The sequence below is a fragment of the Kitasatospora sp. NPDC085879 genome (assembly GCF_040686255.1).
Lineage (GTDB): Bacteria > Actinomycetota > Actinomycetes > Streptomycetales > Streptomycetaceae > Kitasatospora.
This window is the reverse complement of sequence record NZ_JBFBJZ010000032.1, coordinates 57,672-104,406: the sequence shown is the minus strand read 5'-3', so window position 1 is coordinate 104,406 and position 46,735 is coordinate 57,672. Positions and strand designations below refer to the sequence as shown.

General features: G+C 73.5%; 41 protein-coding genes, 5 tRNA genes and 1 pseudogene (1 of these 47 running past the window's edge). 37 read left to right on the top strand and 10 right to left on the bottom strand.

Going from position 1 to position 46,735, the window contains the following annotated elements; translation table 11 throughout:
* Positions 1-66: pseudogene (locus AB0P35_RS24085) on the bottom strand (roadblock/LC7 domain-containing protein); the annotation flags it as partial.
* 10 nt (positions 67-76) lie between these two features.
* The gene (locus tag AB0P35_RS24080; protein WP_363513986.1) at positions 77-3,541 is read right to left on the bottom strand and encodes a nitrate- and nitrite sensing domain-containing protein; all 3,465 of its coding nucleotides are present in this window, start codon (positions 3,539-3,541) and stop codon (positions 77-79) included.
* A 542-nt stretch (positions 3,542-4,083) separates the two neighbouring features.
* Here AB0P35_RS24080 and AB0P35_RS24075 point away from each other — a divergent pair.
* The 8 genes from AB0P35_RS24075 to AB0P35_RS24040 all read left to right on the top strand — a co-directional run bounded on the left by AB0P35_RS24075 (position 4,084) and on the right by AB0P35_RS24040 (position 7,411).
* Positions 4,084-4,305, top strand: coding sequence for a hypothetical protein (locus tag AB0P35_RS24075; RefSeq protein WP_363513983.1), 222 nt, complete (start codon positions 4,084-4,086; stop codon positions 4,303-4,305).
* Between the two features lie 181 nt (positions 4,306-4,486).
* Positions 4,487-5,287: a fumarylacetoacetate hydrolase family protein gene (locus AB0P35_RS24070; RefSeq protein WP_095873047.1), complete on the top strand. Its 801-nt coding sequence runs from the start codon at positions 4,487-4,489 to the stop codon at positions 5,285-5,287.
* Positions 5,280-6,785, top strand: a complete 1,506-nt coding sequence (gene gltX / locus AB0P35_RS24065) for a glutamate--tRNA ligase (RefSeq protein WP_363513980.1) — start codon at positions 5,280-5,282, stop codon at positions 6,783-6,785. Before AB0P35_RS24070 ends, gltX begins: the two co-directional genes overlap by 8 nt.
* A 175-nt stretch (positions 6,786-6,960) precedes the next feature.
* A tRNA-Gln gene (locus AB0P35_RS24060) sits at positions 6,961-7,032 on the top strand.
* A 21-nt stretch (positions 7,033-7,053) separates the two neighbouring features.
* Positions 7,054-7,126: transfer RNA gene (locus AB0P35_RS24055), tRNA-Glu, on the top strand.
* A 36-nt stretch (positions 7,127-7,162) separates the two neighbouring features.
* A tRNA-Glu gene (locus tag AB0P35_RS24050) sits at positions 7,163-7,235 on the top strand.
* Between the two features lie 24 nt (positions 7,236-7,259).
* Positions 7,260-7,332, top strand: a tRNA-Glu gene (locus tag AB0P35_RS24045).
* Positions 7,333-7,336: 4 nt separating this feature from the next.
* Positions 7,337-7,411, top strand: a tRNA-Gln gene (locus AB0P35_RS24040).
* A gap of 140 nt (positions 7,412-7,551) precedes the next feature.
* Here AB0P35_RS24040 and ndgR read toward each other — a convergent pair.
* Positions 7,552-8,265, bottom strand: a complete 714-nt coding sequence (ndgR, locus tag AB0P35_RS24035) for an IclR family transcriptional regulator NdgR (protein WP_030275730.1) — start codon at positions 8,263-8,265, stop codon at positions 7,552-7,554.
* 237 nt (positions 8,266-8,502) lie between these two features.
* Here ndgR and leuC point away from each other — a divergent pair, with 237 nt between their 5' ends.
* The 4 genes from leuC to AB0P35_RS24015 all read left to right on the top strand — a co-directional run bounded on the left by leuC (position 8,503) and on the right by AB0P35_RS24015 (position 11,924).
* Positions 8,503-9,924 (top strand): 3-isopropylmalate dehydratase large subunit, encoded by a 1,422-nt coding sequence (leuC, locus tag AB0P35_RS24030; RefSeq protein WP_095873045.1) that lies wholly within the window; start codon positions 8,503-8,505, stop codon positions 9,922-9,924.
* 3 nt (positions 9,925-9,927) lie between these two features.
* Positions 9,928-10,524, top strand: coding sequence for a 3-isopropylmalate dehydratase small subunit (leuD, locus tag AB0P35_RS24025; protein ID WP_363513976.1), 597 nt, complete (start codon positions 9,928-9,930; stop codon positions 10,522-10,524).
* A gap of 373 nt (positions 10,525-10,897) precedes the next feature.
* Positions 10,898-11,086 carry a hypothetical protein gene (locus tag AB0P35_RS24020; RefSeq protein WP_078661527.1) on the top strand — a complete coding sequence of 63 codons (189 nt, stop codon included), beginning with the start codon at positions 10,898-10,900 and terminating at the stop codon, positions 11,084-11,086.
* A gap of 136 nt (positions 11,087-11,222) precedes the next feature.
* Positions 11,223-11,924 (top strand): HU family DNA-binding protein, encoded by a 702-nt coding sequence (locus tag AB0P35_RS24015; protein WP_363513973.1) that lies wholly within the window; start codon positions 11,223-11,225, stop codon positions 11,922-11,924.
* Positions 11,925-12,096: 172 nt separating this feature from the next.
* Here AB0P35_RS24015 and AB0P35_RS24010 read toward each other — a convergent pair whose 3' ends face one another.
* Positions 12,097-12,321, bottom strand: a complete 225-nt coding sequence (locus tag AB0P35_RS24010; RefSeq protein WP_095875429.1) for a hypothetical protein — start codon at positions 12,319-12,321, stop codon at positions 12,097-12,099.
* A 21-nt stretch (positions 12,322-12,342) separates the two neighbouring features.
* Positions 12,343-13,020 (bottom strand): 2-phospho-L-lactate guanylyltransferase, encoded by a 678-nt coding sequence (gene cofC, locus AB0P35_RS24005; RefSeq protein WP_363513969.1) that lies wholly within the window; start codon positions 13,018-13,020, stop codon positions 12,343-12,345.
* A gap of 303 nt (positions 13,021-13,323) precedes the next feature.
* Here cofC and AB0P35_RS24000 point away from each other — a divergent pair, with 303 nt between their 5' ends.
* Genes AB0P35_RS24000 through AB0P35_RS23990 form a run of 3 tightly spaced genes read left to right on the top strand, consistent with a single transcriptional unit; the run spans position 13,324 to position 16,310 of the window.
* Positions 13,324-14,127, top strand: coding sequence for a lysophospholipid acyltransferase family protein (locus tag AB0P35_RS24000; RefSeq protein WP_363513966.1), 804 nt, complete (start codon positions 13,324-13,326; stop codon positions 14,125-14,127).
* On the top strand, positions 14,124-15,125 hold the full coding sequence (locus AB0P35_RS23995; RefSeq protein ID WP_363513963.1) for an NAD(P)H-dependent glycerol-3-phosphate dehydrogenase: 1,002 nt from the start codon (positions 14,124-14,126) through the stop codon (positions 15,123-15,125). The genes AB0P35_RS24000 and AB0P35_RS23995 overlap by 4 nt, the downstream gene beginning before the upstream one ends.
* A 39-nt stretch (positions 15,126-15,164) precedes the next feature.
* Complete coding sequence (locus AB0P35_RS23990) at positions 15,165-16,310, top strand: D-alanine--D-alanine ligase family protein (protein ID WP_363513960.1); 1,146 nt, start codon at positions 15,165-15,167, stop codon at positions 16,308-16,310.
* 72 nt (positions 16,311-16,382) lie between these two features.
* Here AB0P35_RS23990 and AB0P35_RS23985 read toward each other — a convergent pair whose 3' ends face one another.
* Together AB0P35_RS23985 and AB0P35_RS23980 are read right to left on the bottom strand one after the other, a co-directional pair.
* On the bottom strand, positions 16,383-16,886 hold the full coding sequence (locus AB0P35_RS23985; RefSeq protein ID WP_363513957.1) for a DUF3515 domain-containing protein: 504 nt from the start codon (positions 16,884-16,886) through the stop codon (positions 16,383-16,385).
* 19 nt (positions 16,887-16,905) lie between these two features.
* Positions 16,906-17,139, bottom strand: a complete 234-nt coding sequence (locus AB0P35_RS23980) for an Lrp/AsnC ligand binding domain-containing protein (RefSeq protein ID WP_095873040.1) — start codon at positions 17,137-17,139, stop codon at positions 16,906-16,908.
* Positions 17,140-17,296: 157 nt separating this feature from the next.
* On the opposite strand from AB0P35_RS23980, the gene AB0P35_RS23975 reads away from it, so the two are divergent.
* The 3 genes from AB0P35_RS23975 (at position 17,297) to thiD (ending at position 20,318) form a co-directional block, all read left to right on the top strand.
* Positions 17,297-18,265: a thiamine-phosphate kinase gene (locus tag AB0P35_RS23975; protein ID WP_363513953.1), complete on the top strand. Its 969-nt coding sequence runs from the start codon at positions 17,297-17,299 to the stop codon at positions 18,263-18,265.
* A gap of 170 nt (positions 18,266-18,435) precedes the next feature.
* Positions 18,436-19,461 carry an ATP-dependent 6-phosphofructokinase gene (locus AB0P35_RS23970; RefSeq protein WP_363513950.1) on the top strand — a complete coding sequence of 342 codons (1,026 nt, stop codon included), beginning with the start codon at positions 18,436-18,438 and terminating at the stop codon, positions 19,459-19,461.
* Between the two features lie 23 nt (positions 19,462-19,484).
* The gene (gene thiD / locus AB0P35_RS23965; RefSeq protein ID WP_363513947.1) at positions 19,485-20,318 is read left to right on the top strand and encodes a bifunctional hydroxymethylpyrimidine kinase/phosphomethylpyrimidine kinase; all 834 of its coding nucleotides are present in this window, start codon (positions 19,485-19,487) and stop codon (positions 20,316-20,318) included.
* Between the two features lie 155 nt (positions 20,319-20,473).
* Here the strand turns inward: thiD and rpmB are convergent, their stop codons facing one another.
* Positions 20,474-20,659, bottom strand: a complete 186-nt coding sequence (rpmB, locus tag AB0P35_RS23960) for a 50S ribosomal protein L28 (protein ID WP_014138233.1) — start codon at positions 20,657-20,659, stop codon at positions 20,474-20,476.
* 325 nt (positions 20,660-20,984) lie between these two features.
* Between rpmB and AB0P35_RS23955 the strand changes: the two genes are divergently transcribed.
* The 10 genes from AB0P35_RS23955 to mutM all read left to right on the top strand — a co-directional run bounded on the left by AB0P35_RS23955 (position 20,985) and on the right by mutM (position 30,762).
* A complete protein-coding gene (locus AB0P35_RS23955; RefSeq protein ID WP_363513944.1) occupies positions 20,985-22,625 on the top strand; it encodes a DAK2 domain-containing protein in 1,641 nt (546 codons plus the stop codon).
* Positions 22,626-22,662: 37 nt separating this feature from the next.
* On the top strand, positions 22,663-24,864 hold the full coding sequence (gene recG, locus AB0P35_RS23950; protein ID WP_363513941.1) for an ATP-dependent DNA helicase RecG: 2,202 nt from the start codon (positions 22,663-22,665) through the stop codon (positions 24,862-24,864).
* 141 nt (positions 24,865-25,005) lie between these two features.
* Positions 25,006-25,509, top strand: a complete 504-nt coding sequence (locus AB0P35_RS23945) for a hypothetical protein (RefSeq protein ID WP_363513938.1) — start codon at positions 25,006-25,008, stop codon at positions 25,507-25,509.
* A gap of 168 nt (positions 25,510-25,677) precedes the next feature.
* Complete coding sequence (gene rsmD / locus AB0P35_RS23940) at positions 25,678-26,262, top strand: 16S rRNA (guanine(966)-N(2))-methyltransferase RsmD (RefSeq protein WP_363513935.1); 585 nt, start codon at positions 25,678-25,680, stop codon at positions 26,260-26,262.
* A gap of 30 nt (positions 26,263-26,292) precedes the next feature.
* Positions 26,293-26,778 carry a pantetheine-phosphate adenylyltransferase gene (coaD, locus tag AB0P35_RS23935; RefSeq protein WP_095873032.1) on the top strand — a complete coding sequence of 162 codons (486 nt, stop codon included), beginning with the start codon at positions 26,293-26,295 and terminating at the stop codon, positions 26,776-26,778.
* Between the two features lie 182 nt (positions 26,779-26,960).
* Entirely contained in the window at positions 26,961-28,097 is a 1,137-nt protein-coding gene (locus AB0P35_RS23930) for a cell division initiation protein (RefSeq protein ID WP_363513931.1), read from the top strand.
* 173 nt (positions 28,098-28,270) lie between these two features.
* A complete protein-coding gene (locus AB0P35_RS23925) occupies positions 28,271-28,915 on the top strand; it encodes a DUF177 domain-containing protein (protein WP_095873030.1) in 645 nt (214 codons plus the stop codon).
* A gap of 2 nt (positions 28,916-28,917) precedes the next feature.
* A complete protein-coding gene (rpmF, locus tag AB0P35_RS23920) occupies positions 28,918-29,091 on the top strand; it encodes a 50S ribosomal protein L32 (RefSeq protein ID WP_030056747.1) in 174 nt (57 codons plus the stop codon).
* Positions 29,092-29,111: 20 nt separating this feature from the next.
* Positions 29,112-29,888, top strand: a complete 777-nt coding sequence (gene rnc, locus AB0P35_RS23915) for a ribonuclease III (protein ID WP_095873029.1) — start codon at positions 29,112-29,114, stop codon at positions 29,886-29,888.
* Between the two features lie 10 nt (positions 29,889-29,898).
* The gene (gene mutM / locus AB0P35_RS23910) at positions 29,899-30,762 is read left to right on the top strand and encodes a bifunctional DNA-formamidopyrimidine glycosylase/DNA-(apurinic or apyrimidinic site) lyase (protein ID WP_363513928.1); all 864 of its coding nucleotides are present in this window, start codon (positions 29,899-29,901) and stop codon (positions 30,760-30,762) included.
* Between the two features lie 101 nt (positions 30,763-30,863).
* On the opposite strand, the gene AB0P35_RS23905 is transcribed toward mutM, so the two are convergent.
* On the bottom strand, positions 30,864-31,784 hold the full coding sequence (locus AB0P35_RS23905) for a hypothetical protein (RefSeq protein ID WP_095873027.1): 921 nt from the start codon (positions 31,782-31,784) through the stop codon (positions 30,864-30,866).
* A gap of 183 nt (positions 31,785-31,967) precedes the next feature.
* On the opposite strand from AB0P35_RS23905, the gene AB0P35_RS23900 reads away from it, so the two are divergent.
* The 5 genes from AB0P35_RS23900 (at position 31,968) to ftsY (ending at position 39,540) form a co-directional block, all read left to right on the top strand.
* Positions 31,968-33,284 carry a transmembrane domain-containing protein gene (locus tag AB0P35_RS23900; RefSeq protein ID WP_363513925.1) on the top strand — a complete coding sequence of 439 codons (1,317 nt, stop codon included), beginning with the start codon at positions 31,968-31,970 and terminating at the stop codon, positions 33,282-33,284.
* A 203-nt stretch (positions 33,285-33,487) separates the two neighbouring features.
* The gene (locus tag AB0P35_RS23895; protein WP_095873025.1) at positions 33,488-33,811 is read left to right on the top strand and encodes an acylphosphatase; all 324 of its coding nucleotides are present in this window, start codon (positions 33,488-33,490) and stop codon (positions 33,809-33,811) included.
* 410 nt (positions 33,812-34,221) lie between these two features.
* Positions 34,222-34,425, top strand: coding sequence for a hypothetical protein (locus tag AB0P35_RS23890; protein WP_095873024.1), 204 nt, complete (start codon positions 34,222-34,224; stop codon positions 34,423-34,425).
* 230 nt (positions 34,426-34,655) lie between these two features.
* Positions 34,656-38,240 (top strand): chromosome segregation protein SMC, encoded by a 3,585-nt coding sequence (smc, locus tag AB0P35_RS23885; RefSeq protein ID WP_363513921.1) that lies wholly within the window; start codon positions 34,656-34,658, stop codon positions 38,238-38,240.
* A 94-nt stretch (positions 38,241-38,334) separates the two neighbouring features.
* Entirely contained in the window at positions 38,335-39,540 is a 1,206-nt protein-coding gene (ftsY, locus tag AB0P35_RS23880) for a signal recognition particle-docking protein FtsY (protein ID WP_363513918.1), read from the top strand.
* Positions 39,541-39,620: 80 nt separating this feature from the next.
* Here ftsY and AB0P35_RS23875 read toward each other — a convergent pair whose 3' ends face one another.
* Positions 39,621-40,319, bottom strand: coding sequence for a bifunctional DNA primase/polymerase (locus AB0P35_RS23875; protein ID WP_363513915.1), 699 nt, complete (start codon positions 40,317-40,319; stop codon positions 39,621-39,623).
* Between the two features lie 547 nt (positions 40,320-40,866).
* On the opposite strand from AB0P35_RS23875, the gene AB0P35_RS23870 reads away from it, so the two are divergent.
* The 4 genes from AB0P35_RS23870 to AB0P35_RS23855 form a co-directional block, all read left to right on the top strand.
* Positions 40,867-42,321 (top strand): hypothetical protein, encoded by a 1,455-nt coding sequence (locus AB0P35_RS23870; RefSeq protein WP_095873020.1) that lies wholly within the window; start codon positions 40,867-40,869, stop codon positions 42,319-42,321.
* Positions 42,322-42,675: 354 nt separating this feature from the next.
* Entirely contained in the window at positions 42,676-43,995 is a 1,320-nt protein-coding gene (locus AB0P35_RS23865; RefSeq protein WP_095873019.1) for an ammonium transporter, read from the top strand.
* Entirely contained in the window at positions 43,995-44,333 is a 339-nt protein-coding gene (locus AB0P35_RS23860) for a P-II family nitrogen regulator (protein WP_030275697.1), read from the top strand. The genes AB0P35_RS23865 and AB0P35_RS23860 overlap by 1 nt, the downstream gene beginning before the upstream one ends.
* Positions 44,334-44,423: 90 nt before the next feature.
* On the top strand, positions 44,424-46,735 hold the 5' portion of the coding sequence (locus tag AB0P35_RS23855; RefSeq protein ID WP_363513911.1) for a [protein-PII] uridylyltransferase. 130 nt of this gene lie beyond the right edge of the window; the window shows 2,312 of its 2,442 coding nt (coding positions 1-2,312); its start codon is at positions 44,424-44,426; its stop codon lies off the right edge, out of view.

Genomic DNA, 46,735 nt, shown 5'->3' with positions numbered 1-46,735 from the left:
CACCCCGGGGGTGTTGTCCACGAAATTGGTGATCAGCCAGTTCAGGTTCTGTGCGGCCTGGCTCATCTGACTCAACTCAACGCTCCTGGTGGTTCTGGCCGAAGCCGTCGAAGCCCTGCTGCTGGCGGCCGGAGGTGTTCTGGCCCTGACCTGCCTGGCGGCCCTGCTGGATGCCGCGGCGCAGGTTGGTGAGCCGGCCGCGCACCTCCTCCGGGCTGCGCGAGACCTGCGGGCCGGTCAGCGGCGCCGACTCGGCGGTGCCGGAGACCAGGTTGGCCTGCGGGGTACGGCGCGGCAGACCCGAAGTGGTCAGACCGCTGGTCGAGGGCTCGCGCACCTGCTCGGCACGGCGCCAGCGCTCGTCGTTGGCCGACGGACGCCACGGGGCGTCCGGGGCCTCGCGGAGGCGCGGCTCATCCTGCGGACCGGGCCGCTGCGGCGCGCCCTGCGGGCTCGGACGCTGCGGGCCCGGACGCTGCGGGCCGGCCGGCTGCTGCGGCGCCTGCGGGCGCTGCTGCTGACGGGGACCCTGCGGGGCCTGCTGCTGGCGCGGAGCCTGCGGGGCCTGCTGCTGCGGGGGCTCCGGCGCCGTGGTGCCGGGACGCTGCGGCTGGTACTGCTGCGGGCGCGGGCGGGCCTGCTGCTGCGAGGAGTGGCCGCCGTCCTCCGGGCGGAACCACTGCTGGGTGTCCTCCCGGCCGGGGCCGGTCGGCAGCGCCATCGGCTGCTGCTGGGGCTGCTGCTGCGGCACCTGCTGCCCGAACGGCTGGCCGCCGGGCTGCTGCGACGGGTCCGGCAGCACCGGCTCCACCAGGCCGAGGCCCAGCGGGTCGCGCGGGTCGATGTCGCTGGCCTCGAAGCGCGGCCGGCCGAACTGCACCGTGGACTCGACCGCGTTCGGCTCGGCCGGGCCGGCCTGCGGCAGCGGCGCCTGCGGGCGCTGCTGGCCCTGCGGACCGGGAGCGGCCGGCCGGCCGCCCTGGCCGGGCCGGCCGGACTCCGGGCGCGGACGCTCGGGCATCGGGGCACGGCCGCCGGGGCCCTGCTCCGGGCCCGGGCCGCGGCGCGGCAGGCCGCCCTGGGCACCCGGACCACCGGGGCCGCCCTGGACGCCGGGGGCACCGGACGCGCCCGGCACCCGCCGGGCCTGGCCCAGCAGACCCTGCGGGGCCTGCTGGCCCTGCTGGGGCTGGTTCTGCTGGGGCGCGGGGCTCTCGTGGAGCGCCTGGCCGACCTCGCGGGTCGGCAGGCCGCCGCCCGGACGGCCGCCCTGCGGCTGCTGGGGCGCACCGCCCTGCGGGCCCTGGCCGAGCTGCGGACGGGCCGGAGCACCGGCCGGGGCCTGGCCGAGCGCGGCGGCGGCCCGGCCGGCGAGCGCCTCGGCGGCACTGGCACGGCCCTGCTGGCGCGGGGTCGGGCCGAGGCCGCGGCCGGACTTGCCGGCCTGGGCACCGCCACCGGGACGCTGGCCGGGGCGGCCGGCGGAGTTGGTGACGTCCACCGGGAGCATGACGAGCGCGGTGGTGCCGCCGGAGTCGCTGGGGCGCAGCTGGATGCGGATGCCGTGTCGCAGGGACAGGCGGCCGACCACGAAGAGGCCCATGCGGCGGGAGACGGAGACGTCGACGGTGGGCGGGCTCGCGAGGCGCTCGTTGATGTCCGCGAGGTCGTCCGGGCTCAGGCCGATGCCGGTGTCGTGGATCTCGACCAGCACGCGGCCGTCGGGCAGCGCGTGGCCGGTGACCCGGACACGGGTCTGCGGGCTGGAGAACGAGGTCGCGTTCTCGAGCAGCTCGGCGAGGAGGTGGACGAGGTCGTTGACGACGCGGCCGGCGACCTCGGTCGACGGCACCGCGGCGAGTTCGATGCGCTCGTACTGCTCCACCTCGGAGGCGGCGGCGCGGAGCACGTCGACCAGCGGGACGGGGCGGGTCCAGCGGCGGCCCGGGTCCTCACCGGCGAGGACGAGGAGGTTCTCACCGTTGCGGCGCATACGGGTCGCCAGGTGGTCCAGCTTGAAGAGGCTGGCCAGCTGGTCCGGGTCGGCCTCGCGGCTCTCCAGCTCGGAGATGAGCGACAGCTGGCGCTGGATGAGGCCCTGGCTGCGGCGCGACAGGTTGGTGAACATCGCGTTGATGTTGCCTCGCAGCAGGGCCTGCTCGGCGGCGAGGCGGACGGCCTCGCGGTGCACCATGTCGAACGCAGAGGCCACGTGGCCGATCTCGTCCGCCGAGTCGACGCCGACGGGTTCGACGGTTACGTCGACGTCGTGCGGGTCGCTCTCGGAGAGGGTCTTGACCAGCTCGGGCAGTCGCCGCTCGGCGACGTCCTCGGCCGCGGTCTGCAGACGGGTCAGCGAGCGCACCATCGAGCGGGCCACGATCGCGGCGCCGGCGATGGCGACGATGAGGACGACGGCGATCAGCGCGGCGTTGACCAGCGCCTCGGTGTCGGCGTCGGACTGCAGCTTCTGGGCCTTGCCGTCGAGGTCCTCGAGCAGCTGGGTCTCGATCCGCTGCTCGGCGTTGATCTTGACGCTGGCGGCGTCGTACCAGTCGGTGTAGGTGCGCGGGTCGGTCTGCCGGATGCCGTTGGTGTTCAGCACCTGCTGGGTGTACCGGTCGGTGTCCGCGATCGTCTGGTTGAAGCTCAGGCTGGAGCGCTTCTTGCGGGCCTCTTCGTCACCGTAGATGGCGGTGAAGTTCGCGAGCGCGCTCTCCTCGGAGACCTGGAGGCGGATGCCGAAGGTCTCGTCCGAGGGGGAGAGGTCGGCCTTGCCGGGGCGGGCCAGCGCGGCGGAGATCAGCGCGCGCTGCATGGACGCGTTCTCCTTGGACAGCGCGAACTGGCTGAGCGCCCGGGTGATCTTGATCAGCTCGGTCGAGTTCGACGCGATCGCGATCTCCTCGGTGATACCGATGAGACCCTTGATGATCACGTCGTAGTTCAGGACGGTGGCCTGAATGTTGTCGATGTTGGTGTACGCGGAGCCGCGCGCCTCCGACAGCTGGTTGAGGTCCTTGCGGACCTGCAGCAGCAGCGCCTTTCCACCGGCGAGGTCGAGCTCGTCGAACTTGTCGGCACTGGTGGCGAAGGCCTTGCTCAGCTGGTCGGTGTTCTTCTGCGCGTCCTGGACGTCCGGGTCCTGCCGCTCGTTCGGCTTGGCCGTCAGCGGGCCGGCGCTGATGTCGCGCTCGGTCTCCAGGGCGTCGGCCAGCGCGGTCGCCCGACGGGCCAGGTCCGCGAGGTCGGTCATCTGGGCGAGCTGGCGGGAGTTCTCCATCGAGGTCTGCACACGCAGGCCGCCGAGGACGAGCGCGACCATCACGGGGAGCAGCAGCAGCGCGATCAGGCGCGTACGGATGCGCCAGTTGCGCAGCGCGAATCTGTTGAGGCCGGTCGCCCGGCGGTAGTTGAGCGTGCTGCGCAGCCGCGACCGGCCGGATTGCCTTCCGTCCGTGTCGTGGCCGTCCGTGATCGTGTCGTCGGCCGGCTCGGCGGTGCCGCCGGCCGGCCTGTCGGCCTGGCCTGCGGTGGGCACTGCCTGGTGTGGGCCGGCCACTGGCTCGCGCGACTCCGGGTCACCCGCGGCGCCGCTGCCCCTCTTGAAACGTCCCTGCACTGGCGTCGCAACCTCTGGACCGGGCGCCCCTCCCCGCTGGCGCGGAGGGGGACGGTGTCGAGTTTTTCCGTGGCATTCCAGCACAGCGCGAGAAGTCCAACAAGGGCCGTTATGACTCGGTGTCCTGAGCTACCGACCGCGCGCAGGCTCTCACGGTCTGTGCGGTTACGCGCTGGTAATACGGCTCTTTTCGGACACGCAGCACCCTTCGGCCGACTGGCCGGAGCCCGGACATGTGCAACCAATGTCCGAAATGGGTGCTATGTCGGAATTCACGAAGCGTCCCGAATGCCCAAAAAGTCGCCACCGGCTTGGCAATTGTGACCAAAGTCACAGGTTAATGTGTAGCTTTGGTCACGGCTCCTATGACAGGAGATCCTTACCCTGGGCGGGGCCGCGGAGAGCCTTCCCGGGCCCGCACCCCTCCAAAAGTCCCCTCGTGAAACCAAGGTGTCCCGCCCATGTCCCAGCCGACGAAGGCCCCGATGTCCACGCTCGACAACCGGGCCACGGCCAACCCGCGTCGGACCACGCTGGCCTCCGTCGAGGACTTCGCCCAGCTCCCCGGCGCGGTCGCCTCCCAGCAGCCGCGTGAGTACACCTCCGAGCTGCCCGGCAGCACCGCCAACCCGCGCCGCACCCAGCTGATGGTGGCGCCCGCGCCGCGCCCGTCGCAGGACTGAGCGCGCACGCAGTCGAAGACGCGCACTCGAGAACGCGCACGCGAAAAGGGGCGCCGACCGCCGCGGTCGGCGCCCCTTCGCGCGCCCCGGGCGCCCCGCGGCCCCGCGCCCACCGGGCCGGCGGCGCCCTGCGCGATAGCCTGGGAATGATCGAGCAGGTCACCGACCGAGAGGCTGCAGGGTGCGTATCGCCAGGTTTTCCGTCCGGGAAGGGAGTCCTGCCGCGGGCAGCGTCTCCTTCGGCGTCGTCGAGGGCGATGCCGCCCAACCTGATTCCCTGGTGGTGCACGCGCTGGCCGGCCACCCCTTCGGGCCGCCGCAGCTCACCGGCGAGAGCTACCGGATGCAGGACGTCCGGCTGCTGGCGCCGATGCTGCCCAACAAGATCGTCGCGGTCGGCCGCAACTACGCTGCGCACGCCGCGGAGCTCGGCAACGAGGTCCCGGACGTCCCGCTGACCTTCTTCAAGCCCTCCACCGCGGTCGTCGGCCCGACCGAGGCCATCGCCTACCCGCCGTTCTCCTCGGACGTGCAGCACGAGGCGGAGCTGGCCGTGGTGATCGGCCGGATGTGCCGAGAGGTCCCGGTGGACCGCGTGCCCGAGGTGATCTTCGGCTACACCTGCGCCAACGACGTCACCGCGCGCGACGTCCAGCAGCGCGAGGGCCAGTGGGCCCGCGCCAAGGGCTTCGACACCTCCTGCCCGCTCGGTCCGTGGATCGAGACCGAGCTGGACCCGTCGGACCTGGCGATCACCTGCACCGTCAACGGCGAGCTGCGGCAGACCGGCCGCACCTCCCTGATGGTGCGTTCGATCCCCGAACTGATCGCGCACATCTCCGAGGCGATGACGCTCCTGCCGGGCGACGTCGTCCTGACCGGCACCCCCGCGGGCGTCGGTCCCCTGGCCGTCGGCGACGAGGTCGCCGTCTCCGTCGAAGGCATCGGCACTCTCGCCAACAAGGTGATCAAGCGTGGCTGACTCCGCCTCGGGCCCGGACATCCGGGTCCGCTTCTGCCCGTCCCCGACCGGCAACCCGCACGTCGGGCTGGTCCGCACCGCCCTCTTCAACTGGGCCTTCGCCCGCCACCACGGCGGCACCCTGGTCTTCCGGATCGAGGACACCGACGCGGCCCGCGACTCCGAGGACTCCTACAACCAGCTGCTCGGCGCGATGCGCTGGCTGGGCTTCGACTGGGACGAGGGCCCGGAGGTCGGCGGCCCGCACGCGCCCTACCGGCAGTCGCAGCGGATGGACGTCTACGCCGACGTGGCGCGCAGGCTGCACGAGGGCGGCCACGCCTACCACTGCTACTGCTCCACCGAGGAGCTCGACTCCCGACGCGAGGCCGCCCGCGCCGCCGGGAAGCCGTCCGGCTACGACGGCCACTGCCGGGAGCTGACCGAGGACCAGATCGCCGTGTACCGGCTGGAGGGCCGCACGCCGATCCTCCGCTTCCGGATGCCGGACACCCCGCTCGCCTTCGACGACCTGGTGCGCGGCCAGATCGTCTTCGACCCCAAGGACGTGCCCGACTACGGCATCGTCCGGGCCAACGGCGCCCCGCTCTACACCCTGGTCAACCCGGTCGACGACGCCCTGATGGGCATCACCCACGTGCTGCGCGGCGAGGACCTGCTCTCCTCGACGCCGCGCCAGATCGCCCTCTACGCGGCGCTCGCCGACATCGGCGTCGGCAGCGGCGCCACCCCGCGCTTCGGCCACCTGCCGTACGTGATGGGCGAGGGCAACAAGAAGCTCTCCAAGCGCGACCCGCAGGCCTCGCTCAACCTCTACCGCGAGCGCGGCTTCCTGCCCGAGGGGCTGCTCAACTACCTGGCGCTGCTGGGCTGGTCACTCGCCGAGGACCGGGACCGCTTCTCCATGGCGGAGATGGTCGAGGCCTTCGACATCGCCGACGTCAACGCCAACCCGGCCCGCTTCGACCTGAAGAAGGCCGAGGCGATCAACGCCGAGCACCTGCGCGCCCTCGACCCGGCGGACTTCGTCGCCCGACTGGTGCCGTACCTGCAGGGGGCCGGCCTGCTGCCGGCCGAGCCCACCGCGCACCAGCTCGACCTGCTGGCGAAGGTCGCCCCGCTCACCCAGGAGCGGATGGTCGTCCTCGGCGAGATCGTGTCCATGGCCGGCTTCCTCTTCGTCGACCCGGCGGACTTCGCCGTCGACCCGGACGACGCCGCCAAGGCGCTCGGCGCCGACGCCCGCCCGGTGCTGGAGGCCTCGGTCAAGGCCCTGGCGGAGCTGGCGGACTTCACCCCGGACGCGATCCAGGCCGCGCTGCGCGAGGCGCTGGTGGACGGCCTCGGGATCAAGCCGAAGTTCGCCTTCACCCCGCTGCGGGTCGCCGTGACCGGCCGGCGGGTCTCCCCGCCGCTGTTCGAGTCGATGGAGCTGCTGGGCCGCCCCGAGACGCTGCGTCGCTTGACGGCCGCTCTGGAGGCCGTGCCGGCCTCCTGAGGCCGCCCCGCCCGCCTGCGGCCCCGGTGCGCTGACCAGGGCCGCAGGCGCCCGGCACCCTGCCTGCGGTTATCGATTTTGGAGCCGGGCCTGGCGTCGGGTAATGTTCTTTCTGCGCCGCCCGGGCAGGGAGGCGCGAGACACCGAGGAAGGCCCCGCAGGGGTTGAACTCTGGTGGGGTATGGTGTAATTGGCAGCACGACTGATTCTGGTTCAGTTAGTCTAGGTTCGAGTCCTGGTACCCCAGCGCAGTACAGCAGTAGTGCAAGCCCCCGTTGTGTAGCGGCCTAGCACGCCGCCCTCTCAAGGCGGTAGCGCCGGTTCGAATCCGGTCGGGGGTACGCAGTTTCTTCGAAAATTGCACAGTGAATGAGTATGCCCCCGTTGTGTAGCGGCCTAGCACGCCGCCCTCTCAAGGCGGTAGCGCCGGTTCGAATCCGGTCGGGGGTACTCAGCGCCACCTCGGTGGTGCGGGCCCCCGTTGTGTAGCGGCCTAGCACGCCGCCCTCTCAAGGCGGTAGCGCCGGTTCGAATCCGGTCGGGGGTACTTTTGGGGTATGGTGTAATTGGCAGCACGAGTGATTCTGGTTCATTTAGTCTAGGTTCGAGTCCTGGTACCCCAGCCAATAAGCTCCGGGTGACCGGGGCTTTTTTGTTTTTCCGGATCCTCCCGGCGTTTTCCGTTTCCAGTCGGCATTTTCCGTCGCCAGCCGAAAAGGGCCCGCTCCGCGATGTGCGGAGCGGGCCCTTTTCGGCTGTGTGCCGCTCAGCCGCGGCGGAGCGCCTCGGTGAGGCGGTTGGCCGCCTCGATGATCGCCTGGGCGTGCAGCCGGCCCGGGTGGCGGGTCAGTCGCTCGATCGGGCCGGACACCGAGACGGCGGCCACGACGCGGTTGGAGGGGCCGCGGACGGGCGCGGAGACGGACGCGACACCAGGCTCGCGCTCGCCGATCGACTGGGCCCAGCCGCGGCGCCGCACGCCGCTGAGCGCCGTCGCGGTGAAGCGGGCGCCCTGCAGGCCGCGGTGCAGGCGCTCCGGCTCCTCCCAGGCCAGCAGGACCTGGGCGGCGGAGCCGGCCTTCATCGGCAGGGTGGAGCCGACCGGAACGGTGTCCCGCAGACCGGAGAGCCGCTCGGCGGCGGCGACGCAGATGCGCATCTCGCCCTGGCGGCGGTACAGCTGGGCGCTCTCGCCGGTGACGTCGCGCAGGTGCGTGAGCACCGGCCCGGCGGTGGCGAGGAGGCGGTCCTCGCCCGCCGCGGCGGAGAGCTCGGCGAGTCGGGGGCCGAGGATGAACCGGCCCTGCATGTCCCTGGTGACCAGGCGGTGGTGTTCGAGTGCGACGGCGAGTCGGTGGGCCGTGGGCCGCGCCAGACCGGTGGCGGCGACCAGCCCCGCCAACGTGGCGGGGCCCGACTCCAGTGCGCTCAGCACCAGAGCGGCCTTGTCGAGAACGCCGACGCCGCTAGTGTTGTCCATGTCTCGATACTGCAGTCTCAGTGGGCGAGACGCAAGTTCAATCTTCCGAGAAAAGCGCCACTCTTGAGGCAGCAGCCCGGGAGACACCCAGGATGGACCCTCACCAAAGCGTCCACATCCTGGACAGACGATCCGGCGTGCAGGTCGCGACTCCGCAGCGAGCCTCACCAGGGCGGCTCGGGAACAGACCCCGACGACACGAGAAGGCCGGCAATGCGGCCGGCTGGAGGGAAAGCGATGGGACGGACACTCGCAGAGAAGGTCTGGGACGACCACGTCGTCCGGCGCGCCGAGGGCGAGCCCGACCTCCTCTTCATCGACCTGCACCTGCTGCACGAGGTCACCAGCCCGCAGGCCTTCGACGGTCTCCGGCTGGCCGGCCGCAAGGTCCGCCGGACCGATCTGACGATCGCGACCGAGGACCACAACACCCCGACCCTGGACATCGACAAGCCGATCGCCGACCCCGTCTCCAAGATCCAGCTGGAGACGCTGCGCAAGAACGCCGCCGAGTTCGGCGTGCGCATCCACTCGCTGGGCGACGTCGAGCAGGGCGTCGTGCACGTGGTCGGCCCGCAGCTCGGCCTGACCCAGCCCGGTACGACCGTGGTCTGCGGCGACTCCCACACCTCCACCCACGGCGCCTTCGGCGCGCTGGCGTTCGGCATCGGCACCAGCCAGGTCGAGCACGTGCTGGCCACCCAGACGCTGCCGCTGGCCCCGTTCAAGACCATGGCCATCACCGTCGAGGGCGAACTCCCCGACGGCGTCACCGCCAAGGACCTGATCCTGGCCATCATCACCAAGATCGGCACCGGTGGCGGCCAGGGCTACGTCCTGGAGTACCGCGGCTCCGCCATCCGCAGCCTCTCCATGGAGGCCCGGATGACCATCTGCAACATGTCCATCGAAGCGGGCGCCCGGGCCGGCATGATCGCCCCCGACGACACCACCTTCGCGTACCTCGAAGGCCGCCCGCACGCCCCGCAGGGCGAGGACTGGGACGCCGCCGTCGCGTACTGGCGCACCCTCGCCACCGACGAGGACGCGGTCTTCGACGCCGAGGTCTTCATCGACGCCAACTCGCTGACCCCGTTCGTCACCTGGGGCACCAACCCGGGCCAGGGCGCCCCGCTCGGCGCCAACGTGCCGGACCCGGCCTCCTTCGAGGACCCGCAGGAGCGCATCGCCGCCGAGAACGCCCTGAAGTACATGGGCCTGGAGGCCGGCACCCCGCTGCGCGAGGTCTCCGTCGACGCCGTCTTCGTCGGCTCCTGCACCAACGGCCGGATCGAGGACCTGCGCGCCGCCGCCGACATCCTCGACGGCCGCCAGGTCGCCGACGGCGTGCGGATGCTGGTCGTCCCCGGCTCGGTCCGGGTCGCCCTGCAGGCCGTCGAGGAGGGCCTGGACAAGGTCTTCACCGCGGCCGGTGCCGAATGGCGCCACGCGGGCTGCTCGATGTGCCTCGGCATGAACCCGGACCAGCTGGCCCCGGGAGAGCGCTGCGCCTCGACCTCGAACCGCAACTTCGAGGGCCGCCAGGGCAAGGGCGGCCGCACCCACCTGGTGTCGCCGCAGGTCGCCGCCGCGACCGCCGTACTGGGCCGGCTGGCCTCGCCCGCAGACCTGTCCGACCCCGTCGCCGTGGAGGCCTGAGCCATGGAGAAGTTCACCACCCACACCGGCCGCGCCGTCCCGCTGCGCCGCTCCAACGTGGACACCGACCAGATCATCCCGGCGCACTGGCTGAAGAAGGTCACCCGATCGGGCTTCGAGGACGGCCTGTTCGAGGCCTGGCGCAAGGACGAGTCCTTCGTCCTCAACCGCCCGGAGCGGCAGGGCGCCAGCGTGCTGGTGGCCGGCCCGGAGTTCGGCACCGGCTCGTCCCGCGAGCACGCCGTCTGGGCGCTGCAGAACTACGGCTTCCAGGCGGTGATCTCCTCCCGCTTCGCCGACATCTTCCGCGGCAACTCGCTGAAGAACGGCCTGCTGACGGTCGTCCTCCCGCAGGAGACCGTCGAGCGGCTCTGGGAGCTCGTCGAGGCCGACCCGACCGCCGAGATCACCGTCGACCTGGAGGCCCGGGAGGTCCGCGCGGAGGGCGTCACGGCCTCCTTCGAGCTCGACGACAACGTCCGCTGGCGCCTGCTGAACGGGCTGGACGACATCAGCATCACGCTGCAGAACGAGGCCGACATCGCCGCCTTCGAGGCGACCCGCCCCTCGTTCAAGCCGCGCACGCTGCCGGTGGCCTGACCGCCGACATCTCCCGCGTACGCCGGATGGCCCGCCTCCCCTCGGGGGGGCGGGCCATCCGCCGTTCGGGCTCCGGAGCCCTTCGCCGCCGCCGTCCGGACGGGCCGGAGTTCGAGTCCGAGTTCGGGTCTGACACCCACTCGGAACAGGGCCCGGCATTTGCCCAAGAGCCCCCTTGCGCAGGGCACATCACAACAGATGGCACAATCGTTGCATGCACCGGCACGACGAACCTCCGTACGCGGGCGGCGATCCCGCGCACCCGGAGGCGGACGGCGGTGCAGCCGGCGGTCGAATTGACGGCCGGACGGACGACCAGTCCTCACCTGCTGAGGAACCGGACGACCCGGAAGTCGCAGCGCTCTACGCGCTTGTGGCCGAGCGGTTGAAGCAAGCCCACGCTCGCGTATCTGCGCTGAACGTGTCAGCGGAAGCAAAGACCGCTCTCACCCGTCAACTGCTGATCGTCACGGAGACCGCCAAGCGCGATCTCCCGGGGGCGGCCCGGCGGTTGAGTCGCTTTGTGCAGGACCTCGACGCGGGGCGCCCACCGCTCGGCTGAGGTCGCGAACGCGCAAATCCATTGCGACACTAGGGTGATTCACGCGTTTGGTAATTGAAAGTCCGCAGATACATACCTAACGTGCGAAATGAACGGATGGATTCATCATCCGGCGCCCGTTTCCGAAGGGGAAGACGTGAACAAGGCTCAGCTTGTCGAAGCGGTGGCCGAGCAGCTGGGCGGTCGCAAGGCTGCCGCAGAGGCCGTCGACGCAGTGCTCGACACCATGGTGCGTGCCGTCGTGGCAGGTGACCGCGTCTCGGTCACCGGCTTCGGCACCTTCGAGAAGGTGGAGCGCTCCGCGCGCTTCGCCCGCAACCCGCAGACCGGTGAGCGCGTCAAGGTCAAGAAGACCTCGGTCCCGCGTTTCCGCCCCGGCCAGGGCTTCAAGGACCTCGTCAGCGGCTCCAAGAAGCTGCCGAAGGAAGGCCCCTCGGTCAAGAAGGCCCCCAAGGGCTCGCTCACCCCGGGCAAGAGCGGTGCCACCACGGCCGCCGCCAAGCGCGCTGCCACCAAGCGCGTCGCGGCCGCCGCCGGCACCGCAGCCGCGGCCACCAAGAAGACGGCCGCGAAGAAGACCACCACCACCCGCACCACCGCGGCGGCCAAGAAGACCACCGCGACGGCCAAGAAGGCGGCTCCGGCCAAGACCACCGCGGCGGCGAAGAAGACCACCGCGACGGCCAAGAAGGCGGCTCCCGCGAAGACCGCGGCCGCGGCAGCCAAGAAGACCACCGCCGCCGCCGCCAAGAAGACCACCGCGACGGCCAAGAAGACCGCCCCGGCGAAGAAGACCACGACGCGCAAGACCACCGCGCGCAAGACCGCCGCCAAGTAGGCTCTGTCGGCCCTTCGGGCGACGGCCGGTCAGACCACGGCGAGAGCTGCGGCGGCCCGCAGATCCGGGATTCCGGAAGCGGGCCGGCGCAGCTCTTTTCTTTCGCGTGCGGGTGCTTCTCCCGTGCGGGGACCCCGGCGGGGTGTTCCGGCGGGAGTTCCGGCAGGGGCCGTCAGCCCTCGGCGCCCGGGTCGGGAAAGGTCTGCAGCGTCACGAAGACCACCCGGCGCCCGGCACCCTCGCCCTCGGTGCGGATCCGCACCCGCTGGCCGGGCCGCAGCAGCCTGAGGCCGCCGGCGTCGAAGGCCGCGGCGTCGAAGGGCACCTGCGTGCCGTCGTCGAGCAGCACGGAGCCAGCCCGGGTGCCGGGGTCGAAGGTGAACGCGGTGGCCTGCATGGTCGACAGCATAGCGAGCGGTCACACCAGCGCGGCCGCCGCGGCGGCCGTCCGCGGCCCCACACCGAGGGCCAGCGCCTCGCGCAGATCCGCCCCGGTGTCCACGTCCCGCCGCACCGAGGCGACGTCCTCCAACTCCAGCTCCCGTGCCCCGCCCAGGGCGTGCCGCAGCCGCGAGCCGTCCCCGAAGGCGGGCCGCAGCTCCGTCCCGCGCGGTGCGGCCAGCAGCGTGGTGCCGAGGCCCGGTGCGTCCGCGAGGAAGGCCCGGCCGCCGGGCGGCACCGCGGCCAGCACACGGGCGAGTTCGGCCGGCCGCAGGGCCGGCAGGTCGGCGGAGAGCGCGGCCACCGGGGCGTGCGGCGCGAGCGCTGCGGCGCGCGCGGCGCCGTGCGCCAGGGCGGCGTTGAGGCCGCCGCCGGGCTCGTCCGGCACCACGAGCGCGCCGAGGCGAGCGAGTTGCGCGGCAGCACCGGCGTCCCGGGTCACCACCAGTACCCGGGCCACCGCCTGGCAGGCCAGTGCGGCCCGGACGGTGTCCAGCGCGAAGGCCAGTGCCAGCCGCGGCCGGTGCGGCCCGGCGAACGGCTCCAGCCGGCTCTTGGCCACTGCGGGCGGCTTCACCGGCAGCACCAGCGACCACAGGGCGCGGGCCGGTGGCAGCGGCGGACCGCCGGCGGGGCGTACGGTGTCCTCGGTCATCGGCGCCATTGTGGCGTCGGCTCCCGGGCCCGGGCCAGCGGCCGCGATTCGCGTGCGTTTGGTCACTCCCCCGGGGCCTGCCCAGGGCGGCTGCTCGACAGCCGGTCCGCCCACGGGTGAGACTGGTCGGCGCCCCGGGCCCTCCCGGCCGTCCGGCCGGTGGAGAGCAGCAGGTCACACCCCCGTCGGTGCGCGGCAGCGAAACGGCGCACGGGGTCCCGCGCCGAGGCCCCGACCGGGCACACCGGGCGGCGATCGAGGACCGCGGCACCCCACGTGCCGCACCGGATGAGGAGGAGCTGGGTGGCCCGCCGCTCGTACGCCAGGTTCGGCAACGCCGACTACGGGATCTGGTACCGCTTCGCGGCGGTCCTCGTGAAGCCGGTGACCAACGCGCTGGCGAAGACCGAATGGAGCGGCTGGGAGAACCTGCCGAAGGAGGGCGGCTTCATCGCGGCCGTCAACCACAACTCGGTCATCGACCCGGTTTTCTACGCGCACTGGCAGTACAACAGCGGCCGCCCGCCGCGGATACTCGGCAAGTCCCAGCTGTTCTCGGTGCCGTTCATCGGCTTCATGCTGCGCAAGACCGGCCAGATCCCGGTGTTCCGGGAGTCCACCGACGCCGCCGAGGCGTTCCGCGCCGCCATCGACGCCATCAACGGCGGCCAGTGCGTGCAGTTCTATCCGGAGGGCACGCTCACCCGGGATCCGGACCTGTGGCCGATGACCGGCAAGAGCGGCGCCGCCCGCGTCGCGCTGATGACCGGCGCGCCGGTGATCCCGGTCGCCCACTGGGGCGCCCACGAGATCATCCCGCCGTACGGCCGCGGCGGTAAGGGCAAGTACCACCTCTTCCCGCGGCACACGGTGAGGGTCGCCGCCGGCCCGCCGGTCGACCTGAGCAAGTACCAGGGCCAGGAGCTCACCGCCCAGGTGCTCAGGGACGCCACCGCGGACATCATGGCGGCCATCACCGCCGTCCTGGAGGGGATCCGCGGCGAGCAGGCCCCGGCCGAGCGCTACGACATGCGCAAGGCCGCCCGCGAGCGCGCCGCCGCCGCGGCCGCCAAGGGCGACCGGGCCCGCAAGGGCGGTGCCGAGTGACCCGCTGCGCCGTCTTCGGCACCGGTTCCTGGGGCACCGCCTTCGCGATGGTGCTCGCCGACGCCGGCTGCGAGGTCGTGCTCTGGGGGCGCCGCAAGGAGCTCGTCGAGACGATCGACCGCACCCACGAGAACCCGGACTACCTGCCGGGCATCCGCCTGCCGGACGCGGTGCGGGCCACCACCGACGCCGCCGAGGCCCTCGCCGGCGCCGACTTCGCGGTGCTCGCGGTGCCCTCGCAGACGCTGCGCGCCAACCTGGCCGGCTGGGCGCCGCTGATCGAGCCGCAGACCGTCCTGGTCAGCCTGATGAAGGGCATCGAACTCGGCACCGCCGAGCGGATGAGCGAGGTCATCCGGGAGGTCGCCGGGGTCGGCCCGGAGCGCGTCGCGGTGGTCTCCGGCCCCAACCTGGCGATGGAGATCGCCCGCCGGCAGCCCGCGGCCAGCGTGGTCGCCTGCACCGACGAGGCGGTCGCCCAGCGCTTCCAGAAGGCCTGTCACACCCCCTACTTCCGGCCCTACACCAACACCGACGTGGTCGGCTGCGAGCTCGGCGGCGCGGTGAAGAACGTCATCGGCCTGGCCGTCGGCATGGCCGCCGGCATGGGCCTGGGCGACAACACCAAGGCCACCCTGATCACCCGGGGCCTCGCCGAGACGACCCGGCTCGGCCTCGCGCTCGGCGCGGACGCGCACACCTTCGCGGGCCTCGCCGGCATGGGCGACCTGGTCGCCACCTGCTCCTCGCCGCTGTCACGCAACAACACCTTCGGCATGAACCTCGGCCGGGGCATGACCCTGGAGGAGACGGTCGCGGCTACCAAGCAGACCGCGGAGGGCGTGAAGTCCTGCGAGTCGGTGCTCGACCTGGCCCGGCGCAACGGCGTCGACATGCCGCTCGTGCAGGCCGTGGTGGACGTGGTGCACAACGGCCGCCCCACCCAGGAGGTGCTCGCCGGACTCATGGCGCGCTCGGCGAAGCCGGAGCGACGGTGACCGGAACCGCGGGTTTCGCACGGTAGTCTCACGTCCGATATGAGCATCGAACAGACCTCCCCGAACCAGCCCGGTGCCAAGGCCCGGGTCGCGATCGTCTTCGGCGGCCGCAGCTCCGAGCACGCGATCTCGGTCGTCACGGCCGGCAGCGTGCTCAAGGCGATCGACCGGAGCAAGTACGAGGTGCTGCCCATCGGCATCACCCACGAGGGCCGCTGGGCACTGGTCGGCGACGAGCCGTCCCGGATGGCCATCACCGACGGCGAGCTGCCCGACGTCTCCCAGGTCGCCGAGAACGTCGAGGGCCAGGTCGCGCTGCCGGTGTCACCGGGCAGCCGCGAGGTCGTCCTCAGCGAGCCCGGGAGCACCCCGAAGGCGCTCGGCGAGGTCGACGTGGTGCTGCCGCTGCTGCACGGCCCGTGGGGCGAGGACGGCACGCTGCAGGGCCTGTTGGAGCTCTCCGGGGTGCCCTTCGTCGGCTCCGGCGTGCTGGCCAGCGCGGTCGGCATGGACAAGGAGTTCACCAAGCGCGTGCTGGCCTCGCACGGCATCGGCGTCGGCGACTGGACGGTCGTCCGCCCGCGCGAGTGGGAGACCGAGGAGGGCCGCGCCGCCGCCCGCGAGCGGATCGCCGCGCTCGGCCTGCCGCTGTTCGTGAAGCCCTGCCGGGCCGGCTCGTCCATCGGCATCAGCAAGGTCAAGGACCTCGCCGACCTCGACGCCGCGATCGAGCAGGCCCGCAGCCACGACCCCAAGGTCATCGTCGAGCGGGGCGTCGAGGGCCGCGAGATCGAGTGCGCCGTCCTGGAGTTCGAGGACGGGCCGCGCGCCAGCGTGCCCGCCGAGATCCTCGTCGGCGGCGACTTCGAGTTCTACGACTTCGAGGCCAAGTACATCGACTCCTCGGACGTCGAGATCCCGGCGAAGCTCACCGCCGAGGAGACCGCCGAGATCCGCCGCCAGGCCGTCGCGGCCTTCGAGGCGCTCGGCTGCGAGGGCCTCGCCCGGGTCGACTTCTTCCTGCTGGACGACGGCAGCTGGATCGTCAACGAGATCAACACCATGCCCGGCTTCACCCCCATCTCGGCCTACCCGAAGATGTGGGAGGCCAGCGGGGTGCCCTACCCGGAGCTGATCGACCGTCTGCTGCAGGCCGCGCTGCGCCGCTCCACCGGCCTGCGGTAACACCCTCCCGGGGCGTGGGAGCCGGCCCGTGCGGTCCGGCCCCGCGCCCCTCGGCGTGCCCGGTCCGGCCTCTCAGAGACCCTCGGGGACCGCGGCCTTCACCGCGTCGGAGATCACCGGCAGCGGGTCCGCGTAGTTCGGGAAGGCGCCCTTGGGCACCAGCACCTCGACGTACGCCTTGCGCAGCGTGGTGACGAAGCGGTACCCGCCCTTGCCGTCGGGGGAGAGCCCCCACTGCACCCCGTTCACCTCGGGGGCCGTCCCCAGCGGGTCGTCGTCGAGGTACGAGGGGCGCTCGACGCCGCAGCGCAGCACCGTGCGCGGGGAGCTCGCCCAGGCCGCGGTGTACGGCGACGCGGGGGACGGGTCCCGACGGGCGTGCCCCTGCACGGTCTGCGGCAGCGCCCGGTCGAGCGCCGCGCAGTAGCCCGCCGCGGCGCCCTGCGGCGCCGGCGGCGCGACCTCGTCACCGCCGCCGTTGCCGGCCAGCAGCAGGACGCACCCCAGCAGCGCCGCGGGCGGCGCGAGCCAGCGGACGGGGGCGGGCAGCGAGGCGAGGGGACGGGAGGAGGCCACCCGCCGATGGTAGCCGCGCCTACAGGCGGACCACCGGACAGGTCAGCGTGCGCGTGATGCCGTCGATCTGCTGCACCTGGGCGACCACCAGCCGGCCCAGGTCGTCGATGGACTCGGCCTCGGCGCGCACGATCACGTCGTACGGGCCGGTGACGTCCTCGGCCTGGACGACGCCTTGGATCTTCGCGATGGACTCGGCGACCGCGGTGGCCTTGCCCACCTCGGTCTGGATCAGGATGTACGCCTGTACCACGGGAGACCTCCAGGCGGCTGAGGGGTGGGCTGGCCGCAGTCTGATCACCACGCTACCGCGCCCCTCCCCGGGGAGGGGAGACTTCTGCACGCCCCGAGGGCGTACGCTGCGCGCGGGGGGCGCGACGACCGCTCCAGTCGAGTTGAGAGGACGGCAGATGCAGGGGACCGTGGGCGAGCTCGGCGAGTTCGGACTCATCAGGGAGCTCACCGCCCGGCTCACGCCGACACCGGCCGTCGACCTCGGCCCCGGGGACGACGCGGCCGTGGTGAAGGCCCCCGACGGCCGGGTGGTGGCCACCACCGACGTGCTGATCGAGGGCCGGCACTTCCGCCGGGACTGGTCCACCGCCTACGACGTGGGCCGCAAGTCGGCCGCGCAGAACCTCGCCGACGTGGCCGCGATGGGGGCCGTGCCCACCGCCATCCTGCTGGGTTTCGTCGCCCCGGCCGACCTGCCCGCCACCTGGGCCACCGAGCTGATGGACGGGCTGCGCGACGAGTGCACGGTGGCCGGCGCCGCCGTCGTCGGCGGCGACGTGGTGCGCGGCGACGCGGTCACCCTCGCCATCACGGCCCTCGGCGACCTGCAGGGCCGCCGCCCGGTGCTGCGCTCCGGCGCGCAGGTCGGCGACGTCGTCGCCGTCGCCGGCTGGCTGGGCTGGTCCGCGGCCGGGCTCACCGTCCTCCAGCGCGGCTTCCGCTCGCCGCGGGCGTTCGTCGAGGCGCACCGCCGCCCCGAACCGCCGTACCACGCCGGCCCGGCCGCGGCCGACCTCGGCGCCACCTCGATGGTCGACGTCAGCGACGGCCTGGTGGCCGACCTCGGGCACGTGGCAGCCGCCAGCGGGGTGGACATCGACCTGCGTGCCGCCGACTTCGACGTCCCCGCGCAGATGGCCGACATCGGGCAGGCGGTGGGCGTCGACCCGCTGCTGTGGGTGCTCTCCGGCGGCGAGGACCACGCCATCGTGGCGACCTTCCCCAAGAGCGTGCAGCTGCCCGCCCGCTGGCGGGTGGTCGGCGAGGTCGTGCGCGCCGGCCGCCCCGGCCGCTCCGGCCGGGTGACCGTGGACGGCGCCCCCTGGGAACGGGTCGGCGGCTGGGACCACTTCGCGGCCGAGTGACCCCGAACGGGTGACTGAGGGCCGGGCGCGGTGGGGCCGTCCGGACGGGTTGCTGCGCGTAGTCTTTCGGTGGTGCCGGGGCGGCCGACCCGTCCGGCCCGGCCGCCCGGCGCCGACCGGCCCGGACCGTACCGACTCGGGGCCGCCCGCCCCAGGGAGACCAGGCCACCATGCGTATCGGCGTCCTCACCAGCGGCGGCGACTGCCCCGGCCTCAACGCGGTCATCCGCTCGATCGTGCATCGCGGCACCGATGTGCACGGCGACGAGATCCTCGGCATCGAGGACGGCTTCCTCGGCCTGATCGAGGGCCGGGCCCGGCCGGTCTCGCACGACGACGTGACCGGTCTGCTCACCCTCGGCGGCACCATCCTCGGCTCCGCCCGCGTCCACCGGGACCGGATCGAACGGGCCGTCCGGGAGTGCCGGGAGCTCGCGGCACACCTCGACATCGACGCCCTGATCGCCATCGGCGGCGAGGGCACGCTGACCGCCGCCGGCATGTTCAGCGACGCCGGGCTGCCCGTGGTCGGCGTGCCCAAGACCATCGACAACGACATCGACGCCACCGACGTCACCTTCGGCTTCGACACCGCCGTGCACGTCGCCACCGAGGCGATCGACCGGCTGAAGACCACCGCCGAGTCGCACCAGCGGGTGATGGTGGTGGAGCTGATGGGACGGCACACCGGCTGGATCACCCTCACCGCGGGCATGGCCGGCGGCGCGCACGGCATCCTCATCCCGGAGAAGCCCTTCGACATCGAGGCCGTCGCGCGGATGGTCGAGGAGCGGTTCCGGCGCGGCAAGAAGTTCGCCATCATCGCCGTCGCCGAGGGCGCCAGGCCGGCACCCGGCACGCTCCGCTTCGACCACGGCGGCCTCGACCAGTACGGCCACCAGACCTTCGGCGGGATCGGCAACAAGCTGGCCCGCGAGCTGGAGGGGATCCTCGGCACCGAGGCCCGGCCGGTGATCCTCGGCCACACCCAGCGCGGCGGCTGCCCGACCGCGCGGGACCGGGCGCTCGCCACCCGGTTCGGCTGGCACGCCGTCGAGGCCGTCCACAAGGGCGCCTTCGGGCACTTCACCGCGCTGCGCGGCACCGAGGTGGAGCTGCTACCCATCGCCGACGGCGTCCGCGAGCTGAAGACGGTGCCCGAGGACCGCTGGCTGGAGTCGGAGGCGGTGCTCTGAGCCGCCCCGGTAGGTTGTCGGGCATGGCTTCGACTGATCCGTCCCCGCTGCCCGCCGCCGGCTCCGCCGCCCCGCCCCGCGTACTCACCGTGGCCGGGTCGGACAGCGGCGGCGGCGCCGGCATCCAGGCCGACCTCAAGGCGATGCTCGCACTCGGCGTGCACGGCATGAGCGTGATCACCGCCGTCACCGCGCAGAACTCGCTGGGCGTCCAGGGCTACTGGGAGCTGCCCGCGGAGGCCGTCCGGGCACAGTTCCGCAGCGTGGTCGACGACATCGGCGTCCAGGCGGTGAAGACCGGCATGCTCGCCTCGGTCGAGCTGGTCGAGACCGTCTCCGAGTTGCTCGCCGGCGTCCGCGCGCCGGTCGTGGTCGACCCGGTCGGCGTCTCCAAGCACGGGGACGCGCTGCTCGCCGCCGAGGCCGTCGCCACCGTCCGCGAGCGCCTGCTGCCGGTCGCCACCCTCGCCACCCCCAACCTGCACGAGGTGGCGCAGCTCACCGGGGTGGTCGTCGAGGACGAGAAGGACCTGCCCGCCGCCGCCGATGCCGTGCTCGCCCTCGGCCCGCGCTGGGCCCTGATCAAGGGCGGCCACCTGGCCGGCGAGGCCGTCGACCTGCTGGCCGGCGCCGACGGCGAGCGCCACTGGTACCGCGCGCCCCGCTACGACAACCGGCACACCCACGGCACCGGCTGCACCCTGGCCAGCGCGATCGCCGCCGAACTCGCCAAGGGCAGCGCCATGCCCGAGGCCGTCGGCGCCGCCAAGGAGTACGTCACCGGCGCGATCGCGGCCGGCTTCGCGCTCGGCGCCGGGATCGGCCCGGTCGACCACGCCTGGCGCATCCGCGGCTGACCCCGGAACGCACGCGGGGGCCGGCACCGGCCCCCGCGGATCCGCCCGGCCGGGCAGGACAGGGCGACACCGGCACTAGCGGCAGGAAACGCAGGAAAGCCGACCCACCCGAGGGTGGATCGGCTGTCCGGAGGACCGGCGTACCGGTCTGCGCGTCAGCGCGAGACCTTACCGGCCTTGATGCACGAGGTGCAGACGTTGAGCCGCTTCGGCGTCCGCCCAATCACAGCGCGCACCGTCTGAATGTTGGGGTTCCAACGACGGGGGGTACGGCGGTGCGAGTGGGAGATGCTGTTGCCGAAGCCCGGCCCCTTGCCGCAGACGTCGCAGTTGGCAGCCACAGGAGTCACTCCAAGACTTCAGATCAGTTACGTTCGAAAACCCCGGCTGAACCCACCGGCACCACGCACGTGGAGCGAATCGGATCAAGGGGTGAGCCCGGGTTGTTCCAGGCAACCGGAAGAGCATACATCGCCTGCTCCCGAGGTACGAAACTACCATGTCGGCGCCGATGATCGCGCCCGGTCGGCACGCGGGCGCCGGACGCTCCCGGCCGCGACGCCCCCGCCCGGCCCCGATAACCTGCCAGCATCGCCCCACAGCCACCGCCGCCGGCCGCCAGCGCGCCGGTCCGCGTTCCCGTGGCGTTCACCCGGAGGAGACCTGGTGCTGGACACGCTCGACGCCACGGCCGTCCGCACCTGGTGCCGCCTGGCGCTGACCGCCCTCGGCCAGGCCCGGGAGGAGATCGACGCGCTCAACGTCTACCCCGTCCCGGACGGCGACACCGGCACCAACCTCTACCTCACCGTCGAGGCCGCCACCGAGGCGGCCGAGGCCGCCCCGGACGACCCGGCCGCCGCCGGTGACGGCCTCGGCCCGGTCACCGCCGCGATGGCCCGCGGCGCCCTCATCGGAGCCCGCGGGAACTCCGGCGTGATCCTCGCCCAGTGGCTGCGCGGCCTCGCCGAGGGCCTGGCCGGCGGCGGCGACGCCACCGCCCTGCGCCGCGCCCTGCCGCGCGCCGCCGAGGCCGCCTACCAGGCCGTCGCCGACCCGGTCGAGGGCACCCTGCTCACCGTCGCCGCCGAGGCCGCCCGGGCCGCCGCCGCCGCCGAGGACGGCAGCCTCGCCGACACCGCCCGCACCGCCTGCGCCGCCGCCCGCACCGCCCTCCAGCACACCCCCGAGCAGCTCGACGTCCTCGCCGAGGCCGGCGTGGTCGACGCCGGCGGCCGCGGCCTGGTCGCCGTCCTCGGCGCGCTCGCCGACACCGTCCTCGGCCACACCCCGATGGGCCCGATGGCCCTGCGCCACGAGACCTTCCGGCCCGTCCCCGTCCCCCACGACAGCTGCGAGGGCCACGCCCGGCTGCCCGGCCACCCCGCCTTCGAGGTCATCTACCTGCTGGACGCCGACGAGGAGGCCATGCCCGCGCTGCGCACCCGGCTCGCCGCCCTCGGCGACTCCCTGGTCGTCGGCGGCGGCGACGGCCTGTGGAACGTCCACGTGCACGTCGACGACGCCGGAGCGGCCGTCGAGGCCGGCGTCGAGGCCGGCCGGCCCTACCGGATCCGGATCACCCACTTCGCCGAGGCCGCCGCCCGGGCGGGCGCGACCGGCAGCAGCCCCGAGACCTCCGCACCCGCCCGCGCCGTGCTCAGCGTCGTCAGCGGCCACGGCCTCGCCGACCTCTGCGAACAGGCCGGCTCCGCCGTGCTGCACGCCGACCCGGACCGCCCGCCGGTCAGCGCCGAACTCGCCGACGCCGTCCGGCGCTGCGCCGCCCGCGAGGTCATCGTGCTGCTCAACGACCCCGAGCTGCGCGCCGCCGCCGGGGCCGCCGCCGACCAGCTGCGCGAGGAGGGCCTGCGGATCGCCGTCCTGCCCACCCGCTCCCCGGTGCAGGGGCTCGCCGCCCTCGCCGTGCACGACCCCGGCCGCCGCTTCGACGAGGACGTCGTCGCCATGACCTCCGCGGCCGGCGCCACCCGGCATGCCGAACTCGCCGTCGCCGAGGGCGAGTCCTGGACGATGGCGGGCGTCTGCCAGGCCGGCGACGTGCTCGGCCTGATCGACGGCGACGTCGCCGTCATCGGCACCGACACCGCCGAGACCGCCGGCACGCTGCTCGACCGGATGCTCGCCGCCGGCGGCGAACTCGTCACCCTCGTCCTCGGCGCCGACGCCCCCGGGCACCTCGCCGAGGACCTCGTCGCCCACGCCCGCCGGCAGCGGCCCGAGGTCGACACCGTCGTCTACCACGGCGGCCAGGAGGCCGCGCTGCTGCTCATCGGGGTGGAGTAGTCCGCACTGTCGCCGCGGTGGTGTCCAATAGGGCGTGATGGGCGCTCTCGATGAACCACTGACCAAGCTGGTCGGCGACCGCACCGCCAAGGTCCTCGCCGACTCCCTCAAGCTGCGCACGGTCGGCGACCTGCTGCACCACTACCCGCGCCGGTACGTCGAGCGCGGCCAGCTCACCAGCCTCGACGAGCTGGAGGTCGACGAGCACGTCACCGTCCTCGCCCGGATCGAGAAGGTCACCCTGATCCCGTTCCGCGGCCGCAAGGGCGACCGGCTGGAGGTGATCGTGACCGACGGGCGCAGCCGGCTCACCCTGGTCTTCTTCAACCAGGGCTGGCGGCAGAAGGACCTCCGCACCGGCGCCCAGGGCCTGTTCGCCGGCAAGGTCGGCCTGTTCAACCGCACCCGCCAGCTCGCCTCGCCGGACTACCAACTGCTCGACGAGGACGCCGACTCCGGCACGGCCAGGGCCTTCGCCGGCCGGCTCATCCCGGTCTACCCGGCCAGTGCCCAGATGCCCAGCTGGAAGCTGGTCAAGTGCGTCGAGGTCGCCCTGGACACGCACCTGGCCGAGGTCGGCGAACCGCTGCCCGCCGAACTGCGCGCCGCCCACGGGCTGATCTCGCTGTCCGAGGCCCTCGAACTCGTCCACCGCCCGCGCACCCAGGCCGACCGCGAACGCGCCCAGGACCGGCTGCGCTGGGACGAGGCCTTCGTCCTCCAGGTCGCCCTCGCCCAGCGCCGCGCCGCCGACTCCGCGCTGCCCGCCACCGCCCGGCACCGCCGCGCCGACGGGCTGCTCGACGCCTTCGACGCCCGGCTGCCCTTCCGGCTGACGGACGGCCAGCAGAAGGTCTGCGCCGAGATCTTCGACGACCTCGCGAGCGAGCACCCGATGCACCGGCTGCTGCAGGGCGAGGTCGGTTCCGGCAAGACCCTGGTCGCGCTGCGCGCCATGCTCGGCGTGGTCGACGCGGGCGGCCAGGCCGTGATGCTCGCGCCCACCGAGGTGCTCGCCCAGCAGCACCACCGTTCCGTCGTGGAGATGATGGGCGACCTCGCCGAGGGCGGCATGCTCGGTGGGTCCGACCTCGGCACCAAGGTCGTCCTGCTCACCGGCTCCATGGGCGTGCCGGCCCGCCGCCAGGCGATGCTCGACATGGCCTGCGGCGACGCCGGGATCACCGTCGGCACGCACGCCCTGATCGAGGACAAGGTGCAGTTCCAGGACCTCGGCCTGGTCGTCGTCGACGAGCAGCACCGCTTCGGCGTCGAGCAGCGGGACGCGCTCCGCGCCAAGGGCGAGCGTCCGCCGCACCTGCTCGTCATGACGGCCACCCCGATCCCGCGCACCGTCGCCATGACGGTCTTCGGCGACCTGGAGACCTCCGTCCTCGACCAGCTGCCGGCCGGCCGCTCGCCGATCTCCAGCCATGTCGTGCCGGCCGTCGAGAAGCCCAACTTCCTCGCCCGTACCTGGGAGCGGGTCCGCGAGGAGGTCGGCAAGGGCCACCAGGCGTACGTGGTCTGCCCGCGGATCGGCGACGAGCCCGAGGAACCGCGGAAGAAGCGGAAGTCCGCGGACGAGGACCTGGAGGACGTCGGTGCGGCGGGCGACGACCGCCGGCCGCCGCTCTCCGTCGTCGAGACGGCCGAGATGCTCGCCAAGGGGCCGCTCGCCGGCCTGCGGATCGAGATCCTGCACGGCCGGCTGGCCCCGGACGCCAAGGACGACGTCATGAAGCGGTTCGCGGCCGGGCAGGTGGACGTGCTCGTCGCCACCACCGTGATCGAGGTCGGCGTCAACGTCCCCAACTCCACCGTCATGGTCATCATGGACGCCGACCGCTTCGGCGTCTCGCAGCTGCACCAGCTGCGCGGCCGGGTCGGGCGCGGCAGCGCGGCCGGCCTGTGCCTGCTGGTCACCGACATGCCGGCGGCCAGTGCGGCCCGGGCCCGGCTCGACGCCGTCGCCGGCACGCTGGACGGCTTCGAGCTGTCCCGGATCGACCTGGAGCAGCGCCGCGAGGGCGACGTGCTCGGGCAGGCGCAGTCGGGTGTGAAGTCCTCGCTGAAGGTGCTCAGCGTCCTCGCGGACGAGGAGATCATCGCGACCGCCCGCGAGGAGGCCACCCGCCTGGTCACCGCCGACCCGGACCTCTCCGCCCACCCGGACCTGCGGACCGCCCTGGAGAGCCTCCTCGACGAGGACCGCGCCGAGTACCTCGAGAAGGGCTGACGGGTCCGCGCCCCTTCGGCACGCCCCGCCGCGGCCCCCCGGACCGCGCGGCCCCCGGACTGTCAGTGCCCGGAGGGAGGATGGGGCTGTTCGGGCACACTCCCAACCTGCTCGCCCGGCGCGACACCCGGGGGGTTCTCCATGGCATTCCGTCATATCGACGAGCTTCCGTTCGGCGACAAGGTCTTCCGGATCGAGCTGGCGAGCGAGGACGACCGCGAGGTCACCCTCACACTGGCCGGCCGGCGCGAGGGCGCGCCCGCCGTCCCGGTCGCCTCCGGCCGGCTCCGGCTCCCGGTGGAGGACCTCGCCGGCCTGCGCGTCGCGCTCGACCGGGCCCTGGCGACGGTCGCGGACACCGCTGCGCCGATCCCCGGCCGCGACGTGCTCCGCGAGCTCCGCCCGGGCCACGGCGCCGCACGGGTGCCGCGGAACGAGGAGGGGCTGGTCCGCCGCTTCCACGACGGCGAGACGATCGCCCGGATCGCCGCCCGCTACGGCCTGACGCCGGACTCCGTCCGGACCAGGCTCCGCGAGCTCGGCCACGACCCGCGCCGCCCGGAGCACTGCCCGCCGGGCGGCTGCCTCTCCCTGCCGCGGTTCGCCGCGCCCGCGCTGCCGGGCCCGGCAGCGCCCGCCGAGTGATGCGGGGGCCGATCGACGCGGGGCCGATCGACGCGTGACGGAGCGGGCCGACGCGGGGCCGAGCGGGCCGCGTGACGCACGGGGCGGCGCGGCGCGCTTGAATGGGGGAGCCCCGCCGGCCCGCCGGCGGGCGACCGCAGCGACAGGCACGAGAGGACCGCGCACCCCATGACCCGCGTCATCGCCGGCACCGCCGGCGGCCGCCGGCTGGCCGTACCGCCCGGCCGGAACACCCGCCCCACCTCGGACAAGGCGCGGGAGGCGATGTTCTCCACACTGGAGGCGCTGCGCGGCACCGTGCACGGGGCGCGGATGCTCGACCTGTTCGGCGGGTCGGGGGCGGTCGGCCTGGAGGCGCTGTCCCGCGGCGCGGAGCACGTGCTGCTGGTGGAGTCCGACACGAGCGCGGCCCGGGTGATCAGGGAGAACGTGCGCTCCCTGGGCCTGCCGGGCGCCGAGGTGCGCGCCGACAGGGCCGAGCGGGTGATCGCCGGGCCGGCCCCGGCCGTCCCGTACGACCTGGTGTTCCTGGACCCGCCCTACGCGGTGACGGACGACGAGGTCCGGGAGATGCTGATCACACTCCGTGCCGGGGGCTGGATCGCGGAGGACGTTCTGGTCACCGTGGAACGCAGCACCCGCGGTGGTGGGTTCGGCTGGCCGGAGGGCTTCGAAGCGCTGCGCTCGCGCAGGTACGGCGAGGGCACCCTCTGGTACGGTCGCGCCGCCGACGAGGCCGATCGACACTCGTAGCACCGGTTACCCCACAAGGGAGCACACGACATGCGCCGCGCCGTCTGTCCGGGGTCCTTCGACCCCATCACCAACGGACACCTCGACATCATCGAGCGGGCCTCCCGGCTCTACGACGTGGTCCATGTCGCCGTCCTGATCAACAAGAACAAGCAGGGCATGTTCACCATCGAGGAGCGCATCGGGCTCATCGAGGAGACCACCGCCAAGCTCGGCAACGTCACGGTCGAGTCGCACAACGGCCTGCTGGTCGACTTCTGCCGGGACCGCGGCATCCCGGCCATCATCAAGGGCCTGCGCGCGGTCAGCGACTTCGACTACGAGCTGCAGATGGCCCAGATGAACCACGGGCTCACCGGTGTCGAGACGCTCTTCGTGCCGACCTCGCCGACGTACAGCTTCCTCTCCTCCACGCTGGTCAAGGAGGTGGCCTCGCTCGGCGGCGACGTCTCGCACCTGCTGCCCGCGGTGGTGCACGGCCGACTGGTCGAGCGGATCGCCGAGCGCCAGGGCTGAAACGGACATTCCTGGCGAAGCGTCACGCCGTGCGGCCCGCCCGCACGGCCCGGCCGCGCCGGATGTTGTGAGCCGCGCCCCCTGTGGCCGTACAGTCTCTACTCCCGCCCCGCGGCGTCGTTGTGCCACGGGCCCTGCCTCCGCCAGCACCTGTGGCGGCACACGGAAAGACAGAAGCGCCCGTGGACGTGCAGCAGCAACTGGACGAGATCGTCGCGTCGGTGGAGAACGCCCGCGCCATGCCGATGTCGGCGTCGTGCGTGGTCAACCGGGCCGAGCTGGTCGGCATGCTCCGCGACCTGAAGGCCGCGATGCCCGCCGAGCTCGCCCAGGCCCAGTCGGTGGTCGCCGACCACCAGCAGATGGTGGCGGACGCGCAGGCCCAGGCCGACCAGATCATCCGGGGTGCGCACGACGAGCGCGGCTCGCTGATCTCCGACACCGAGGTCGTGCTGCGCGCCCAGGCCGAGGCGGACCGCATCCTCGCCGAGGCCCGGGCCGAGGTGGAGGCCAAGCGCGCCGAGGCCGACGACTACGTCGACTCCAAGCTCGCCAACTTCGAGGTGGTGCTCACCAAGACGCTCGGCGCGGTCGGCCGCGGTCGGCAGAAGCTGCGCGGCGCGGGCGTCTACGAGCCCGAGGCCGAGCTCGGTGAGGACGGCGAGGAGTTCGAGCCGCGGGTCAGCCCGAGCCCGGAGGCCGACGAGTACGTCGACGCCAAGCTCGCGACCCTGGAGGCGGTGCTCGGCGCCACCCTGGAGGCGGTCGGCAAGGGCCGCGACAAGCTGCTCGGCAAGGCCCCGATCGACGAGCTCGGCGCCTACCTCGCCGCCGCCGACGAGGCCCAGCAGCTCAAGGACCGCGCCGAGGCGGTCGCCGCTGGCTTCGCCCCCGAGGGCGAGGAGCAGCCCTGGTACCGCGAGGAGGTGCCGCAGCAGCAGGCCTGGCCGGACCAGACGCCCGCCGCGGCCGGCTGGCAGGCGCCGGGCGAGGACCCGTACGCCGCGCAGGGCGCCCCGCAGTACGCCGACGTCTACGGCGGTGGCTACGACCCCGCCACGGGCGGCCAGGTCGACCCGTACGGCAACCAGTACGGCTACCAGCAGCCCGCCGTGGCCTACCAGGGCCAGGACGGCATGGCGGACGGCTACTACCAGCAGCAGGGCTACCAGGCGGACCCGTACGGCCAGTACGGCTACCAGGAGCAGCAGCCGCAGGCCCAGCTGCCGCACGAGCAGCAGGCCGGGCTGGACGAGACGAGCTTCTTCGACACCAGCATGATCGACATGAGTCGGCTGCGGGAGCTCGGCGGCCGCTGACCGGAGGCGGGTCGGGCACCGACTTTGGGCCTGGCCCGAGTCTCCGGTAGTCTGACCACTCCGGCCTGTTCGCACCGGCCCCGTCGCGTGCCCGCACACCGGTCACGCACACCCCCGAAGAAGGATCCGCGGAACGCAGGGATGCGCACCGCCCCCCAGGAAGTCAGGACACCTTGAACCGCCTCGACCACCGCGACCCCCTCGTGTTCGACACGCACGAGCTCGGTCGTCGCCCCGGCTCGATGCGCACCGTGTCGCGGACCCTGGAGGCCCCCGCGGGCCTGGGCATCGCGGACGTCATCGGGGTGCCGGAGAAGGACGGGATCTCCCTGGAGCTCCGCCTGGAGTCGGTCGTCGAGGGCGTGCTGGTCACCGGCACCGCCGAGACGCACGTCGAGGGCGAGTGCGTGCGCTGCCTGGAGCCGATGGAGGAGGACCTGGAGGTCTCCTTCCAGGAGCTCTACTACTACCCGGAGTCCGACGAGCGCCACCGCGCCCGGACGGCCGGGGCCGAGAACCTCGACGAGGACTCGGAGGACGAGACTTACCGACTTGAGGGCGACTTCTTCGACCTCCAGCCGGTGCTGCGTGACGCGGTGGTGCTCGCACTGCCGCTGCAGCCGGTGTGCCAGGACGACTGCCTGGGCCTCTGCCCCGAGTGCGGGGCACGCCTGAGCGACGACCCTGACCACCACCACGACGCCGTCGACCCCCGGTGGGCGGCTCTGCAGGGACTCTCCGCCGCCCCCGGCGACGAGGGTGACGAGAACAAGAACAGCGACACCCGTGAGGGTCTCGCCGAGAACCAGGAGAAGTAGCCGTGGCTGTTCCGAAGCGGAAGATGTCGCGCAGCAACACGCGCCACCGCCGTTCCAACTGGAAGGCCGTCGTTCCGGCCCTCGTGGCGTGCGACCGCTGCCACGAGCCGAAGCTCGGCCACATCGCGTGCCCGAGCTGCGGCACGTACAACCGTCGCCAGGTCCTCTCGGTCTGATCGGCGGGGTGCACGGATCGATGTCGGACGGCAACTCCTCCCGCAAGCCGGGCCCTTCGAACGGGGGCAAGGGCGGCGGTCCGGCCTCGACCGAATACGACGTCCTGGAAGGGCGCCTCGGGTACGAGCTCGAGCGCGCCCTTCTGGTACGCGCCCTCACCCACCGCTCGTACGCGTACGAGAACGGCGGGCTGCCCACCAATGAGCGCCTGGAGTTCCTCGGCGACTCGGTGCTGGGCCTGGTGGTGACCGACACCCTCTACCGCCTCCACCCGGAGGTCGCCGAGGGCACGCTCGCCAAACTCCGCGCCGCGGTGGTCAACTCCCGCGCGCTCGCCGAGGTCGGCCGCGGCCTGGACCTCGGAACCTTCATCCGCCTCGGCAAGGGCGAGGAGGGCACCGGCGGCCGCGACAAGTCGTCGATCCTCGCCGACACCGTCGAGGCCGTGATCGGCGCCGTCTACCTCGACCGCGGCCTGGACGCCGCGACCGAGTTCGTCCACCGGCTGTTCGACCCGCTGATCGAGGAGTCCTCGCAGCTCGGCGCCGGCCTGGACTGGAAGACCAGCCTCCAGGAGCTCACCGCCGCCGTCGGCATCGGCGTGCCGGAGTACGTGGTGGCCGAGTCCGGCCCCGACCACGAGAAGACCTTCGACGCCGCAGCCCGCGTCGCCGGCCAGGACTTCGGGCACGGCACCGGCCGCTCGAAGAAGGAGGCCGAACAGAAGGCCGCCGAGAGCGCCTGGCGGGCCATCAAGGCCAAGTACGCCGAGAGCAAGCCCGACTCCACCGGCTGAGGCGGCCCGCATGCCCGAGCTCCCCGAGGTCGAGGTCGTCCGGCGCGGCCTCGCCCGCTGGACGGCCGGCCGCACGGTCGCCGAGGTGCAGGTCCTCCACCCGCGGTCGGTGCGCCGGCACACCGCGGGCGGCGAGGACTTCGCCGCCCGCCTCGCCGGCACCACCTTCGGCACGGCCCACCGCCGCGGCAAGTACCTCTGGATCCCGCTCCCGGGCACCGGCCACTCGATGGTCGGCCACCTCGGCATGAGCGGCCAGCTGCTCGTCCAGGACCCGTCCACCCCCGACGAGACCCACCTGCGGGTGCGCTTCCGCTTCACCGACGGCGGCCGCGAACTGCGCTTCGTCGACCAGCGGACCTTCGGCGGCCTCGCCGTCGAGGAGGCCGAGGACGGCGACCCCGAGGCCACCCCCGTCTCGCTCGCCCACATCGCCCGCGACCCGCTCGACGAACGCTTCGACGACGGCGCGTTCGTCACCGCGCTGCGGGCCCGGCGGACGACCGTCAAGCGCGCCCTGCTCGACCAGACCCTGATCAGCGGCGTCGGCAACATCTACGCCGACGAGTCGCTCTGGCGCGCCAGACTCCACTACGACCGGCCCACCGCCGGCATCACCCGCCCCCGCGCCGCCGAACTCCTCGGCCACGCCCGGGACGTGATGAACGCGGCACTCGCCGTCGGCGGCACCACCTTCGACAGCCTCTACGTCAACGTGAACGGCGAGAGCGGCTACTTCGCCCGCGACCTCGACGCGTACGGGCGCGAGGGCGCACCCTGCCACCGCTGCGGCACCCCGATCCGCCGCGCCGCGTGGATGAACCGCTCCAGCTACTACTGCCCCCGCTGCCAGCCGGTGCCCCGGCAGCGGTAGTTCCCTTCGGGCGGAGGGCAGCACCTCGGGCGCGGGTGAGGGCAGTCCCCTCAGGGGCGGAAGGCGCCGCCACCCGTCCCTGAGCCGGTTGCCCTCGATGCTCAGTGTTCGGCGAGCTGGGGCTGCTGGGGTTCGACGCCGTGGAGGGCGCCCTCGTCCTCGCCGAACCAGGCGACGCCGACCGCGCTGACCACGGCCAGGACGAAGCCGATCGCGGCCATCCAGCCCAGGCCGTCGCGCGAGGAGTCGCCCAGCCAGATCACGCCGACCGCGCCCGGCACCACCGTCTCGCCGACCACCAGCGCGGCGGTCGCCCCGTTCACCGAGCCGACCTGCAGCGCGACCGTGTGCAGGTACATCCCGCCGAGGCCGCCGACCAGGATGGTGTACAGCGCCGGGTCCGAGACCAGCGCCACCAGGTCGAAGGGGTCGACGCCGTCCAGGATCCGCACGCCGATGCCGAGCGCGCCGAACCCGAGGCCGGACAGCAGACCCGCCACGATCGCCCCGCTGCGGCCCAGCCGGCGCACCAGCAGGCTGCCGCCGGCGATCAGCGCCACCGTCACCGCCAGCAGCCACCAGTGCACCGCGCGGTCCACCACGTGGCCGCCCTCCGGCCCGGCCGCCACCGCGAGCATCACCAGGGCCCCGCAGAGCACGCCGATCGACACCCACTCCAGCTGCTTCAGCCGCAGCCCCAGCAGCTTGACGCTGAGCAGCGCGGTGATCACCAGGTTGGCGCTGATGATCGTCTGCGACAGGAACAGCGGCAGCAGCCGGGCGGCCAGCGCACCGAGTCCGAAGCCGATGAAGTCCAGCACCGTGCCGAGGATGAACTCCCAGGTCACGGCGGCCTTCGCGGTCGAGGAGAGGCTCGGCCCGCCGTGCTCGGTCAGCGCCACCCCGCCCTCGGACCGGGCCGCCTCCTCGCGCGCCGAGCGGCGGGCGCCGAGCGCCTGCAGGACGGAGCCGGTGCCGTAGCACGCGGAGGCCGCGACGGCGGTGACGAGACCGATGAACACTGGGGCTCCGATCATGGGCGGACTGGCAGGCACCACTATGCCGGGTCCGCGGGTCCCTTCGGTCCCACGGCCGGGTGTTCCGGCCGGTCGGCGGGGGAGGGATCCGACCGGGGAAGCAGACCCGGCCGGCCGCCGTGCGACCACAGGAGGGGTGCGCTCCGCCCGAGCGGTAGCGTCGGAGGTATGAGAACCCTCCTGCACCGCCCGGCGGTCGCGCTCACCGCGCTGTTGACCGGTGTGCTGCTGCTCCTCGCTCCGGCCGCCGCCGCGGCGGGCGTCCCCGACGCCGCGGCCGCCCTCAAGCAGGGCGAGGTCTACGTCGACCCGTCGATGACCGGCCGCTTCTCGCAGGCCCAGGCCGCCGACCTCACCCGGAAGATCGCCGACACCGACAAGCCGATCTTCGTCGCGGTCGTCCCGGCGACCGACCAGTACCCCGCGGCCACCGTCGCCCGGGACCTGCGCACCGAGGTCGGCATCGTCGGGGTGTACGCGATCTGGCGCGGCGAGCAGTTCAAGGCGTTCTCGGACCGGCAGGCACTGCCCCCGGCCTCCGCCGACCGGATCGCCGGCGCCGCCTTCCGCGACCACCCGAACGACATCAACGCCGCCCTGAACGACTTCGTCGACCAGGCGGCCCCGCAGACCCGCGGCCACGGCGTCGCCTCCGGCGGGGTGAGCACCGCCGCGATCGTCGTGCCGCTCGTCGTGCTGGCGCTGGCCGGCACCGGTGTCTTCCTGCTCTTCCGGCGGGCCAAGCGGCGCAAGGACGAGCAGCGCCGGGCCGAGCTCGCCCAGCTGCGGACCGTCGTCGACGAGGACATCACCGCCTTCGGCGAGGAACTCGACCGGCTGGACTTCGACCCACGGGCGGTGGACGCCGACGACGAGCAGCGCGCCGACTACACCCGGGCCCTGGACGCGTACGAGCAGGCCAAGCAGCGGATGGACGCGGCCGCCGGGCCGGCGGACGTCCGCCCGGTCACCGAGGCCCTGGAGGACGGCCGGTTCTCGCTGGCCGTGCTGGAGGCCCGGCGGGAGAAGCGGCCGCTGCCCGAGCGGCGTCCGCCCTGCTTCTTCGACCCGCGGCACGGGCCGTCCGTGGAGGACGCCGACTGGGCGCCGGCCGGCGGGTCGCCGCGCAGCGTCCCGGTCTGCGCGCAGGACGGCGCCAGGCTCCGCGCCGGCCTGGACCCGGACGTCCGCACCGTGCCGACCGAGCACGGCCGCGAGCCCTACTGGAACGCCGGGCCCGCCTACAGCCCCTGGGCCGGCGGCTACTTCGGCTCGGGCATGCTGCCCGGCCTGGTGGCGGGCACCGTGCTGGGCTCGGTGCTGGCCTCGCCCGGCAGCGCCTGGGCGGCCGACGGCTACCAGGGCGGACCCGACGGCGGCGAGTACTCCGGCGCCGACTTCGACCAGAACGACTTCGGCGGCTTCGACGGCGGCGGCGGGGGCGGCGACTTCGGCGGGGGAGGGGACTTCGGCGGCGGCTTCTGAACCGCCCCGCCGGCCGGGTGTCCGTGCGGGTGCACGGGTCGGCGGCCGGGTGCCCGTACGGCCGGTCGGGTGAAACCGCCGCGCCGAGGATCGCTCGCCACTTCGAGCGACTCGCGAAGGCCTCCGGGGGCTCGCGAAGGTGCCGTGCGGGTGCGGTGAAGCCGCTTCGCACCGGCCGTCCGGGGGCGCACTATGGTCGTGGCATGCACGGTCACGACAGTTACGGCCATCACACGCTGGGGCACGACGGTGTCCGGCCGGTCCGGGTCACCGCCTGGGTCCGCGGCCGGGTCCAGGAGGTCGGCTTCCGGTGGTGGACCAGGGCCCGCGCCCTGGAGATCGGACTGACCGGGTACGCCGTGAACCTCGGCGACGGCCGGGTGCAGGTCGTGGCCGAAGGGCTGCACGCCGACTGCGAGGAACTTCTCGTCCTGCTGCGCGGCCCGGAGACTCCGGGCCAGGTCAGCGGGGTCACCGAGATCTGGACCGCGACCGGAGATGGGTACGACGGATTCGCGATCCGCTAGCACGCCGCAGCCGCCGGAGGGGTGGAGAGACCCTCCGGCGGCTGTCGGTGTCATCCCGGTTGTCATCCGGTTGCCATTCGGGCGGACTCGTGGTTGACTCCGCACCAGCAGTGATCCACCGGCTCCGGTGGCTCGCCCCGCCCCGTGGTGTGATCGCTCCGCCATGCAGGTGAGAGGGGCGCGGTAGCGTGCGGTGATCGTGTTGACCCGTACCGTCTTTGGTGAGACGCTGGAAGCCCGCGCACCAGTCCGCGTTTACCCGGCAGGGCCGTGCCGTCGTGTGCCCAGCTCACTGCGGCCGTTCTGGAGTGCCCAGCCAGCACCTCCGGGTCGACGGGGAGTGCGCACCCCTTCCCCCTAGACCAGTACCGCAAAACGGTTCGGTCACTCAGCGTGGAGGACCATACATCATGGCAAAGGCGCTTCTCGGGTACGTCGGCGGCCCCGACCCGCGAATGCTCTCCGAGATGCGACGACTGCAGCAGCGTGTTCAGGATCTGGAGGCCGAACTCCTCCGGCTCCAGACGGAGAACGACGCTCTCGCCGCCGTCGCCGACGAGCACTCGCTGCTCACCAGCATCGACATGGATCACCGGGAGCCTGCGCTCACCTGATCCTCCCCGATCCGATCGATCGACGCCGTCGGTGCACTGAGCATCCCGAAAGGGATCGCAGCCTGCAAGGGACGTCCAGCGTGGCGTCCCTTCGTCGTCTCCGGAGCCCTCCCCCGCGCCAATGCTGCCCATGCCACAACGCGGTCAAACCGTCTCCTGACACCGTTGTCCCGCACCGGCCGGATACAGTCGCCAGCACAGCGCCGCACGCTGGCGAGGAGGTCGGACGGGTGCACCTGAAGAGTCTGACGCTGCGCGGGTTCAAGTCGTTCGCCTCGGCCACGACCCTGCGCTTCGAACCCGGCATCACCTGTGTGGTCGGCCCGAACGGCTCCGGCAAGTCCAACGTCGTCGACGCGCTCTCCTGGGTGATGGGCGAACAGGGCGCCAAGTCGCTGCGCGGCGGCAAGATGGAGGACGTCATCTTCGCCGGCGCGGGCGGCCGCGCCCCGCTCGGCCGCGCCGAGGTCAGCCTCACCATCGACAACACCGACGGCGCGCTGCCCATCGACTACTCCGAAGTCACCATCACCCGGACGATGTTCCGCAACGGCGGCAGCGAGTACGCGCTCAACGGCACCGTCTGCCGGCTGCTCGACATCCAGGAGCTGCTCTCCGACTCCGGCATCGGCCGCGAGATGCACGTCATCGTCGGCCAGGGCAGGCTCGACTCCGTCCTGCAGGCCGACCCGATGGGCCGCCGCGCCTTCATCGAGGAGGCCGCCGGCGTCCTCAAGCACCGCAAGCGCAAGGAGAAGGCGCTGCGGAAGCTCGACGCGATGCAGGGCAACCTCAACCGCGTCCAGGACCTCGTCGCGGAACTCCGCCGCCAGCTCGGCCCGCTCGGCCGGCAGGCCAGGATCGCCCGCCGCGCCGCCGGCATCCAGGCCGAACTGCGCGACGCCCGGCTGCGCCTGCTCGCCGACGACCTGCTCGCCCTGCGCCGCGCCGTCGAGGCCGAGATCGCCGACGAGCTCGCCCTGCGGCTGCGCCGCACCACCGTCGAGCAGCAGCTCGCCGCCGCCGTCCAGCGCGAGGCCGTCCTGGAGGCGCAGGTCGAACAGCTCGGGCCGCGCCTGGAGGCCGTCCGGCAGACCTGGTACAGGCTCTCCTCGCTCGTCGAGCGCACCCGCGGCACCATCGGCCTCGCCGAGGCCAGGGTGCGGCACGCCCAGGCCGGGGCCCAGGGCGAGGAACGGCGCGGCCGCGACCCCGAGGAGCTCGCCGCCGAGGCCGCCCGGATCCGGGAGGAGGAGGCCGCCCTCGCCGAGGCCCTGGAGGAGGCGCAGTACGCGCTCGCCGAGGCCGTCGAGTCCCGTGGCGACCTCGAACGCTCCCTCGCCGCCGAGGAGGCCCGGCTCAAGAGCGCCGCCCGCGCCATCGCCGATCGCCGCGAGGGACTCGCCCGGATGCAGGGCCAGGCCGCAGCGGCCCGCTCCAGGGCCGCCGCCGCCCGCGCCGAGATCGGCCGGCTCACCGAGGCCGCCGCCGAGGCCGCGCAGCGCGCCGGGACCGCCGAGCAGGAGTACCGGCAGCTCCAGGAGGAGTCCGACGGCCTCGCCACCGCCGACGACGACCAGGAACGCGCCCACGAGCAGGCCCGCGCCGACCTGCACCAGGCCGAGCGCACCCTCACCGCCGCCCGGGACGCCGCCGCGGCCGCCGAACGCGAACGGGCCGGCCTGACCGCCCGCCACGAGGCCCTCTCCCTGGGCCTGCGCCGCAAGGACGGCAGCGGCACCCTGCTCACCGCCGCCGACCGGCCCGACGGCGTGCTCGGCGGCGCCGCCGAACTGCTCACCGTGCACCGCGGACACGAGACCGCGCTCGCCGCCGCACTCGGCGCCGCCGCCGAGGCCGTCGCCGTCGACGGACCGGACACCGCCGCCGAGGCGCTCCTGCTGCTCCGCAAGCAGGACGCCGGCCGCGCCGCCCTGCTCATCGCCGACGCCCCCGCGCCGCCCGCGGCCGAACGCCCCGACCTCCCCGGTGGCGCCCGCTGGGCCGCCGACCTGGTGGACGCCCCCGCGGGCCTGCGACCCGCCGTCGACACCCTGCTCGCCCGCACCGCCGTCGTCGCCGACCTCGCCGCCGCCCGTGGCCTGATCGCCCGGCACCCCGCGCTCACCGCCGTCACCGCCGACGGTGACTTGCTCGCCGGCGGCTGGGCCCAGGGCGGTGCCGCCGGTGCGCCCAGCCTGCTGGAGACCCAGGCCCAGGTCGCCGACGCGGCCCGCCGGATCGACGAACTCGACGCCCAGTGCGAGCAGTTGGCCGAGGAGCTGGCCACCGCAGCCGAAAGCCGCCGCGAACTCGCCCTCGCCCAGGATGAATTTGCAGCAGCCCGGCGCCGCGCCGAGAAGGAACGGTCCCAACTCGCGGGCGCACTCGGTCGGTCCGCCGGACAGGCCCGAGCCGCCGCCGACGAGGCCGACCGTCTCGCCGCCGCCGCCGACCGCGCCGAACAGGGCCTGGCCGAGGCCGAGGAGGCCGCCGAGGAACTCGCCGCCCGGCTCGAGGCCGCCGAGGAGCTCGACGCCGCCGGCGAGGACGAGCCCGACACCGCCGAACGCGACCGCCTCGCCGCCGCCGGAACCGCCGCCCGCCAGGCCGAGATGGAGGCCCGGCTCGCCGTCCGCACCCACGAGGAGCGCGTCCGCTCCCTCGCCGGCCGCGCCGACCAGCTCGACCGCGCCGCCGCCGCCGAACGCGAGGCCCGCGCCCGCGCCGCCCACCGCCGCGCCCGCGCCCGGCACGAGGCCGAGGTCGCCACCGCCGTCGCCGCCGGCGCCCGGGCCCTGCTCGCCGCCGTCGAGGGCTCGCTCGCCGCCGCGGACGCCGAACGCACCGCCGTCGAGCAGGACCGCACCGGACGCGAGGGCGAGCTGCGCACCGCCCGCGAGCACGGCCGCGAACTCAAGGCCGAACTCGACCGGCTGGTCGACAGCAGCCACCGCGACGAGGTGCTGCGGGCCGAGAAGCGGCTGCGCATCGAGCAGTTGGAGGCCCGCGCGCTGGAGGAGTTCGGCATCGGCGGGCAGGAACTGATCGACGGCTACGGCCCCGACAAGCCCGTCCCGCCGCCCGCGCCGGAGGAGGGCCAGGAGCCCGGGGAGCCCCGCCCCTACGACCGGGCCGAGCAGGAGAAGCGGCTGAAGGCCGCCGAACGCGCCTACCAGCAGCTCGGCAAGGTCAACCCGCTGGCACTGGAGGAGTTCGCCGCCCTGGAGGAACGGCACCGCTTCCTCGGCGAGCAGCTCGACGACCTCAAGAAGAGCCGGCGCGACCTGATGGAGATCGTCCGCGACGTCGACGCCCGCGTCGAGCAGCTCTTCAGCGCCGCGTTCCAGGACACGGCCGCCCAGTTCGAAGGGGTCTTCTCCAGGCTCTTCCCCGGCGGCGAGGGCCGGCTGGTGCTCACCGACCCCGACTCCATGCTGACCACCGGCGTCGAGGTCGAGGCCCGCCCGCCCGGCAAGAAGGTCAAGCGGCTGTCGCTGCTCTCCGGCGGCGAGCGCTCGCTCACCGCCGTCGCCCTGCTGGTCTCCATCTTCAAGGCCCGACCCAGCCCCTTCTACGTGATGGACGAGGTCGAGGCGGCGCTCGACGAGACCAACCTGCGAAGGCTGATCGCCATCATGGAGGAGCTCCGGGAGAGCTCCCAGCTGATCGTCATCACCCACCAGAAGCTCACCATGGAGTCCGCCGACGCCCTGTACGGCGTGACCATGAAGGGCGACGGCATCTCCCAGGTGATCAGCCAGCGGCTCCGGGAAGAGCACAAGGAGAAGCGGACCCCGGCGCCCGCCCGCTGAGCGCCGCCCGCCCGGCGTCCGCACGGACGGTGAGCGAGCCACGCCGCCCGGCTACTCCCGGCGGCACGGGGGCGTCGCTGATACTGGGGGGGTTATGGAATACGTGATCCTTGCCGTCATCATCGCCGTGGTCGCCGTCGGCGCGATCGCGGGTCTCGTCGTCAACGGCAGACGACGCAAGCCGCTGCCTCCCAAGCCCGAGGCACCCGTCATCACGCCGCCGCGCGAGCCGCAGGTCGGCGAGGAGTCCGCCGCGCCCACCGAGGCGCCCGTCCAGACCATAGAGGAGGTGCCCCTCCCCGAGGCCCCCGAGGCCCCCACAGCTCCGGAGGAGGCCCCGGCGGAGGCCGCGGCCCCGCCGGCGATCGAGGTACCCGAACCCACCGCGGGCCGGCTCGTCCGGCTGCGCTCCCGGCTCTCCCGCTCGCAGAACGCGCTCGGCAAGGGCCTGCTCACCCTGCTCTCCCGGGACCGCCTCGACGAGGACACCTGGGAGGAGATCGAGGAGATCCTGCTCACCGCGGACATCGGTGTCGCCGCGACCCAGGAGCTGGTCGACAACCTCCGTACCCGGGTCAAGGTGCTCGGCACCCGTACCCCGGCCGAGCTGCGCGGCCTGCTGCACGAGGAGCTCGTCGCCCTGATCGGGCCGGACGCCGACCGCACCGTCCACTCCACCAAGCACGAGGAGGGCCCCGCGGTCGTCCTGGTCGTCGGCGTGAACGGCGTCGGCAAGACCACCACCACCGGCAAGCTCGCCCGGGTGCTCGTCGCCGACGGCCGCCGGGTGGTGCTCGGCGCCGCCGACACCTTCCGTGCCGCCGCCGCCGACCAGCTGCAGACCTGGGGCGAGCGGGTCGGCGCGCACACCGTCCGCGGGCCCGAGGGCGGCGACCCGGCCTCGGTCGCCTTCGACGCCGTCAAGGAGGGCATCGCCGAGGGCGTCGACACCGTCCTCGTCGACACCGCCGGCCGGCTGCACACCAAGACCGGCCTGATGGACGAGCTCGGCAAGGTCAAGCGGGTCGTCGAGAAGCACGGCCCGGTCGACGAGGTGCTGCTCGTCCTGGACGCCACCACCGGCCAGAACGGCCTCGTCCAGGCCCGGGTGTTCGCCGAGGTCGTCGACATCACCGGCATCGTGCTGACCAAGCTCGACGGCACCGCCAAGGGCGGCATCGTCGTCTCCGTCCAGCGCGAACTCGGTGTGCCGGTCAAGCTGGTCGGCCTCGGCGAGGGCGCCGACGACCTGGCGCCGTTCGAGCCGGCCGCCTTCGTGGACGCCCTGATCGGCGACTGACCCGCACCGGCGGACAGCACAGCGGCGGGCCGCCGCCCCGAACCCCGGGGCGGCGGCCCGCCGCCGTGTCGTCCGGCCCCTCAGGCGGCCGGCCAGGCCGGCTCGCACGCGCGAGCCCGCCCGCGGTGGCAGGCGTACGCCAGGGTGCCGAGCAGCAGCCGGGCCTCCGGAGGACAGGCCGCGCTCTCCCGGGTCGGGCGGCGCACCCAGCGCATCGGGCCGAGCCCGCCGAGCACCGTCGGCGGTGCGGCCACGTACGACCCGGCGCCGTGGCAGACCAGGTCCAGCGAGGCGTCGTCCCAGCCCATCCGGTACAGCAGTTCGGGCAGCCGGCGCGCGGTGCCGGGCGCCACGAAGAACAGCAGCCGCCCGGCCGGCGAGGCGAGCACCGGCCCGACCTGGGTGCCCATCCGCTCCAGCCGGACGAGCGCCTGCAGACCCGGCTGCTCCGGAACGTCCAGGACGTCGAAGTGCAGCCCGGCCGGCAGCAGCACCGGCGCGTCCGCGGCCAGCAGCGCGGGCAGTTCGTCCGCCGGGGTGCCGGGGGCGGCCTTCGGGCCGGCCGCGGAGTGCAGGCCGGGGGCGGCGCAGTGCGCGGCGGCGCAGTCGCAGACGGCGGGGGAGCGGTGGGCGCGGGCCGCACCCGCGACGACCGTCCAGCCGAGGCGGGCGGTGTACTCGCCGGCCGCCCGGAGGGCGGTGGCCCGGGTGCGCCGCAGGGTGCCGCGCGGCGCCAGCCGCAGGTGCCGCAGCCGGAGTTCGCCGAACAGGTTGTCCATGCCTTCCCCAACAGGTTCTGGATGCCGGTGGTTACGGGACTGTGACGGTGCGTCGGACGTCACGCGCGGTGCGGGTGGTGCACCGGCGGCGCGCGCTGTCGGACGCGCTCCGATTCGTGTCGCGCGTTCCAGCAGCCGGCGGGCCCCGGAGCTGCGGATACCGGGAGGTCGCTGTCGCACGAGGGTTCCTCCGTCCTCTGGCGGTCCGTCAAAACCGGTAGCATCGACGGCAGTTGATCCGCCCCCAGGGCGGGAGCCCATCCGTCGGGCATGTGCCGGGGTCACTGCGAACCGGCTACCAGTGAAGCGCGACCCGGCCACTCTTTGTTCACTCGCAGGGGTGGCGAAGGGTGGCGTTTCCTCGGCGGTGCTCCCCCGGATGGCGGAAATCACGTTACGTTCGGCACACGGAGCACAGCGGACCGTCCACAGTACGGGGGTCCGCCTCCTCGGCAGTCGAGCAGGCACGGTACGTCGAGCAAGCGCCCGAACCGTCGGGCACCACGAGCGGGGCCCAGTGCGGGGCCGGGCGGGATGGGGCGTTCCCATGGGAGAGAAGCAACCGAACGAGAAGCTGACGTCGTGGTTCGCCCGAAGCGGCTGGTCCAAGGGCGAGTTGGCGCGTCAGGTCAACCGCAGGGCCCGCCAGATCGGCGCCCACCACGTCAGCACCGACACCTCCCGGGTGCGCCGCTGGCTCGACGGGGAGCAACCGCGCGAGCCCATCCCGAAGATCCTGTCCGAGCTGTTCTCCGAGCGCTTCGGCTCGGTGGTCTCGATCGAGGAGCTCGGCCTGCGCACCGCCGTCCCGGTCTCCACCGTCGGCGGCGGCGTCGACCTGCCGTGGAGCGGCGACCAGACCGTCCAGCTGATCAGCGAGTACTCGCGCAGCGACCTGATGCTCAACCGCCGCGGCTTCCTGGGCACCTCGCTCGCCCTGACCGCCGGCGCCGCCCTCATCGAGCCCATGCAGCGCTGGCTCACCCCCGGCCCCGGCGGCGCGCCGACCCCGATCCTCACCGCCGCCAACGGCGGCGAGCCCTACACCGGCCGGCTCTCCGAGCCCGAGCTCCAACTCCTCGAGCAGACCACGGTGATGTTCCGCCAGTGGGACGCGCAGAACGGCGGCGGCCTGCGCCGCAAGGCCGTGGTCGGCCAGCTCCACGAGGTCACCGACCTCCTCCAGGAGTCCTACCCCGAGCCCACCACCAAGCGGCTGTTCCGGCTCACCGCCGAACTCGCCCACCTGGCCGGCTGGATGTCCTACGACGTCGGCATGCACCCCAGCGCGCAGAAGTACTACGTGCTGGCCCTCCATGCCGCCAAGGAAGCAGGGGACCGCCCGTTCGGCGCCCTCATCCTGACCGACATGAGCCGCCAGATGATCCACCTCAACCGCGGCGAGGACGCACTGGAGCTCATCCACCTCGCCCAGTACGGCAGCCGCGACACCGCCACCCCCCGCCAGCAGGCGCTGCTGTACGCGATGGAGGCCCGCGCCTACTCCACCATCGGCGAGGTCAACCGCTGCGCCCGGGCCGCCCGGCTCGCCGAGGACACCTTCAGCGACTGCCGCGCCGGCGACGCCGACCCGAACTGGCTCCGGTTCTTCTCCGAGGCCGAGCTCAACGCGGAGAACGCGCACTCGTTCCGCGACCTGGCCTACCACTCCAGCCGCAGCCAGCTGTACGCCTCGATGTCCGCCCCGGTGATGGAGCGCGCCGTCGACCTGTTCCGGCAGGACGGCGAGCACGTCCGCAGCTACGCGTTCAATCTGATCGGCATGGCCAGCGTCCACCTGCTGCAGAACGAGCCGGAGCAGGCGGCGGTGATGGCCGAGCAGGCCGTCGACATCGCCACCAAGGTCCGCTCGGAGCGGCTCAACACCCGCGTGCGCAAGACCACCGAGGCCGCCAACCGCCAGTACAAGGGCGTGCCCGAGGTCGCCCGGCTGGCCGAGCGCGTGGTGCAGGACATTCCGGAGTTCGCCTCGGCGGTCTGACCACCGCCCGCGAGGGGCCGCTTTCGGCCATCCTCGCCCCCGACCCCGACCGTGGGGGTCCGTGCGGCTACGTATCCGTACGGGCTCCCCCGCCCTTCGCCCCCGGGCCTCCACGGTCGGTGAACCCTCCCGTACCCGCTGTACCGAGCGGCGGAACGGTAACGCAGATCTGTCATGGCACGGCCGTGGTTCACGTGCTCGTAACGCCCCCGTTGGTTGCGTCACGGCGGCGAAACATCGAGCCGCATCGGCCGAAATCAGCCTTCGGCACTCTCCTTCACATCGCCGACACCCCGGGTGGAACGGGACAGGGATCCCGGGTGTGGAGCGGCTTCCATTCACGAGGAGACGCCGATGCCGGACGGCTTCAGCGCGGGCGATACCGCCTTTGTGTTCATCTGTGCGGCCCTGGTCATGTTGATGACACCGGGCCTGGCCTTCTTCTACGGAGGCATGGTCAGGGTCAAGAGCACCCTCAACATGCTGGTCATGAGCTTCATTACGCTCGCGATCGTCAGCGTCCTGTGGGTCCTCTACGGCTACAGCCTCGCCTTCGGACCGGACGCCGGCGCCGGCCTGATCGGCAACCTGGACTTCCTGGGCTTCCGCGGCATCGGGCTGAACGACCTCAGCGGCACCATCCCGGTCACCGGATTCGCGGCCTTCCAGCTGATGTTCGCCATCATCACCCCGGCCCTCATCAGCGGCGCCATCGCCGACCGCGCCAAGTTCGCGGCCTGGTCGCTGTTCGTGGCGCTCTGGGTCACCGTCGTCTACTTCCCGGTCGCGCACTGGGTGTTCGCCTTCGACAAGGGCAACGGCGGCTGGCTCGGCGACCGCAACGGCGTCATCGACTTCGCCGGTGGCACCGCCGTCCACATCAACGCCGGTGTCGCGGGCCTCGCCCTCGCCCTGGTGCTCGGCAAGCGCATCGGCTTCAAGAAGGACCCGATGCGTCCGCACAGCCTCCCGCTGGTGATGCTCGGCTCCGGCCTGCTGTGGTTCGGCTGGTTCGGCTTCAACGCCGGCTCGGCGCTCGCCGCCAACGGCGTGGCCGGCATGGCGTTCATGAACACCCAGGTCGCCACCGCCGCCGCCGTCCTCGGCTGGCTCGCCTACGAGAAGATCAAGCACGGCGCCTTCACCACCCTCGGTGCCGCCTCCGGTGCGGTCGCCGGTCTGGTCGCCATCACCCCCGCCTGTGGCTCGGTCTCCCCGCTCGGCGCCATCGCGATCGGCATCATCGCCGGTGTCGCCTGCGCCGCCGCGATCAGCCTCAAGTACAAGCTCGGCTTCGACGACTCGCTCGACGTGGTCGGTGTCCACCTCGTCGGCGGTGTCATCGGCTCCCTGCTGATCGGCTTCTTCGCCACCGGCCACGTCGGCCAGACCGCCAAGGGTCTCTTCTACGGCGGCGGCTTCGACCAGCTCGGCAAGCAGGCGCTCGGCGTGGTCGCGGTCGCCGTGTACTCCTTCGTCGTCACCTACGTCCTGGGCCTCGCCATCCACAAGACGGTCGGCTTCCGGGTCTCCGAGGACGTCGAGGTCTCCGGCATCGACCAGGCGGAGCACGCCGAGTCCGCCTACGACTTCACCGCGGTCGGCGCCAGCCTCGCCCGGGCCGTCTCCGCCACCCCTGCCACCGCCGCCACGAAGGCCGAGGTCGACGCCTGATGAAGCTCATCACCGCAGTCATCAAGCCGCACCGCCTGGACGACGTGAAGGAGGCCCTGCAGGCCTTCGGCGTCCACGGCCTGACCGTCACCGAGGCCAGCGGCTACGGCCGGCAGCGCGGCCACACCGAGGTCTACCGGGGTGCGGAGTACACCGTCGACCTGGTGCCCAAGGTCCGCATCGAGATCCTCGTCGAGGACGACGACGCCGAGCAGCTGATCGACGTCGTGGTCAAGGCCGCCCGCACCGGCAAGATCGGTGACGGCAAGGTCTGGGCCGTCCCGGTCGACACGGCGGTGCGCGTCCGCACCGGCGAGCGCGGCCCCGACGCGCTCTAGCATCAGCACCACACGCTCATGGCGGACCTGCCCACCGGCAGGTCCGCCGGAGGCGTATCCGGCCCCCGCCCCACGGATGGGATCTTTGACGTGACGACGACCGAAGCCCACCCCTCCGACCCGGCCCGCCCGGACGACCACGGCGCCGCGCGCACCCGGCTGCTCGCCGACCCCGGTCTCGGCGGGGCCGCCCGCCGCACCGCGCTCGCCCGGCTCACCGACGGCTGGCTCACCGGGCTCTACCGGGACGCCGGCGCCCCCGCCGGCACCGCCCTGGTCGCCGTCGGCGGCTACGGCCGCGGCGAACTCTCCCCGCGCAGCGACCTCGACGTCCTGCTGCTCCACGAGGGCCCGATCGACCCCCGGCTGCCCGAGCGGATCTGGTACCCGGTCTGGGACTCCGGCGCCGCCCTCGACCACTCGGTGCGCACCCTCGACGAGGCCCGCGCCGTCGCAGCGGAGGACCTCAAGGCCCAGCTCGGCCTGCTGGACGCCCGCCACATCGCCGGCGACGCCGCCCTCACCGCATCGCTGCGCTCCACCCTGCTCGCCGACTGGCGGGCCGGCGCCGCCGCCCGGCTGCCCGAACTCCAGCAGCTCTCCGCCGAGCGCGCCGAACGCCACGGCGAGCTCTCCTTCCTGCTCGAACCCGACCTCAAGGAGGCCCGCGGCGGCCTGCGGGACGTCGTCGCCCTCAACGCCGTCGCCGCCACCTGGCTCGCCGACGCGCCTCGCGACGGTCTGGAGGCCGCCGCCGCCCGGCTCGCCGACGTCCGCGACGCCCTGCACCTCACCACCGGCCGCGCCACCGAGCGGCTCAGCCTGCAGGACCAGGACCAGGTCGCGGCCCGGCTCGGCGTCCTCGACGCCGACACCCTGCTCCGACAGGTCTACGAGGCCGCCCGCACCATCACCTACGCCTCCGACGTCACCTGGCGCGCCGTCGAGCGGGTGCTCGCCGCCCGCAGCGGCCGCGGCCGCCGGCTCTCCCGGATCGCCTTCCCGTTCAGCGGCACCGGCCGCGGCGCGGGCGCCGTCGCCAAGGGCGTCGTGGACCGCCGCCCGCTCGCCGAGGGCGTCGTCGAGCAGGACGGCGAGGCCGTGCTCGCCCAGGGCGCCCGCCCCGCCCAGGACCCGGTCCTGCCGCTGCGTGCCGCCGCCGCGGCCGCCCAGGCCGGTCTCACCGTCGCGTACGCCACCGTCCGGCGGCTGGCCGCCGAGACCAAGCCGCTGCCGGTGCCTTGGCCGGACGAGGCCCGCGAGCAGCTGATCACCCTGCTCGGCGCCGGCGAGGCCTGTCTGCCGGTCTGGGAGGCCCTGGAGGCGGAGGGGCTGATCACCCGGCTGCTGCCCGACTGGGAGCGGGTGCGCTGCCGTCCTCAGCGCAACGCCGTGCACCGCTGGACGGTCGACCGGCACCTGATCGAGACCGCGGTGCGGGCCGCCGCGATGACCCGCCGGGTGGCCCGCCCCGACCTTCTGCTGGTCGCCGCCCTGCTGCACGACATCGGCAAGGGCTGGCCCGGCGACCATTCGGAGGCCGGCGAGGTCATCGTCCGCGACGTCGCCGCCCGGATGGGCTTCGACAAGAACGACACCGACACCCTCGCCCTGCTGGTCCGCCACCACCTCACCCTGGTCGACACCGCCACCCGCCGGGACCCGGACGACCCGGCCACCGTCGACGCCATCACCAAGGTCGTCGGCACCCTGCCGCACCTGGAGCTGCTGCACGCCCTCACCGAGGCCGACGCCACCGCCACCGGCCCGGCCGCCTGGAGCAGCTGGCGCGCCTCGCTGGTCGGCAACCTGGTCGCCCGGGCGGCCGCCCGGCTGGCCGGCGGCGTCAGCCACCCGCCGGCCGGCGACCCCACCGCCGAGGAGGAGCGGCTCGCCGTGGAGGCCGCCCGCACCGGTGCGCCCGCGCTCTCGCTGCACGCCCACACCGAGCAGGACACCACCGGCACCGAGCCGATGGGCGTCGAGCTCACCCTGGCCATCCCGGACCGGCCCGGCCTGCTCGGCACGGTCGCGGGCGTCCTCGCCCTGCACCGGCTCACCGTCCGCTCCGCCTCGCTGCGCGAGCTCGACCCGATCGGTGCCGGCCCGGTGCTGCTGCTCTCCTGGACGGTCGCCGCCGAGTACGGCGAACTGCCGGAGGCGGCCCGGCTCCGCGCCGACCTGCGCCGGGCCCTGGACGGCTCGCTGGACGTCGCCCGCAAGCTCGCCGAGCGCGACGCCGCCGCACCCCGGCGGCGCGGCATCGCCGCCCCGCCACCGGTCGTCTCGGTGGCCCCCGGCGCGTCCACCAGCGCCACCATCCTGGAGGTCCGTGCGCACGACGCGCCCGGCCTGCTGCACCGGATCGGCCGGGCCCTGGACGCGGCCGGGGTCCGGGTGCG

Coding starts and splice junctions, on each gene's coding strand:
- AB0P35_RS24075 (WP_363513983.1), top strand. CDS start 4,084: ATGTCCCAGCCGACGAAGGCCCCGATGTCCACGCTCGACAACCGGGCC.
- ndgR (WP_030275730.1), bottom strand. CDS start 8,265: ATGGACAACACTAGCGGCGTCGGCGTTCTCGACAAGGCCGCTCTGGTG.
- leuC (WP_095873045.1), top strand. CDS start 8,503: ATGGGACGGACACTCGCAGAGAAGGTCTGGGACGACCACGTCGTCCGG.
- leuD (WP_363513976.1), top strand. CDS start 9,928: ATGGAGAAGTTCACCACCCACACCGGCCGCGCCGTCCCGCTGCGCCGC.
- AB0P35_RS24010 (WP_095875429.1), bottom strand. CDS start 12,321: ATGCAGGCCACCGCGTTCACCTTCGACCCCGGCACCCGGGCTGGCTCC.
- cofC (WP_363513969.1), bottom strand. CDS start 13,020: ATGACCGAGGACACCGTACGCCCCGCCGGCGGTCCGCCGCTGCCACCG.
- AB0P35_RS23990 (WP_363513960.1), top strand. CDS start 15,165: ATGAGCATCGAACAGACCTCCCCGAACCAGCCCGGTGCCAAGGCCCGG.
- AB0P35_RS23975 (WP_363513953.1), top strand. CDS start 17,297: ATGCAGGGGACCGTGGGCGAGCTCGGCGAGTTCGGACTCATCAGGGAG.
- AB0P35_RS23970 (WP_363513950.1), top strand. CDS start 18,436: ATGCGTATCGGCGTCCTCACCAGCGGCGGCGACTGCCCCGGCCTCAAC.
- thiD (WP_363513947.1), top strand. CDS start 19,485: ATGGCTTCGACTGATCCGTCCCCGCTGCCCGCCGCCGGCTCCGCCGCC.
- recG (WP_363513941.1), top strand. CDS start 22,663: ATGGGCGCTCTCGATGAACCACTGACCAAGCTGGTCGGCGACCGCACC.
- AB0P35_RS23945 (WP_363513938.1), top strand. CDS start 25,006: ATGGCATTCCGTCATATCGACGAGCTTCCGTTCGGCGACAAGGTCTTC.
- rsmD (WP_363513935.1), top strand. CDS start 25,678: ATGACCCGCGTCATCGCCGGCACCGCCGGCGGCCGCCGGCTGGCCGTA.
- coaD (WP_095873032.1), top strand. CDS start 26,293: ATGCGCCGCGCCGTCTGTCCGGGGTCCTTCGACCCCATCACCAACGGA.
- rnc (WP_095873029.1), top strand. CDS start 29,112: ATGTCGGACGGCAACTCCTCCCGCAAGCCGGGCCCTTCGAACGGGGGC.
- mutM (WP_363513928.1), top strand. CDS start 29,899: ATGCCCGAGCTCCCCGAGGTCGAGGTCGTCCGGCGCGGCCTCGCCCGC.
- AB0P35_RS23900 (WP_363513925.1), top strand. CDS start 31,968: ATGAGAACCCTCCTGCACCGCCCGGCGGTCGCGCTCACCGCGCTGTTG.
- AB0P35_RS23895 (WP_095873025.1), top strand. CDS start 33,488: ATGCACGGTCACGACAGTTACGGCCATCACACGCTGGGGCACGACGGT.
- AB0P35_RS23890 (WP_095873024.1), top strand. CDS start 34,222: ATGGCAAAGGCGCTTCTCGGGTACGTCGGCGGCCCCGACCCGCGAATG.
- ftsY (WP_363513918.1), top strand. CDS start 38,335: ATGGAATACGTGATCCTTGCCGTCATCATCGCCGTGGTCGCCGTCGGC.
- AB0P35_RS23875 (WP_363513915.1), bottom strand. CDS start 40,319: ATGGACAACCTGTTCGGCGAACTCCGGCTGCGGCACCTGCGGCTGGCG.
- AB0P35_RS23870 (WP_095873020.1), top strand. CDS start 40,867: ATGGGAGAGAAGCAACCGAACGAGAAGCTGACGTCGTGGTTCGCCCGA.
- AB0P35_RS23865 (WP_095873019.1), top strand. CDS start 42,676: ATGCCGGACGGCTTCAGCGCGGGCGATACCGCCTTTGTGTTCATCTGT.
- AB0P35_RS23860 (WP_030275697.1), top strand. CDS start 43,995: ATGAAGCTCATCACCGCAGTCATCAAGCCGCACCGCCTGGACGACGTG.